This is a genomic window from Candidatus Leptofilum sp., assembly GCF_965223525.1.
GTDB lineage: Bacteria > Chloroflexota > Anaerolineae > Promineifilales > Promineifilaceae > Leptofilum.
Genome location: NZ_CBDCWX010000004.1, coordinates 575,459 through 633,129, shown reverse-complemented (window position 1 = coordinate 633,129; position 57,671 = coordinate 575,459). Strand labels below are relative to the sequence as shown.

Genomic DNA, 57,671 nt, shown 5'->3' with positions numbered 1-57,671 from the left:
GCAGCCGAAAGCTGTGACTACGGCGGCAAGATTAGCTCCATCGAAGCTGTGGATCAGTACACAGTTGTCTTCAATCTGTGTAAGCCAGACCCGGCTTTCCTGGCGAAAATTGCTTTTACCCCCTTTGGCATTCAGCCGGCTGAATGGATTGCTGAAACTGGTGGTACGGGCGCAATTTTGGAGCAACCCATTGGTACTGGCCCTTACATGGTAGATGAATGGGTTCGTGGCGATTCTGTCATTTATAGTCGCTTCGATGATTATTGGGGTGAGGCGGCACCCGCAGAAACGGCCGTTCTCCGTTGGAATCAAGAAGGCGCAGCACGGCTGGTAGAGTTGCAGGCAGGCACCGCTGATTACATCACCAACGTCAGCCCTGACGATTATGAAGCAGTAGAAAGTGATCCAAATCTGGTTCTGATACCAGACTTTAACCCGAACATCCTCTACTTGGCTATGACGAACACGTTTGAGCCATTCGACGATCCCCTGGTTCGGCAGGCTATTGCCCTGGGCATTGACCGCCAGCGCATTGTAGATAACTTCTTCCCGGCCGGTTCAGAGGTTGCTTCTCACTTTACACCTTGTTCCATTCCTGCTGGTTGTGAAGGCGAAGAATGGTACGATTTCGATCCCGAAGCAGCCCGCGATCTGCTAGCCCAGGCAGGCTACCCAGATGGGTTTGAAACCAGCATTTACTACCGGGATGTCTTCCGCGTTTACCTGCCGGAACCGGGCATTGTTGCCGTTGAATTCCAGACACAGTTGCGTGACAATCTAGGCATCGAAGCAGAAGTTGTTGTCATGGAATCTGGTGAGTTCATTGCTGAATCCACAGACGGCCGTCTCGATGGCTTCTATCTACTCGGCTGGGGTGCAGATTATCCGCACGTCACCAACTTCCTGGATTTCCACTTTGGCGAGCCAAATCCGCAGTTCGGTACACCGCATCCAGAAATCTATGAAGTGCTGGAAGAAGCATCCCAAATTGCCGACCCGGGTGAAGCAGCACCTCTTTACGAGCAAGCTAACAATGCTATCAAAGAGCTGGTACCGATGGTGCCAATCGCTCACGGTGCTTCTGCCAATGCTGCTTTAGCCAGCCTGGAAGGCGCCTACGTACCACCATTTGGTGCTGCCCAGTTCTACCGAATGGATCCGGGCAAGGACACGCTGGTATTCATGCAAAACAACGAGCCAATCAGCCTGTACTGTGCCGACGAAACAGATGGTGAATCATTACGGCCGTGTCAACAAGTTGTAGAAACCTTGCTTGAGTACGAAGATGATTCCGGCAACACCGTTCCTGAACTGGCAACCGAATGTACCGGCAATGCAGATGCCACCGTTTGGACATGTACCCTGCGCGAAGGCGTCTTGTTCCATGATGGTTCCCACCTCGATGCCAACGACGTTGTTGCCTCCTGGGCCGCAGGTATTGATGCCGCCAACCCCAACCATGTTGGTAACACAGGTGGCTTTGATTACTTCTCCTATCTGTGGGACGGTTTAATCAACGCACCGTCGGAGTAAAATAAATCGTTAAGCTTTAAGCTGAAAGCAACGTAGCTAAAAGCTAAAAATGCGGGGTGGCATTTAGATAGGTGTCTAAATGCCACCCCGTACACGCTAAATTCATCACATCCAAATTTCTTATGGTTCAATACACCGTTCGACGCATACTGCTTGCCATTCCAGTTCTTTTTGCAGTTTTACTGGTCACCTTTGTCCTGGCACGGTCAATTCCGGGTGATCCCTGCAAAGCAATCCTGGGTGAAAAAGCAACCCAAGAAACTTGTGAACTCTTTATACGCAATCATGGCTTAGATAAGCCAATCAGTACGCAGTTTTTCATTTTTTTGAGTGGCCTGGCTCGTGGTGATTTGGGTGAGTCCATTCGTTTTAGCCGCCCGGTTACGCTCATATTGGCAGAGCGTCTGCCAATGACAATTGAATTAGGCGTGTCGGCTATGTTCCTGGCGGTATTAATTGGTGTGCCAGTGGGCATTATTGCGGCCGTACGCCGTAACTCTTTTGCCGATGTCATCGTTATGATCGGCGCAAATATGGGCATCTCAATTCCTGTATTTTTTCTTGGGCTGCTACTTGTCTATTTGTTTGCAGTCATCCTCAAGGACACGCCTTTTGTTTTGCCCCCCTCTGGTCGCTTATCTGCTGGTGTTGTTCCCACACCTTTTTATGAATTATGGGAGTGGCAAGCTGAACCAGATTCTTTTAGATTTCTCTTATACGAATTTATTGCTAATCATTTCATTTTCAATGCGCTAATAACTGGTGATTGGGAAGTGTTCTGGAACGCTCTTAAGCACCTAACCTTACCTGCCATTGCCCTTAGCACAATCCCCACGGCCATTATCGCCCGCATGACCCGGTCTAGTATGTTAGAGGTCTTGGGGCTGGATTTTGTGCGGACAGCAAAAGCCAAAGGGATGCCACAACGTTTAGTCATTCTCAAGCACGCTTTTCGTAATGCGTTGCTCCCTGTTGTTACAATTGTGGGGTTGCAGTTAGGGAGCATTTTGGGCGGCGCTGTCTTAACAGAGACTATTTTTGGCTTGGCCGGTGTAGGCCGCAGCGTTGTTGAAGCCACCTTTGCCCGCGATTTCCCGGTTTTGCAGGGTTTCGTCATTGTTGTGGCCTTCATTTACGTTTTCTTTAACTTGGTAGTTGATTTATCGTATGCACTTTTAGACCCGCGGATTCGTCTGGAATAAAAAATCATTATGGCCTCAGTTGCACAAATCCCCGATGACAATATTGCTGATATTCAAGATTACAAAGCGAACAGTTTATGGCGTCTGACTTTGCGCCGGATTTTGCGCCAGCGTTCAGCAATTGTCGGGTTAAGTATCCTGGCTGTCATTACATTTCTTGCCATTTTTGCACCTGCCATTGCTCCGTTTGACCCCACAGATGTTTTAATTGGCAAAGAGGAAGGTATTAGAAAGCGTCAGCCTCCTTGTATTCATTTGTTGGGCTGCGATGAAAGTCAGCCGCAGCATTTGCTCGGTACCGATGGAAATGTGCGTGATGTCTTTTCGCGGATGCTATATGGGGCGCGCGTCTCTTTACAAATTGGGTTTATCGTTGTGACGATAGCGGCCGTTTCTGGCACACTTCTGGGGGCGCTTGCCGGTTACGCTGGTGGCGTCGTTGATAATCTCATTATGCGAATAATGGACATTTTTCTCGCCTTCCCGTTCTTGCTGCTGGCGATTTCGATTGTTTTTGTTTTGGGTCCGGGGTTGACTAATGCAATGTTGGCTATCTCCATTGTTAGTATGCCAGCTTATGCACGGGTTGTTCGCGCGGCCGTTTTATCGATCCGAGAAGCAGATTACGTGGAAGCGTCTCGCGCGATGGGTGCCAGTGACTTTGAAATATTGATCAAACGAATTTTGCCCAATGCAGTACCGCCGCTGATCGTTTTGGCAACGCTTGGTGTGGCCACGGCCATTCTGGATACGGCCGCTCTCTCATTCTTGGGTTTGGGGGCACAACCGCCCACGCCAGAATGGGGCACCATGCTTGGTAGCGAGCGGAATCAGCTTTTTAGCGCTCCCCATCTAGTATTCGTACCTGGAATTGCCATCTCCATCACAGTCTTGGCCTTTAATTTGCTGGGGGATGGCATTCGTGATGCCCTTGACCCCCGGTTGGTAAATGCAGGTGTCGATCAAAAGTAGTTGCGAAATTGATAGAAACGGCCGTTTCCCTTCCAACTCCATCCCCACCTCTAGTAGGACTATTTTCTCTTCCCCCTCTCTATAAACAAGATATTACGTGACATAAGTTTTGTTGACTTTACTTAATGTGAAGCTATAATGTGATTATTATGTCTCCTTATTACAGGATGGTGCAATGGCTGCCAGACTGGTTTCGCATCTGGATACAAAATCAGTTGCTGCCCAGCCTGGGGTTACAACCACAACTCATTGTCACCAGCCTGTTTCGGGGCATTTTGGATTCATTTCTTTTTGTGGCATTGGCAACGGGCCTTTTGACTGGTAGTCGCTACTATCTGGAAGGGCAATATGCCCTACCAAGCAATATTCAAGAAACAGTCATCAAGTGGGCGCCCATTGCCGACCATATTGCCCGTGAAGCAGATATTCCGCGAGAGGTTCCGCTTGTACTCTGGTTCAAAGAAAACAGTATGCGGGCAGAAAACCCAGAGAATTGTACAGGTATTATTGGCGCATATGATTTGGTTCGTTCTGGGGAACGGCCGTGTTTCACACCCGGCTCTATTTCAGACCTGGAAATCAGTGAACAGCTAGCTATTGCAGCGGTTGAATTCAAAATTCGCTGCCCAGACATTACATACCTGACGCACGATCCAGACACAATCAAACGGTGCTATTTTGCTTACAATGCAGGTTCAGGCGCAGCAGCACGGCTAGATGCGAATGAATCTGCCTATGTCATGAACAACTATGATGAAAATTACACCAACATGGTTTATTCAGATATAGAGCTAGGAACGGTAGCTGTGACTTCTTTAGGTGCTTGGCCAACTCATTTGGCATTTCAAAGTTTAATCGTTTCCCAAATGGATGCGGAAGAACGGCCGTTGTCCCTTTCCATCCTCAATATCAGCACCCAAATTTATGATCTGGGCACTCAGGCGTGGCATGAACTGGCAGGCACCGCCGTTCGCAATAGCGAACTGATGGCTTTACCGAGTGTGCGAGCAACAAACGACTCAACCTGCTTAGGAGAACCCCACAAACTGGGTCGCCTTCGCCTACAACCCCGTCTCAACCCCGTCTCTGAATCGCCAATTCTCACCCAGGATATTCATGGGTGTAGCTACAGCTTGCCTGGCTTGGATATTTCCAGCAACAACCGTTCGGCCATTTTAGTTGCTCCAATGCCAGGCGACGTCACAACCTATACCGACCAATGGTACAACAGCACAATTCGTATTGAGAATGATGAATGGATCGTTTGGCTACTGCATCCGCGTTCGTACTTTGTTGAAGCAGGTACTGTAACGCGCGGCCAAGCGGTTGGCGTAATGGGTGCCGTTGGCTACACCACAGGCCCGCATGTCCATTACACTATTTACGACAAAGTAAACGAAACCTTTGTCGATCCGGCCAAGTTTCTACCGTGAATTCACCATAGCACTCGCCGTGGCAGAGAGGGAACCTATAAACAAACAACCTCGCCATCAAAGCAAATAAGGAGTAGAAGATGGATTTTTTAGAACTATTAAAGTTTGCCCCACTGATATTAGGTTTTGCCTTTATTGGGTTTTTACTATTCCGTAAAGATATTAGCTCCTTCAATCTAGGTAAGTTAATCACCTATTTCATTGGTGTGTTAATTACCTTTTTTGTCGTTGGCTGGTTTGTGGACTCGTTCGTATTTTCCTGGGCTAATGATCGGTTAGAAAATGCAGATAATTCTGCCGAATTTCAGGAGTTTAAAGATCGTAGCGAACAAATCATTGACAATTCCTTCAACGATACAGACGGAGCTACCATCGTTCAGCCACAAACAACACCTGAGGTCGTTCGTGAAGTAGTTGTTACAGCAACACCCATGCCCGGAACCGATGATCCCACACTGCGGCCCGGAACCGGGCCAACCCAATACACTGTTATGGCTGGAGACACATTATTTGGCATTGCCCAGCGGTATAACACAACTGTTAACGACATTATGGTTGTGAATGGATTGACCTCCCACACCATCATTGTAGGACAGGTATTGAACATTCCGGCACCGTCACAATAATTCTGTAATCAGCAAGAAGTTTAATGAGCGACCGTAACCGCAGAGAAACTGGAACTGGTTTCACCGGGCTGCTTGGCAGCTACTGGCGCCGGCTGCCACGAAATTTCCGTTGGAATATTGAAGACACTTTCCAGCCAGAAGATTTAGAAGAGCGTTTGCTACCCAACGAGGAGCCACAGCTAGAAATTCGTTTGGCCTGGTACCGTGACCTTGTTGGCGGCATTGTTTTTCACTACTTTAACTATGTTTTAGGGATTACTTTGTTGCTAGTGGCAGGCATTATGCTGTATGCGCTGCTCACCGGCACTTTTTCGCTGTACTGGGCGTTTTTACCGTTTGTACTTCTGCTAGTTTTAATTGTTTATGCCATTATGGAGCGCATTGAATACCGTCAATGGCGGTTACTGAAAACCAATGCGCGTCTTATTATTTCCATCCCCCAGCCGGGATCGCTTTTTTTGGTAGACAATATTGAGTTAAAGGGGTTGCCACAGGTAGTAGACACTAACTGGTCGCGCAATCCCGTGTGGCGCATTTTTCAATTTTTTACTGGCGCACGCGATTTGTATTTAAGCTTGGCGGCGTATCGCTTTGTAGAGGGCACCGCTCGCGTGGGTGATGCGCTGATTATCCCCGATGTGATGCCTGACCAGGTGTTTGCTTTAAAGCGAATCATCTTCACAATCCCTGGTGGTGGGCCGCAAAAAGTGACTTTCGCTGGGCCGCAAGAGGTTAAGTTCCCAGAACCGCAAAAGGTCATTCCGGTTGATGAACCGGAAGAGCCTGATGAGGAAGCATAAACCTGTTGCTACGCACTTAGGCAACAGGGACTGTCAATGTAAAAGTCGTTGCTTGGTGGGGGATGCTACTCACTGAAATTTGCCCTTTATGCGCCACCACAATTTGCTTGGCAATGGCTAATCCCAAGCCGCCCCCAGCCCCGCCACTGTGCGTCCGGGCCCGGTCCCCCCGCCAAAATCGCTCAAACACAAAGGGTAAATCTTCTTCTGGGATGCCCTCGCCCGTGTCGGTGACTTGAATTTGTACTGCATTGTCTACCAGCTTGGCCGTGAGGATGATACGGCCGTCCCTCGGCGTGTGCCTCAGCGCATTGACCACCAGATTACTGAGCACTTGGTCTAGCCTGCCAGCGTCGCCCTGGATTTGTGTGTTTTGGGAGAGTACGGCCGTTTCCACCAAAAGTGCCACCCTCTGCGCCTCCGCCTGGCCAGAAAAACTCGTAGCTACATCTGCCAGCAAATCTGCCACGTTCACAGATTCCAGATTGAGGGGAAGCTGACCCGCGTCTGCCAGGGAAAGTGTATGCAGATCATCTACCAGTCGGGCTAGCAGGCGTGTTTCATCCAGCGTTGCTTCGATATGTTCCGATGTGGGGTCGTACACACCATCCAGCACGCCTTCTAGGTTTCCCTGAATAATGTGCAATGGCGTCCGCAGCTCATGAGCCACGTCGGCCGTAAGGTTGCGCCGCTGCTGGTCTGCCCGCTCTAGCTCTTCGGTCATGTTATTGAACGATTGGGCTAGCCGGGTAAAGTCGTTGGTGCCGCTAAACGTTGGCACACGCACGCTCAGATCACCATCAGCCACGGCATCAGCAGCGTCCATGACAGCCGCTAGCGGATTGGCCACGCGGCGAAAGGTGCGGAAAGCTAGCGTAACGGCCAGCAGCGGCAGCGCCAGTGCTAAACCACAACCGCTAATCCAAACGAGTACGGCCGTTTCTGGCGTGCCACCTGCCCGTCGCGTTAGCAGCATCGTAAAAATGGTCATCCCCCCAGCTACCAGCAGCACCATCAGGCCAAAAAAAGCCATAAAGCCAAAAAATCGGCCATGCCGTTTGCGCCATCGGCCTTGCCGAGAACCACGCCAGTGATGCGGCGGTCTCCCTGGGTAATGTCGCCAATCCTTGTTCGGCTTCACGCGAACACCTCATCATTAAATTTGTAGCCAATGCCGTACACCGTGAGAATGTAGATCGGTTCTGCTGGGTCTGGCTCCAGCTTGCGCCGCAAGTTTTTTATGTGGGCGTCAATGCTGCGCTCGTAGCTATCGTGGGAGAAGCCATGTAGTCGCTCCAAGAGTTGCTCTCGGCTGAGTGTTTGGCCGGGGTGCTGGGCCAGGATAGCCAGCAGATTGAACTCGATGCGGGTAAGCTGTACCGTCTCCCCGGCACGGCTAACGCGATGCCCATTCAAATCAATTTCGAGGTTGCCAATCTGGATAAATTCGGTGGGTACTAGGCCACCCCGCACGCGGCGCAGCACAGCACGCACGCGGGCCACCAGCTCGCGCGGCGAAAATGGCTTGGTGATGTAATCATCTGCGCCAAGTTCCAGACCAATGAGCCGATCGGTTTCGTCAATACGGGCGGTGAGCATGATGATGGGAACGTCAGATTCGCGGCGCAGGGTGCGGCAAACGTCCAGTCCGTCTAGCTCTGGTAAGTTCAGATCTAGCACCACCATGTCTGGTTTTTCGCTGCGGGCAATGTTTAGGGCGGTACGGCCGTCACCAGCCGTCAACACCGCATACCCACTGCGCTCCAGGTAATCCCGCGCCAGCTTCACAATTTTGGGTTCATCATCAACAACAAGAATACGTTCGTTCATAGCGTAAGTGTGTATTAAAAGTTTCAATCTGCCAAACAGAGCCTCTACTCAGCGGCTGCTCATTTTGCCTAACGGCCGTTTGCCAGTACGATCTAATCCATGCGATCACGATTTTTCTTTTTGCTTCTGTTGGTGCTGGGCTTAATAGCTTGCATCCCGGTCGTTCAACCAGCCTCGACTCCCACACCGACCATCACAACATTACCAACGCAGGCACGGGAAACAGCCGTGCCGCCTCCCGTCGTAGCTGTAGCAACAACCTACCCGACAACCAGTGCCACAAGCCTACCCACCAGTTCGCCAACAGCCACACAGTTGCCAACGCCCACGCCGCACCCAATCATGCCTTATACCATTGAGGGCATGCGCCAGCGTGATTTCCCCGGCGGCGTCATTCAGGTAGGGACACTGCTGGCCGAAGAAGCATCGTTTCGCCGTTATGCCATCACTTATCCGAGCGACGGGCTAACCATCAGCGGGATTCTACAAGTGCCGCCCGGCTCAGGACCATTTCCAGTCATCATCTTAAACCACGGCTATTATGATCGTTCGGCTTATTTCTCTGGTGCGGGAACCTGGCAGCAAGCAGGCTTCTTAAATCAGCGTGGCTATCTTACCATTGCCCCCGACTACCGCAGCTGGGGCAGTTCAGACAGCGGGCTGAGCCTATTCCATACAGGGCTGGTGAGCGACGTGCTAAACCTAATCGCCTCATTGCCCTCACTGCCCCAGGCAGACCCCAGCAAGGTCGGTTTGTGGGGGCACAGCATGGGTGGCGGCATTATCACAAAGGTGCTAACGATTGGTGATGGGGTAAAAGCGGCCGTTCTTCATGCCCCCAACTCAGCTAACGATGCCGACCTCATTGCCCGCTGGGGTGCTGGCTGCTTAAATAACCAAACCGAGCTGGCAAACCAATGCAATCCCGCTGAGGTCTTGCCAGCTAACACCCCCACAACATTGATAGACGCTTACTTTGAAGCCGCAGCCAATCCAGAGCTAATGCAACAAATAGCACCAATTCATCACCTGAATTACGTGACAGTACCCACACAAATTCATATTGGCACGGCCGATGGTGTCGGCCTTGCTGAAACTCCGCCAGACTGGGCACCCAGGCTACATGAAGCATTGCTGATGGCTGGTAAAGAGAGTACGCTGTTCAGCTATGAAGAACAGGGCCATTTTTTCATCGGCACGGCCTGGACGCAAATGATGACCCGCACGGCCGATTTTTTCGACAGTCATTTATTTGAGTAATGGGTAGGTGCAGGTTTAAGACCTGCACCCATCCACTATTTAAACTGTCATCACTGGTTCATCATCGTCGCTGTCGTCCATCCATTTGGGGCTTTTCTCGCGCCCAGGGCGGTGATGACTGTGCTTGTGCCAACCACCACGTCCCCAAGGGCCACCCTTGTGCCAACGACGACGGCCAAAAATCAGCCGCATGATGAGCATTGCCAGCAGAAAGAAGAAGCCGATCTTGAAGAAGATGGCAAAGATACCCAAAATGCCCCAGCCAATGAAACGGCCGTGTCCATAACCATCACGGTAAGCTGCTGCGGGTGGTGCCGCTTCTGCACCTTCTTCGGCCGATTCGCTGGTCTGCGCTTGCAAGCCGTCTGAATATCCTTCATAGTAGGCAGCCCGACTGCGACTGCCAAATCCACCAAAAAGACCCATCAATAAGAGGATGAGTAGACCAATGCCAAAAATTTTGCGAAACATGTTTATCTCCTTATGTTTTATCCGCAGATTTCGCAGATAATGCTTTTAGATTCTTGGCGTTTTGCTCAAAAGTCTCAATTTCTCTGTGAACTCTGTGGCTACCTAAATTTCAATGCTGGCAGTATGCAGCACAATCTTGAAGAAATTGTGAATGAGTTAGGGAAATGTGGTGAAGGCAATGGTAAAATGAATGTCAGCAAACAACCTCCTGCAGGTTTAAGAACCTGCGGGAGGTTCACTAATCCAGGAGGATTATCATGTCTAAAATTCGTTGGGGATTGCTTTCAACAGCCAACATCAACCGGCGGCTAATTCCGGCCATTCGGGAATCAGCCAAGGGGGAATTGGTGGCGGTGGCCAGCCGCAGCCAGGCATCTGCCCAAGCGTACGCCGACAAGTGGGACATCCCCCAAGCGTTTGGCAGCTACGAAGTGATGCTGGCCTCAGACGCAGTAGACGCGGTGTATATCGGGCTGCCCAATCATTTACATGCAGAATGGTCAATCAAGGCGATGCGGCACGGTAAGCATGTGCTGTGCGAGAAACCGTTTGCACTGACGCTGGCTGAAGTGGATGAGATGACGGCCGTTTCCCAACAAACTGGCTGCTATTTGGCCGAAGCCTTCATGTACCGGCACCATCCCCAGACCAAAATTGTGGGGGAACTGGTGCAGAACGGCCGTCTCGGCCGCGTCACGCTAGTGCGGGGGGTCTTCAACTTTGCCTTTAACACACGCGAAAATATCCGGCTGGTGCCAGAAATGGGTGGCGGCTGCTTGTGGGACGTGGGCGTGTACCCGCTGAGTTTGGCCCAATTCGTGATGGGTGGCCCACCAGAACAGGTAACAGGCTTTCAATGGATTGGCGAAAGTGACGTGGATGAGGTTTTTTCTGGGCAAATGCTGTATGCCAACGGAGGAATGGCCCAAATTAGTTCATCATTTTGCACGCCCTGGCTCACGCACGCCGAAATTTTGGGTACCGAAGGGCGGCTCATCCTGAATCGGCCGTTTGTGGCTCTAGACGACGGCCAGCGGAAGCTGATATTTTACCCCAAAGAAGGCGATCCGGAAGAGATAGTAGTGTCGGAAAAGGAGCTGTACCTGGGTGAAGTTGAAGATTTGCACGATGCGGTGTTGGACGGCCGTTCCCAATACCTCACCTTTGCCGAAACGCGCAACCACGTCAAAACCGTTCTGGCACTGTACGAATCGGCTAAAACGGGTCAGGTCATTACATTATAAAAGCCCGCGCCGCGGACTAAAGCTGATGACGTTGATTTTTTGATCCGCGTCCATCTGCGTTAATCCGCGTCCAATTTTTCAGTAACAGTCACGTCGTCATCCAAAATGGTGAGGCGGATGTGGTGGTGGATGGTACGGCCGTTCTCTTCAAAAATCCTCGGCACACGAGCGGCGTTGATGAAATGGATGCCATTTTGCACCACATGCCAGGTGCGATGTCCTCCCTGCTTAATGTGATGGTGCATATGCCCCGCCAACACCGCCAACACCGTTTTCCCCTGCTGCCAGGCAAAATCAATCGCTTCGCGTAAATCGGAATCGCCATAATCATCTGCCGGAGACTGAAAATCCTTGCCCCAGATGGAATCTTGGCTGCTGCCTAGCCCGGTTGGGCCATTGTGGGCTAAAAAGATGAGTCTTTGCTGCGGCGTTTGTTCAATAAGCTGGCACAATTTGGCTGCGGATTCAGCCATCGTGCTGATGCCAAACTGGCGCCTGAGCTGTGGTTGGCAATGCAGTACAGAACCGCCCATAGCAAACGGCCGTCCCACCACCACCGCCAAATCTTCTACTCTCGGCACTAGATGCACCGAGTAGCCACCCACCTGTACCTTGCCCAAGGCCCGCCGCCACTGCCACAGGCGGAATGGCTGCCCCCAAGCCAACCAACGGCGCACCCAAAGCGGCAATTGCTTACTTTCGGCTACAAGTTGCGGCAACGGGAGCGTATCGTGGTTGCCAGGGACAATGAGCGTGGGCTTTTGCAGCTTTGCCACTTGCCGAGCGGCAACCAACCCTTGCCAATGCCACAGGTTAGCCAAATCGCCCGTGCACAGCAGAAATTCATAGTCTGATTGGTTGAACCGGGTGATGTCGTGCTGATCAAACTGGCGATGCACGTCGCCGATAAGGGCAATTTGGATGGGTCTGTTCATGACTCGCAATTATGGCACAAACCATCATTTTCAACATTCGTAGCCGCGGATTCTTTCCGCGTTTTTATGCGCTAAGAAAGCGCGGCTACATAGAGTGCGTGATTTGCAAAAGCTGGTCAATGGACGGCCGATCCACCGGGTCGCGGCTGGGATGGGCAAGCAGAAGTCGGCCGTTTCCATTCACCATAAAGTCACCACCCAACTGATGGGTATCCCCCCGATTGCCCAGCGTTTTCCGCCCCTGCAGTTTTGCTCTGGCGTAATAAAGCAGATTGCGTGGACTCCAGGCTCGCAAGGCAGAACTTTCCAAACCAAAGGCTCGATATGCTTTCAATTCTTGATCAACCAAAAAGGGAAAGGGCGATTGGGTTTCTTGGAGCCAAACGTTGGACCAATAGCCTGTGCCAAATGAGACGGTCGCAATTTGCACATTGGCAGCTGCAAACTGTTCCTGGTGAGCCACAACCTGGGCTACATGATCACGGCAGGGCAGTCAGGCCAAATGGCGTAAGAAGATGAGCAGCGCGGTACGGCCGTTCCCCCACAAAGACGAGAGTTGGACGGCCGTTCCATCCAATGTTCTCAAGGTAACATTCGGGGCAGCTTGGCCGAGGCGTAATCTGTAGCTTTTATTCATTTTAAGTAGCGGTTTGCCCAAATGAGCCGCTGTACAATGGTGATAACTACCAGCAGCCCCATCAGGCAAAATAACCACACCAGCGCTTTGGGGAAAATAAGAAAAGCTGAGTAAAAAATGATCGTTTCTGTACCCCCCACCAATCCGGCCGGCATAACGACAGAGGTGAGTCGGTCGGCAGGTTGGTGGCTGCGCTTTTCTAAAATGGCAGCTAGATACATCCAGGATGCGCCATTGACGTAAAAAGTTGAAAGCAGAAATATGAGGGCATAGGTAACAGCCGTTTCCATCCGCCCAACCGCCAAGCCAATCGGAACGGCCGCATACACCACATAATCAATAATGATGTCCAAATAGCCACCAAAATCAGTCTGGCTATCCGAAATTCGCGCAACCGCTCCGTCTAAACCATCAAAAATACGGTTGAGAAACCAAAGCAGAAATGCCAACAGGTACGCCTGCTGCCAGGCCGCCAGGGCTCCCCCCACCCCAGCAACCAAACCCAGCACAGAAAACAGCCAAGGCGGTACCGCTTGCACCAGCACGGCCATTGGGTTGAAAACAGTATCCTTTACCAAACGCATTCTGTCGTCAAACATCATTCGTTCCCAGCTTGCTGTTATTGCTGCCTCTTAAACTTTTTCTTGTGCTGCCAGTTGAGAAACGGCCGTGCGAACATTGCCTTCTCCCTCGCCCCATACTTCAGCAAATCCCACATTGTCAGGTTGCCAAAAAAGTGGGCTTTGTATGCCCCGGAGCGCATAAAGCCTTCACCTGGCTTGAGCAAGCTGAAGCGCAGCTTGTTTTTGGGCAGGTACGTTTTACCGTCCAGCAAGGCCACAAACGGATCGGCAATCCAGGTTAGGGTGCGGAATATTTGGTTAATTTCGGCGACTGTGGCGGCAACGGCCGTTTCATCACGCGGATCCACGTTTTCGATGAGCGTATCCACCTTGTTAGCCACCTCGTCAAATTCCGGGTAGCCGCCACCGCACAGCTTCAGCGTCACCAACCGATCGTAATATCTCTGCCGATCCTGTCCGGTTTGCATCGTTTGCGCCCGCATCATGTTCAGTTTGACGAGTTCGGTATACGCGCCCAGCAGCCACATCACGCTGTACACCTGCCACAGCTTGTAATTGTCGAACGAACGGTAGCTGTTAGCAATCAGTCGGTCAGCGGAACAAATAAAGTTGTACGTCACGGTTTGCAAATCGGCAAAGGCGTTTGCGGAGTAATTGCCTGTTCTGTCCGCCTTCAATAATTGATGAGCCAGGATGAAAACGGCCGTTAACGTGCTGTACAGCCCCTTCGAGTAAAGTGGATCAATGAACCCCGCCGCGTGCCCCAGCAGCGCCCAGCGGTCACCCACCACCTGGCGCGTGTTGTATTGCAAGCGATCTGCCCGCACCCAGCCGCGCACCGCCTGGGCATTTTCAAACTGTTTGGCAATGTTGGGAAATTGTTGAATGAAGCCAAAAAACTCTTCCTCAGGCGACAGGTCAGGGCGTGGAGGATGTACGCGCGGGTCGAGCAGCAGCCCAACGCTGCACAGCGGATTGGTGGATTCAGCATGATTGTCGAAGGGAATCACCCACAGCCAGCCACCTTCAAACAGATGGTGCAGCGTGCCTTCGGCCATCGGGAAAGGTAAATCATACTTTGCCCGGCTGCCATTGGCGCGGGCATGGCCGGGCACGTTGATCATGTGGGTAAACATACCCCGCGAGTGCGTTTGCAAATTGAAATCCCGCTCACCATATTTTTGCGCCAAAATGGAACGATAGCCGCCCGCATCCACCACGTATTTGGCCGTCACGGGTTGGCCGTCGACGGGAAAAATGATTACACAGTCATCGTGGATGTGGACGTCTTGAACGGCCATATTTTGCCGAACCTGTGCGCCGTAGGAAACGGCCGTGCTCATCATGAAGTAATCCGTGTCCTGTCGGTACAGGTGCAGCTCATGGCCGTGTGGCTCTCTGGGAATAATGGCCTGGAGTGTGTGGGCTGGATTGTGCGGCTGCCCTTTTTGGTGGTGCAAAAAACCAAAATGCCGCTTGATGCCGTGCGTGGTGCCAGCGTACGCTAGAAAGTTCTCGGTGCTAAAGTAAGCCAGCTCTGGAACGTCGTAAAAATGAGCCAGCGCCCGCATCATCTCGGATGTTTCTAAAATGAGCGATTCGCCAATAGCAAAGCGCGGGTGCGACTTCGCTTCGAAGATCACCACCCGCTGCCCGTGCCGCGCCAAAATTGCCCCCAGCGCGCTGCCGCTCATGCCGGAGCCAATAATCGCAATGTCCAAATCAGTTTGGGTCATAATCGTTGATTATACCAATACCCCAGCAAGCGGGAGCCAAGCCAGCGAACGGCCGCTTTAGGCAGCAAATAGTGCAAGATAAACAAAATCACGGCCAAGAAATTGGACACAAACAGCCGCCCCAACGACAATGCGCCAATCTCTCCCTTACGTCCAGAGGTGATAACCGGATTTTTCCAAAGAACCGTGAACTTTTTTTGTTGGGAACGGCCGTATCGCTTCAACCGAATCACCAAATCCACTTCCTCATAAGCGAATAAATCGTGGCTAAACCCGCCAATCGCCTGGAAAGCGTCCCGCTGCACCAGCAAAAATGGGCCGCCGCTCCAGTTGAACAGTCGGAAGAAGGGATTCATTCTTTCCATGCGGAGCTTGTTGAACAGCGTGCCGCCCACGACCTCCACCGTCGTGCCGCAGCCAACGAACTGCCCTGCCTCAATTACGTCTAGCGCGTCGGCCATGAGCGCAGGTGTGGGGTAAGAGTCGGCATCAATGAAGAGGAGCCATTCGCCATTCGCAGCCGCCGCCCCGGCGTTACGCGCCCGTGAAATTTGATTGACGGGTTCAAAGACAACAGTTGCGCCTGAATCTTGGGCGATAACGGCCGTATCGTCCGTAGAATTATTGTCACAAACAATAATCTCCCACTGCATCCCCTCACGTTCATTGGCTTCGATGGCGTGGTGAATCTTCCCCAGCGTCTGCCGCAGGAATGCCCCCTCATTGTACGCCGGAACCACCACCGAAATCAGCATAATTCTTGTAGGGGCAGACCCCCGTGTCTGCCATTGTTTGGGCGCACACGGGGGTGCGCCCCTACCGACACCTACCCTACCGCCGCCAGGCAAACCACTTTTGGAACAAATTGGCGACAAATGGCGTCAGGCGAGTGCGGTTCCAGGCATCGGCCACTTTTTTGATAGTTTCCGCCTGCGTGGGATACGGATGAATCGTCTGTGACAACATGCCCAAGCCCTTGCCCACCACCATCACCGTGGTGATTTCACTAATCATTTCACCCGCGTGCCGCCCAACAATCGTCGCGCCCAAAATTTTGTCCGTGCCTTTGCGAACGTAAATCTTCACAAAGCCATCGTCCCCATCTGCCCGACCTCGATCCGTATCTTCGATTTTGTGGCTGAACGTGTCTACGGCAATGCCCTGCGCCTCAGCTTCATAATCAAACAGGCCTACGTGAGCAATTTCCGGATCGGTGTACACTGTCCAGGGAATAATCAGATCGCTGTACCTCTTGCGGCCAAAGAAGAAGGCATTTTGGATCACCATGCGGGCGGTGGCATCGGCGGTGTGGGTAAACATGGCGGGAATAGCTACGTCGCCCGCGCCAAACACGTCTGGATTGGTTGTTTGCAGCCGCTCATTTACCTCCAGACCTTTACGGCCGTATTCAATCCCAGCCGCTTCTAAACCCAACCTTTCCACATTGGGTTGGCGGCCCGCCGCTAGCAAAATTTCATCCACCACCAATGTATGGGCGTCACCATCGTATTCAAAATGGATGATTTTCTCGTCCCTTACCTTTTCAATTTTGCCCGCTTTGCTTTCCAAATAAAATTGCACGCCGTCGGCTTCTAACGCGCGGCGCACCAGGGCGATGCCTTCGGGGTCACGCAAACCGCCGACGGTGGTGAGCAAATCGAACACGCTCACCTGGCTGCCAAAGCGGGCAAACGCTTGCGCCATCTCCGCCCCAATTGGCCCCGCCCCAATAATCGCCAGACGACGAGGCAGCTCAGTTAGCTCAAAGACGCCTTCGTTGGTGATGTAGCCCGCCTCGGCCAAACCGGGGATAGGAACGGCCGCAGCACGAGAGCCCGTGGCAATGACCGCTTTGCTAAATTCGATGGTACGGCCGTCTACTTCAAAGCTATTCTTGCCTGTAAACTGCCCATCCCCCAGGTACAAATCAATGCCCAGGTCACGGAACCGAGTGGCGGCATCGTGGTAGCTTATATCGGAGCGAATTTTCCGCATCCGCTGCATGACGGCGGCAAAATCCACCGTTACCTCGCCGCCCACATGCACGCCCAGCTCGGCCGCCCGGCGAATGTCACCTACCGCTTTGGCAGAACGCAGCACCGTTTTAGAAGGTACGCAGCCCGCATTCAGGCAGTCGCCGCCCAGCAGGTGCTTCTCCACCAAAGCTACCTTTGCGCCCAGCCCATTGGCACCCACGGCCGCCACCAGCCCAGCCGATCCCCCGCCAATGACAAGCAAATTGTAACGGCCGTCTGGCGTTGGGTTTTGCCAATCAGATGGATGGGCATTCTGAACCAAAATATCATTGTATTCATCAAACGGGGAAACTTTAATTTCAGCAGCCATGTGTCGAACTCCTGCAGAGAGGTAGGAATTAAAAAATCAGCTAATTTTCGCTTGCCTCGCGGCGTTTAATAAGGCGGGAGAGGCCGATGCTGACTAAAATAAGCCCAATGGAAACGATGAGCGTCAGTGGCGATATCTGGAAATCACCAGACATTAGCTCGTCCAGCGTGCCAAACGAGCTTGCGAACAGTACCACGGAAACGGTACCAGGAATGGACCCAATAACTGTTGCCAAAATAAATGGTTGCCAGCGAATCTTTAAAAAGCCAGCAGCATAGTTCACTAGATCGTAGGGTAAGAAAAGCAGACGCATGATGAGTACCGTCTCGAAGCTATTTTGGCGCATTCGTTGTGTATATTTTTGGATCAGGTTCGTCTCTTCTTCACTGTCCAAAATGCCCTGGCCAAAGTAGCGGCCAACGGTGTAAGCGATCAGTGCCGAGGCATTGCTACCAATGATCGTCCACAAAATGCCAATCGGCCCAAAGAGAAAGCCACCCAGCAAAGTGAGAATGGTAGCGGGGAAAAATAGTAACGGCCGTAACGCATAAATCACTATATAAAAAAGCGGCCCCAACAAACTCGCTGTCAGAAAATTTACAACCAGGTGAAGGCTGTCTAGCAAAGTTAGCTCGTTAGCATTTGCGTAAAGATAATATCCCCCTACCAAGATGCCCCAGAAAAGCAATGCCAACAATTTTGTTCCATGTTGACGTAAAAACGAATTTTGTTTTGCTAACATTGCAGCTTGCTCACCAATAGCAGTCTCACTCATAAATTCCCTCTTCCTTTTTTTCGGCTCGTATTGTAACTTTCCATGACAGAGAGTGGTTCACCCTATAAAATCTTACCCAGAAAAGATTAAGAAAAGATAACATTGTGGAGAAAATTGAATGACACCGAACAATAACAACGGCCGTTCCCGCACCTACACCTGGCAAGACCCCTCTCCTGCCGCCCAAGCAGCTCGCAAACAAACAGGCCTCGATTTTTTCAACAACATGATACAAGGCCAGCTCCCCCAACCGCCTATTGCCAAAACGCTAGATTTTGCCTTAACAGAAGCGGATGAGGGTACGGCCGTCTTCGAGATTGATTGCTCAGAGTTTCATTACAACCCACTTGGCACGGTTCACGGCGGCGTTATTGCCACCCTGCTAGACTCAGCCATGAGTTGTGCCGTACACACCCTGCTGCCCGCTGGCAGTGGCTACACCACCGTCGAGATGAAAGTCAACTTTGTACGCCCCATTTTGGCCGACACCGGGCCACTACGCTGCATTGGCACCATTGTTCACGGCGGGAGGCGCATTGCCACTGCCGAAGGCAAGCTAGTAGATGCCAACGGCAAGCTGTACGCTCACGGCACCACTACCTGCTTCATTTTTTCTGTTTAGGCCGCGGAGAGCTAAGTCAAACCAGGACTTTTCAGTTTTCGAAATTTTAGGACGCGGACAAGCGCAAATGACGCGGAAAGCTGCTTCTAATCTGTGCTCGTCCGCGTTCATCCGCGTCCTATTAGCTACAAATGGGGGCTTTTGAAAAACTCTATAAGTCAAACAATGCAACTTGCAAATTTAGAACATCAGAGCTAAAATCTGGCCAGCTAATTGATGATTTGCGCTCACTGTAAAAAAGGTGGATTTTATGACCAATTGGCAACCAGAAATTGCCCTCATCAAAATTCCGGTCTCAAACATTAAACAATCAGTGGCTTACTACCGTGACGTCATCGGTTTGCCAGAATCGTTCAGCGTGCCAGAGTACGGCTGGGCGCAGCTACAACTTGGGAACTTGCCTTTTTGCCTGTACGACCCGGCAAAAGGTGGTGGTGGCGGCACACCCGGCACTTGCGATGCGCTCCATTTTGCCGTCCCCGATGCCGCTGCCAGCCACGCCGAACTCGCGGAACGCGGCGCAATTATTCCCGGTGGCCTGGAAACCAGCGCTGACGGCATGACCTTCTTTGACTTGCACGATCCCGATGGCAACATAATTAAAGTTGTGCAACGCAAAGCATAGCCAGAGGCAATTCACCCACTGCGCTGACCACAGTAAATGAACACGGATGATATGGACGGGTCAAGATTTTCATCATTCATCCTTCTTTATTCATAATTTTCAAAGGACACCCCCATGAGCGAACCCCGTGTAGGCATTTATTTAATTGTCGAGTTTGAATGGCCACGGCCGTTTACCCAGGAACAGGGCCAAAACGCCCGTAAACTGCACGATGTGCTGCAGGGCAAAGATTGGATTAAAGAAGTGGTAGCTGCCAGCGGGGGCATTGGGGAAGGGCCACCCTCGATCTGGGTAATGTGGTTACGCAACTATGCTGCGCTAGATCGCCTTCTCCACGCTCAGGATGACCCAGTAAGCCAGGCTTACAATGCTTTCTTTAGCCAGATGCCCATCGTCAAAGACAAAATCCGCGAACAGGTGGATTTTGGATAAGAAGAGGCACCGGCCGTTCTCAAAGCATAAAAAAAGGCCTGGCTAAATTGCCAGACCTCTACCTTGCTTTTGTTAAACAATTATTATGTGATATTGCGAACGGCCGTTAACGCCGCCTCGTAATCTGGATGTTGAGCAATTTCTGGCACATACTCTACATACCGAATAACGTCCTCATTGTCCACCACAAAAATCGCTCGCTGCTCCCAACGCCTCTCTAAAACGTGCGTACCATACGCATCGCCAAAATTCATGTCCATGTGATCAGATAATGTTTGCACCTTATCTACGCCAGCTGCGCCACACCATTGCGCCTGAGCAGTGGGAAAATCGGCGCTTACGGTCAAAATGACCACATTTTCGCCTAAACTAGCCGCTTCCTCATTAAACCGACGCGTTTGAGCATCACAAATCCCTGTAAACAGTGAGGGTACTACCGAAATCAAACGTACTTTGCCCTTGCTATCATCCAGGGTCACGCTGCTAAAGTTATTTGCCGTCAGCTTAAAGTTAGGGGCTTTGTCACCGACCTTTAGCTGCTCTCCTCTCACAGTTTGTGGCGTTCCTTTTAAGGTAACGCCACCAAATCGCTCTGTTGTCATTCGAACTCCTTGTTGTTGTTTAACTTAGTAAGTAGACTTCAAAAGTCTTACCCAGAAATCAATTTTTATTGGGAAAATCGCCTTAAGCCAATAAAGAAGTGTCCCCTTCATAGGGTTCTATGTCAGTTGCTTCTGGCCCTTTGCGCGTCTCCTCTACGTCATACAAAATCCACTGACCTTCTTGCAAATTTCCGGGGTCTTCTGTGGTATTCGATTTGTGGAAGAAGATCTCTTCGCCACCGCCGCGCATAATGAAACCGTACCCTTTTTGGTTGTTGTACCATTTCATACGGCCGATATATTTGCCAGTCTGTGGGTCAATCTGAATCGTGTCTGGCATGGGATACTCTTCTCCATTACCCGACGAAGCGGCGGCCGCATACGTGTTATCGTTTTGGCTCGGCTGACGTGCGGAGGGTACAGCCGGCACTAAATCTAGCTCTGTCAATGATGTAGGCTCGATAGGCAATCCAGCCTGCTCCAATTTTCGCTGCATCTCCACAGTAAAGACAAATTGGTTACCATCTTCGTCTGTCGCCCATTGATCTTTGTAATTCATTGTGAAAATCTCCGTTGGCCAACTGCTGCAATTTTGCAAATCTAGCTAAAATGATCCTCGTCATTATAGTCTATATTTTATTTTTTTCTCTTTTTTCCACCATTAGGGGAATCTATGAGGGAAAGCTGTTGGGGAACGGCCGTATCTACCTCATCTTCCACCTCTGGACGGCCAATCGTCCGCAACGCGCCCATAATGCGGTTTCGCTGCCCAATCGTCATTACAGAGCGTGGCTTCACCGCACGGCTACCGATGTAGGTGTCCTTCAATTTCAACTTCTTGGTAGAGCCAATGCCAGTTGTGATCAAAATTTGGGTCTTCTCTTCACAAATGAGCGCAGCAACCACTTCGGCCGCATCTTTAGGTAAATTCAAATTGCGTACTCCCTGACCATGCCGCCCCTGTGTGGGATAGTCGCTCATGGCCGTGGCTTTGGCCATCCCATTATCAGTAATGCTCCACAAATAACCATCCGGGTCCACAACGGACATCGCAACCACGCCATCGGCTTCATTGGCCAGCTTGATGCCATAAACGCCACCCGCAGGCAAGCCAGACGGCCGTACATCCTCCTCCTTAAACCGTATTGCCTGTCCAGCAGCCGTCGCCAGCAACACCTCCTGTTCGCCGTTGGTCAACTCCGCCCAGCCCAGGGCATCGTCGTCCGGCACGTTCATCACCACAAATGGTGAGGAAGTGATACCTGGTAAATCATCTACGCGAACGCGCTTCACGACGCCCGCCAGCGTTGTCAGGAAGACGTACCCAGTTGCAGTCGCTGGTAGCACCTGTGCCGCCGCCAAATGGTCTCGCCGCGTAAAGCCTGTCAGGTCTGCCCAATGGGTTCCTTTGCCCAACTCCACAGCTTGCGGCAATTGGTAAACGGGGAGGCTTACGGAACGGCCGTCTGCGGCAAACAAATATAAAATATCCTGCGTGTTGGCTTCTAGCAAAGCAAACGGCTGCTCCGCGGGCTTTAGCGGAATCCGCACCATCTCCGGCGAAGTCGTCCGTGCTAGCGTTCCCTTCTCGCCAAGCATCACCCACACCTGCTCATCCGGCAGCAAATCAGACGCCGATAGCACCGCTTTTGCGTTTCCGCTCTCAATAATTTGCGTGCGGCGCACATCCTGGTACTTCTCCTTCACAGCTAATAACTCATCCTTAATAAGCTCACGCATCAATGCCGGTTTCGAGAGCAGCTTTTCCAGATATTTAATCTGGACCAACATCTCTTTATGCTCTTCCTGAATCTTCCGCCGCTCCAACGCCGCCAGCCGCCGTAGCTGCATATCTAAAATCGCCTGCGCCTGAATTTCCGTCAGCTTAAACTGCTTAATCAGGTTCTTTTTGGCTGTATCCACCGTCCGCGAACGCCGAATCAAATCAATAACGGCATCTAAATTGTCCAACGCAATCAGCAGTCCTTCCAAAATGTGGGCTCGATTACGAGCCTTCTCTAAATCATACTCAGAGCGTCGCCGCACAATCTCTTGCCGGTGCTCCAAATAAACGCGCAACGCTTGTTTCAGCGTTAGCACACGCGGTTCCCCATTTACCAAGGCCAACAGCGAAATGCTAAATGTGCTCTGCATCGGCGTCAGCCGGAACAAATCAGCTAATACATCCTCTGGCTCCACATTGCGCGTCGTCTCCAAAATAATCCGCATTCCGTTGCGGTCAGATTCATCACGCAGGTCGGTTAGCCCTTCAATCTTGCCGTCCCGGTGCAAATCTGCAATGCGCCCTAGCAAATTTGTTTTGTTCGCCTGGTAGGGCAACTCGGTAATGACAATGCGCGACTTGTTGCGCCCCATCTGTTCCACATGGGCCTTTGCACGCACCGTAATCCGTCCTCGCCCAGTAGCATACGCATTAGCAATCGCGTCACTCTCTACACCTTTCTTCTCGCGGTAGCGGAACACCAGCCCGCCCGTAGGAAAATCTGGCCCTTTTATAAAGCGCATGAGATCAGGCAATGCCACATCATCCAGCCGATTCCACTGATCGAGCATATAAGTAAGCGCGTCAATCACTTCACCCAGGTTATGTGGCGGAATGCTGGTGGCCATGCCAACCGCAATGCCCACTGAACCATTCACCAACAAATTGGGAACAGTGGCTGGCAATACAGTTGGCTCGGTTAGTGAATCATCGAAGTTGGTGGTGAAATCAATCGTGTTTTTGCCAATATCCTCCAGCATGTCGTAACCCATGCTAGAGAGGCGAGCTTCAGTGTAGCGCATGGCTGCGGCTGCGTCCCCATCAATCGAGCCAAAGTTACCCTGCCCATCAACCAATGTGTAGCGCATGGAGAATTCCTGCGCCAAACGCACCATGGCGTCGTAAACAGCCTGGTCGCTGTGCGGATGATATTTACCTAGCACTTCACCTACCACGCGTGCCGACTTTTTGAATGAGCTATTCGGCCGTAGCCCCATATCATACATTGCGTACAAAATGCGCCGCTGCACCGGTTTCAAGCCATCCCGTGCATCTGGCAGCGCCCGCGACACAATGACGCTCATCGCGTACATCAGGTACGATTCGCGTACCTCTGAATCAATATTTACTTGTTTTACCAGACCAATTTCCATGCTGTTTCCGCTTTGTCCCAAAAGACCTGTCAGGTTTCCGAGCTGACTTGTTTTGAGCAATTCGTTCTCAAACCTGACAGGTCTGAGAGAATCGTTTTTGAAAAATTTGTTCTAATTTTTGGAGGCTAAATATAGGCAATTTGCTCCAGCCTGTCAAACAAAAAGGGCGCTACCATTAGCGCCCCTATCACAAACCTTATTTTCCTGCGTTCGTATTATTCGTCAAGATTTTCGATGAATACAAATCCATCTTCCACTTTGACGTCGTAGGTGGGAATTGCGGCCGTAGCGGGCAAGGCCAATACAGCCCCAGTGCGTACATCAAAACATGCACCATGCCTGGGACATTCAATAGCATGTCCCGTCAACGCACCATCTTCCAACGGCCCATCATCGTGTGAACAAAGATCGGCAATGCAATAAAACTCGCCATCCACGTTCAGAATAATGACGGTTTCATAATCAAATTCGTAGAAAATTCTTTTACCTGGCGGAATTTCTCCAACTCGCGCCGCTTTTACAAACTCAGACACTTTCGATTCCTCTCACTTTTCACCGCGAAGCTCTTTTGGGTCGGGCATGCCGTAGGCACCGGCCTTGAGCACCTTGAGGGAGAGTAGAGCACACTTAACTCGCGCCATGCTGAGTTTGACGCCAACTAGCTCTAGCAGTTCGTCTTTGTCGAAGTTACGTACTTCTTCCAGGGTTTTGCCTTTGATTTCATCGGTGAGCAGGGAGGCGGCGGCCTGGCTGATGGCGCAGCCATCGCCGCTCCAGGCAACATCGGCAACGCGCTGGTTCTCGTCCAGCTTCACGTCTATGCGGATGACATCGCCGCAGAGGGGGTTATCTTCTTCGTATGACCAATCGGCCGTTTCTAACTGACCGTGATTCAGCGGATGTTCGTACAGGTCTATGATTTGTTCGCGGTAAATGCTTTCGTCCATAATTTTTTTGAGATTAGTTCCAGAGGCGCAGAAAAATCCGCGGCTACTTAGATTATAACCGGAAAACCTTTTTAGCCCGGTTCAGGCTTTCAACCAACTCATCTACCTCTTCGGTGGTGGTGTGAATGTAAAAGCTGGCGCGGGCGGATGAATTGATGCCGCATTGATGGTGTAGCGGCATGGCGCAATGGTGTCCGGCGCGAATGGCAATGCCATCTTTATCCAGCAATTCGGCAATGTCGTGGGGATGCAGTCCTTTGATGGTGAAGGCTGCTACGCCACCCCGTTGAGCAGCCGATGGCCCCAGGATTTGCAGTTTGTCTACTTCGCTGAGTGCTTCCAGGGCGTAATTGGTAATGTGCTGCTCATAAGCGTGAACGTTTTCCATGCCCAGGTCAGTGAGGTAATCTACGGCCGTTCCCAAACCAATTCCTTCTGCAATGCTGGGCGTACCTGCCTCAAACTTGTGGGGCAAATCTGCCCAGGTAGAGCCTTCTAACGTTACCCGACGAATCATGTCGCCCCCGCCCATGAAGGGGGGCATTGCTTCCAAGAGATGCCGCTTGCCATATAGGATGCCAATGCCAGTAGGCCCACACATTTTGTGACCAGAGAAGGCGAGAAAGTCACAATCCCACGCCTGCACATCAACCGGCATGTGGGGTACGGCCTGGGCAGCATCTATCATCGTCAATGCGCCAACTTTGTGGGCGGCGTCTACCAGTTGCTTGACTGGATTGACCGTGCCGAAGACGTTGGAAACGGCCGTAAAGCTAAACAGTTTCGTCTTCTCCGTGAGTAGGTGCGGCAGTTGATCCAAATCCAAGGTGCCATCGGGTAGAAAGGGCAGGTGACGTACCACCACGCCGCGCTCTTCTGCCAAAATTTGCCAGGGCACAATGTTAGCGTGGTGTTCCATAGCCGTGATGAGAATCTCATCCCCGGCTTGCAAATTGGCACGCCCCCAGCTGTAGGCCACTAGGTTAAACCCCTCTGTGGCGTTACGGACATAGATCACTTCTGCCAAATCGGCTGCGTTGATGAAATGGGCAATCCGCTCCCGTGCCCCTTCGTAAGCGTTGGTTGCCTCTTCGCTTAAGCGGTGAATGCCGCGATGGACGTTGGCATTGGTTTGCCGATAGTAGCGATTCATCGCTTCAATGACGGCCAGCGGTTTTTGCGATGAAGCCGCGCTATCCAAATAGATCAGCGGCACACCAGGATATGCTTCTTCCTGCAATATTGGGAAATCTTCTCGGATTTTATTGACGTCTAACATTATTTCAGTAATCGGTAATCGGTGACCAGCTAACTGATTACCGTCTTTTAGATGGATTTTCAATGGGTACGCCCACTAGATTACCCCATTCGGTCCAGGAGCCATCATAGTTGCGGACGTTTGGGTAGCCGAGTAGATATGTTAAAACAAACCAGGTGTGCGAGCTGCGTTCGCCGATGCGGCAGTAGGCAACCACGCTATTATCTGGCGAGAGTCCTTGCTCATTTTCGTAGATATCGCGGAGTTGAACGGCCGTTTTAAACGTCCCATCCTCAGCCACAGCCCGGCTCCACGGTACGTTTTTGGCACCCTTGATGTGACCACCACGCAGCGCCCCTTCTTGTGGCGAACCTGGCATGTGTAGCAACTCACCGCTAAACTCTTGCGGGCTGCGTACATCTACCAGCGGCTGATTGGCCTGCACGTGCGCCAAAACCTGGTCACGGAAGGCGCGAATCTTATAGTCCGTGCGGGCAGCGGGCTTGTAATCAGTTTGGGAGAAGGTAGGTTTCTCTTTGGTCAACTCTCGCCCTTCATCAATCCACTTCTTGCGCCCGCCGTCCATAACGCGGCAGTCGGCGTGACCAAACAGCTTGAACACCCAAAATGCGTAGGTTGCCCACCAGTTATTCTTGTCGCCGTAAAATACAATCGTTGTGTCGTTGCTGATTCCATTGCGAGAGAGCAAGGCTGCAAATGCTTCTTCATCCAGGTAGTCGCGGCGGATAGCATCATTCAAATCCGCCACCCAATCAATGTGAACCGCATTTTGAATGTGTCCTGTGCTGTAAAGTAGCACATCCTCGTTTGATTCCACTAGCCTAATTTTGCCGGTGTTATTCAGATTATCGGCAACCCACTGAGTCGTCACCAGCACGTCGCCGTGTACGTATCCTTTATCGCTCATTATCAATTTCGCTCCTGCATTTTATTCATTTAACAATTCGAGGAATAGAAAATAAAAACGATGGCTTTGCCATCCGTCCTAAGTGTAGGCGAGAGGCAAGGCCACCGTTTGCCATGATCAACTCATCGGGTAATCAGTTGAGTCATCCCTCTCGCCCAGTACACAAGCACCGGTACCCATCGAAGCGATCATCTGTTTGATTCATTTAAATTAGCCAATCTTTTCGACGATGCGGTCAAAGATGCGGTTGCGGATGCCCTCGAACGGAATGCGGCGCATGAGCGGATCGAAAAAGCCCTGAACAGACATTTCTACGGCCGTTTTCCGGGGAATCCCACGACTCATTAAGTAGAAAATCTCGTCTGGGTCTAGCTGTCCAATGGCCGAAGCATGGGTGCAGGCCACGTCGTCTGCTTCAATTTCCAAACCGGGAATTGAATCAGCACGAGCCGTCTTGTCCAGCATCAGGTTGCGATTAGCCTGGAAGCCATCAATTCTTTGCGAGCCGGGCAATGCCTTGATCATCCCCTGCCAAACGGTACGGGATTTTTCGCGCAAGGCCCCTTTGTACAGCAAGTCGCTGACGGTGTCGCCCGCGTTGTGATTTTGTTGCGTATCTAGGTCTAAATGCTGACGGCCGTTCGTAAAGAAAATCCCTGACATGCGCCCCCAGCTACCGGGCTGATCCAACTCCAGCGTTTGGAACGCTTTGGTCAGGCGAGTGCCCATCATGCTCGTCACCCAGTCTAGCCTGCCGTCGCGCCCCACGCGGCCCCGTTCATGGTTGAACTGCCACATATTTTGGCCAAAATCCTGCAAGCCAGCGTAGATCAGGTTGGCATTGTCGCCCACCAGCAGCTCAATCACGCCGTTGTGCAACCCAGCCGCTTCCTCGGCAGAAGCATACTCGTCCATGAAAATGGCTTCTGCGCTTTCTTCCAGAACCACCAGGGTGTGGGTAAAGGTTTTGCCGTTTACAGACCAGAGGACGCTGTGCAGCGGTGCGGCCGCCCGCACGTTTCTGGGCACGTACAAGAAGGTGCCACCACGCCAAAACGCGCCGTGCATGGCGGCAAACTTACCTTCACTCACCTGCACACAGTCGGTCATGAAATATTTCTTGATGAGGTCGGGATGTTCGGAAACGGCCGTGTGCATATCGCAAAAAATCACGCCCTGTTCCTTCAGAGCCTCGCTCAGCTCGTACTGGCGCGTCACGCCGTCAATCTGTAGCAGACTGCCGCCCACCTCTTCACCAGTCAGCTCTTTACCCAAAAAGTCCGGGATGTCCCAACTGGTAGCGGCATCACCGTTAACGGATGGCCCAATCTCATCTGGCTTAAAGCGGCGGATATTGGTGCGACGCCATGCCTCATCGCTAGTGGCAGGCATCGGCGTGTTTTCGTAAATCTCAAACGCTTTCAGGCGGAACTCTAACATCCATTCCGGCTCATTCAGCATTGCGGATAATTTTTTAACTGCGTCTCGTGTAAAAGTAGTCATTGTTCAAAATTATGAATTGAGAATTATGAATTATGAGAATATTCCTCATAATTTTTAATTCATCCCTATCCAATCGATCCTTCCATTTGCAACTGAATCAAGCGATTCATCTCAATGGCGTACTCCATTGGCAGCTCGCGTACCAGCGGCTCGATGAACCCATTCACAATCATGGAAGTTGCGGTTTCTTCGTCAATACCTCGGCTCATCAGGTAAAAGAGCTGCTCTTCACCCACCTTACTCACCGACGCTTCGTGGCCGATGTTCACATCTTCCTCTTCAATTTCGATGTAGGGGTAGGTGTCCGACCGGCTGGCTTCGTCCAGAAGTAGTGCATCGCACACTACATTGGACTTGCAATGATTGGCACCCTTGTTTACCTTGAGCAACCCACGATACGAGGAACGGCCTCCATCTTTGCTAATGGATTTGGAAATGATGCGGCTGGTGGTATTCGGTGCGGCATGTACCACTTTACCCCCAGCATCCTGGTGCTGTCCGTTGCCTGCAAAGGCGATGGACAAAATCTCGCCGTGTGCGCCTTCACCCGTCATGTAAACGGCCGGATATTTCATCGTCACTTTGGATCCGAGATTGCCGTCTACCCACTCCATCGTGGCGTTTTCTTCAGCGACGGCGCGTTTGGTGACCAAATTGTAAACATTATTTGACCAGTTTTGGATGGTCGTGTAGCGGCAGCGGCCACCTTTCTTTACGATGATTTCAACCACAGCGGAGTGCAGCGAATCTTCGGAGTAGATGGGGGCGGTGCAGCCTTCGACGTAATGTACATAGGCACCTTCATCCACAATGATGAGCGTACGCTCAAACTGGCCCACGTTCTTGGCGTTGATGCGGAAGTATGCCTGAAGCGGCATCTCTACCTGGACCCCTGGGGGTACGTAAATGAAGCTGCCGCCGGACCATACGGCCGTATTCAAAGCCGCAAATTTATTATCATTATGAGGAATAATCGTGGCAAAATACTCTTTTACCAGCTCAGGATATTGGGCTAGCCCGTCATCCATCCCCAAAAAGATAACGCCCTTCTCTTCCAAATCCTTCTTAATGTTGTGGTACACCACCTCAGATTCATACTGTGCAGCTACGCCAGAGAGAAACTTTTGCTCTGCTTCGGGAATACCCAACTTGTTAAAGGTATCTTTAATGTAGCTAGGCACGTCTTCCCAGGTGTCACCCTGACGATCGGCTGGTTTGATGTAGTAATAAATATCCTCAAAATTAATGCCGCTGAGATCAGACCCCCAATCGGGCATGGGACGATCCAAAAAATGCTGGTACGCTTTTAGGCGAATATCCAGCATCCATTCTGGCTCATTTTTACGGGCAGACATGGCGCGGATCACATTTTCATCCAGCCCTTTTTCTGCCTTGAACACATAATCTTCTTCATCGGCAAAACCATACTTGGACGCATAATCCTGATTTACCAGACCAACAACTTCTTCTTCGGTCAGTTCAGTTTCTGGAATATTTGCTAGATTTTCTGCCATCTTATGCCTCCTCTAAAGCACCATGCTTTTGGCGCAGCCAGTCGTACCCTTTTTCTTCCAGCTTAATTGCCAGCTCTGGGCCACCACTTTCCACGATACGGCCGTCCATCATAATGTGAACATAGTCTGGCTTAATGTAGTTCAGAATACGCTGGTAATGGGTAATTACCAAAGCACCCATGTTGAACTCTTCACGCAGCCGGTTGGCTCCTTCAGACACAATTCGCAGCGCGTCAATGTCTAAACCAGAATCCGTTTCGTCCATGATGGCGATTTTTGGCTCTACAGTAGCCATCTGCAAAATCTCTACGCGCTTCTTCTCACCGCCAGAGAAACCTTCATTTAGGTAACGCCCGGCAAACTTGTGGTCAATGCCCAGCATATCCATCTTTTCCTTTAGAAAGCGGCGGAATTGCGGAATTGAGATGCCCTTGTCATCAGGATTTTCTGCCTGGCGGCGGGAGTTGATGGTTTGGCGCAGAAATTTGGCCAGCGTAACCCCAGGCACAGAAGCCGGATATTGGAAAGCCAGAAAGAGTCCGGCGCGGGAGCGTTCATCTGCTTCCATTTCAAACAAATCTTCACCACCAAACACAACTTGCCCTGCGGTGGCTTCATAAGCGGGATGGCCAGCCAAGGTGTAGGCAAGCGTGCTTTTACCGGAGCCATTTGGCCCCATCAAGGCATGAACTTCACCTGGCTTTACCAGCAGGTTGATTCCTTTCAAAATAGGCTGATCGCCTATGCTCACATGTAAATTTTTAACTTCTAAGGCGGTTGTCATTGTGGTCTATCGTCTCCTGATCAAAGGTATTTTTGCACTTCATTTCTGGGATGGTTCACATTGTTTCAGCAACAGGTTTACAATTGTCATGTCTGCGTAAGCAGGCATCCATTCTTTTGCCAAAGTGGATTCCCGCCTTCGCGGAAATGACAGTTTCAAGAGTGAAAATTGATTATTGAAACGTCCCTTAATTCATGTCCAAATTTCGCGGGCGATTATAGCATAGCCAATCAGCATGGTCAATATTTATGATAAATATGATAGAAATATCACAAATTGACAACTCAGTCTGGTGTTGCTATACTTCGTCATCAAATTTTTAGAGAAATCTGGCTAAAAGCAAGCATAGGATTCTATCGTGAAATCGGTAACAAGCAAGGGCAAACAGAGTACGCGAGACCTCATTCTCCACGCACTTAAATCGTCTGCTCAAAGCAAAATTGAGTCATTGGCAGAAGCAGCAGGTATCTCGCCCGTCACGGTGCGTCATCACCTTAATGCGTTGCAGGCAGAAGGGCTTATTGTGGTTGAAAGCGTGCGGCGGAAGGTGGGACGGCCGTATTACGTCTACAGCTTAAGCGAGAAGGGGCATGAGCTGTTCCCACAAAAATATTTCAGCCTCACCAATCGCCTGCTGGAAGAGCTAAAAGACCGCCTGCCACCTGACACAGTAAATGAAATTTTTGTCAGTTTGGTCGAGCGTATCATGGAAGAACGGGCTGGCGAATTTGAAGGACTCCCCTTTGAAGAGCGGCTGAATTATGTGGTTAATTTGCTGGCAACCGAAGGCTTTTTGGCTCGATGGGAAAAAATGGAAGACGGCCGTTACCAAATTATCGAATACAGCTGCCCGTACATCTCGATGGGGCAGCAGCACGCCGAAGTCTGTACCCTGGATAAGCAGTTGATGGTGACGGTGTTGGGAACGGCCGTAGAGCAACATAGCTGCATGTTAAACGGCGACGATTGCTGCCAATTTACATTGCCATTGCAACCAGCAGACATCGCTGTTATTTCGTAAATAATCATCTCTAACAGAGGAACTTATGATCGCTAAAAAAGAAGAAGAACTGACTGAATCACTGCGTAGCGTTATTGACCCCGAAATTGGGCTAAATGTCGTTGAACTGGGTCTCGTTCGGAATTTAGACATTAACGAAGAGACCGATGCTGCCAACATCACCATGATTCTCACTACCCCATTCTGCCCGTATGGGCCGCAAATCATCGAGCAGGTACGCATGGTTGGCAGCCAAGTGATGGAAGGCGGCGTTACCGTTGAAATCGGCACCGAATTGTGGGATCCATCCATGATGGAAGAAGGCGCAGGCGGAGATTGGGGGTTGTTCTAATCCTTTTCATTTGTCATTCTCGCGCAGGCGGGAATCCACACCTCAAACTGGAGATGGATGCCTGCCTTCGCAGGCATGACAATCATGTGTAGTTGTTAAATAAAATTGGAACAACCTACTGATTACTGCTTACTACCCATCAAATACTGACTTACTGAACAGGCTCCCGAACCGGGAGCTTTTTCTTTGAGGAGCGGCGGGAAAACTGCTGGAACAAAAATCCTGTGGCATTTGCGGTTTGTGTAAACAAAAGCATTGCAGTTAACAAGAAAGCACGAATATCTTGCGCCATTGTCAAAGGATAGCTAATGAGCTTGAAATAAAACGTGGGCGACTCCAGGTGCATTACCCCATCCTTACGCTGGCTGCGTAACCAACGGTACAGCCAAGCCCCCCGTCCATAATTAAAGTGCTGCCGCCAAAACGAAAAAAGCTGCAAATGGTGCGCGTGGTAAATCACCGCGCCGCGCACAAAAACCATGCCCAGGCCATGCTCTAACCAGCGGTCACACAACTCCCGATCTTCCCCGGCCGCCAAAGACATCAACTCTTCAAAACCGCCGACTTCCCAAAATAAATCTGCAGCCACGGCAAAGTTATTAGAGGTAAAAAAGCGGGCGCGTGATTCAGTCTGATTGTAGTAGTGGTATAAAAAGTCAACGAGAAGCTGGCTGGTGATGGAAAATGGGTTGCGATGCAGGGCGTTCCTGGTATAGCCACCCGCCATTTTTCGTGGTTCGGCCATGAGTTGGACGGCCAACTTTTGCAACCAGGATGAGGCTGGCGCACAATCATCGTCGGTAAAGGCTAGGAAACGGCCGTTTGCCAACCGCGCCCCATGATTCCGAGCCACCGCAGGCCCCAGGTTTTGCTGCACCACGTAGCGTAAAAAGAGGCGTGGCTCAAACTCCGCCACAATCTCCGCCAACGATTGATCGCCGCCGTCGTTTACCACAATGACCTCAAACAGGTCGCGTGGATAGTTCAGCGCCTCTATTGCCTGCAAACAGCGCTTGAGGCCACGCGGCCGATTGTACGTGGGCACAATAATTGAAAAGGTGGGCAATAAATCGCTCATGATGTGAATGCCGCCAGCCGGCTTGCCTGGCGCTGATAAAATTGACCCAGTCGGTATGCCGCTTGCGCTACCGCAACCAAAGCGGCAAATGACCACGGCTCTCCTCGCTGCTGCACGGATTCAGCCAGGGCTATATAAAAGTTGCGGGCAGTGCTGGGTTGAACAACACGGCCGTTTCGTGCCTGCTCTGCAATCGCCTGCAAAAAAAAATGACCGCCCCGGCCGTACCGAAACTGCTGCCGCACATGCCCCCAACTGCTCAAATTGTGATCGTGCCACACTTGCGCCGCCGACCAGTGACTTTGGCTATAGCCCTGTGCTGACAATCGAAATCCCAATTCCATATCCTCACCTGCCGCCAGCGGGAATGTTTCATTGAAGCCGCCAACGGCCGTAAACACCGCCTGCCGATACGCCACATTGTTCGAGACGAGCATTAAGTTGTTGGCAGCAGCATCTTGCATGTAAGCATACATAAATTCCACCAAAAATTGGGCAGCACGCATAGCCAATTGGTCTGGTTGGGGGTTGCGCCAACTGCCACCCAGTGCATCGCAGCCGGTCTGGGCAAAGCCAGCGGAAAACTGGTGCAACCAGTCGGGCGTCACCCGGCAATCGTCATCGGTGAAGGCCAGATAGTCGAACCGAGCGGCTGCCGCGCCCCGATTGCGAGCGGCAGCCGGGCCAGCCGGCGGCGCGTTGATGAGTTTGAGCGGTAATGATTGTTGCAGGTGCGGGGATACGGCCGTTACTAAATCGCCCCCCCCATCATTCACCACAATCAACTCCCATGCCCCAGCCGGATATTCCAGTTGGCAAAAACTTTCCAAACAAGCTGCCAACGCCTCTGGCCGGTTCCGCGTGGGGATGATGACGCTAAATTCCATCTTTACAAATACCCCAATCGCTCCATCGTTGGGCCAGCAATCTCCATTACCGTCTCTAGCTCTGATGGCGTTAATCCCTTTTGGTATTTGCCAATGCTGCTGGGATTGATCATGTCCGTTGGAAAGCCCGCTGGATCGACGCCAATGGCTTCGCTGACGCGCTTTAACTCGCGTTCTGGTTCGTGCATCAATGCTTCATATTGCAAAATAATCAGCTTATCAGCATGTTTTTCCATGATCTCAATGCCGCGCACCCAACGAGCCGCGATTTTTTCGGCATTATTGACTTTGTGAACCCAGTCAGCATCTTTCCAGTTACTGCGAGCCTGCACCAAAAAGGAGCTGGTTACGTCCCGGCAGTCCCGGTAAATCACTAATCGGTTTAAGTCCTCATTTTGCACGTACTCGTTCATACGGAAGAGGTAGTGGGGCCATTTATCCCCTACCACGCGCGCACCGGGAAACATGGCGCGATAGGCTGCTTCCAGAGAAACGGCCGTAACCTCCCCCCTGTACTGTTGACGAAACCGCCACAAATGGCGCAGTGCAAACCGCAAATTGTTAAATTTCAATTTCTCGTCCTGGTCAGCATAAGAAATATCAAAGGCCCACTTGCCCTGAACCCGCTGCCAGCGGTCATAAATACTCCGGGCATACACTCCGTAGGATTGCCCCAAAAAGCTGAAGCAGCCAAACTCATTGGTCATCGCCATCTCTGGATGCAAATCGCACAACGTTTGCAACAACGTCGTGCCAGAACGGGGGTGCCCGCCAATCATCAAAATCATAAACGTCTCATGCCTCTCATATGTACCCTAAGTGGCGCATAGTGGGGCCAGCAACGGCCGTTACCTCCGCCAATTCTGCTTGAGTGAGCCCCTTTTTATACTTACCCAAGCTGTTTATTTTAATAGTTTGCGGCTTAAAGCCAGCCTGATCAATTTCCAACCAATCGGCCAACTCGTTTAGCACCCGCTTTGGCTCCTGGACAAGTTGCTCGTACTGAATGATGTGAATTTCATCAGCTAACTTCTCCATCAAGGCGATGTGATTCACCCAATTCGTGGCGATCTTCTCGGCGGTATTTACCTCCGTGGCCCATTCTCTGGTACGCCAAACGGTACGAACCTTTTCTAAAAAGGAACTAGTGACATCTCGGCAATCCCGGTAAATAATGGCCACACGACACGCTTCATTTTGTACCAATTGGGGAAGCAGAGGCATGTATTGAGGTAACTTATCACCGATAACGGCCGTTTCTGGCCAAATGGCTCTCAACGCACCCGCTACAGCCTGCGCCGTCACCGAGCCATCAGTCATTCGCGCCAGCTGCCAACAGTAGCGCAGCATGAACCCAAGATTGTGCCAATGGCGGCGTGGGTGGGTAGCAAATTTAGAGTCGAACGCCCAACGGCCGTTTACCAACCGCCACTGTGCCCACCGTGCTGCCCACGCCTGCTGCACCGTCAGCCCCACATCGGCAAAGCAGCCAAACTCGTTGGCAACCTTCATTTGTGGATGCCCATCGCACAAGCGGCGCAGCAGCGTGGTACCAGACCGTTGATGGCCCGAAATGATCAGCGTCATGCCTGCCGCTCCAGTCGCCGCTGATGCAGGGCATACAGCGTAGCGTACTCCCCATCCAGCGCCATCAGCTCCTCATGGGAGCCAGATTCCACAATGCGCCCCTTTTCCATGACCAAAATGCGGTCAGCAATGCTTACTGTAGAAAAGCGATGCGAGATTAAGATGGTGGTGCGCCCCTGCGCCAGCTCCCGAAAGTTGGAAAAGATGCGGAACTCCGTGCGTGGATCCAAATTGGACGTTGGCTCATCCAAAATGAGCAGAGCCGCATCACGGGCAAAGGCGCGGGCGATGGCAATTTTTTGCCACTGCCCACCAGAGAGGGTGTGTGTGCCAAACATGCGCCCAAGCCGTGTCTCGTACCCCTCCGGCATCTTTTCGATCATGCGGTGTGCGTCTGCAAGACGTGCAATTTCTTCAATTTTCGACTGATCGTTGAGCAAATTCTCCCAATCACCATAGGCAATATTGTGGGCAACGGTGGCTTCGTAACGGCCGTACTGCTGAAACACAAATGAAAGCTGCCGATGCAAACTATCCAACGACACCGCCCGCACATCCACGCCATCCAGCCGCACCGTGCCGCAGATTGGGTCATAAAGTCGGGCAATCAGCTTCACCAATGTCGTTTTGCCTGCACCATTGCGCCCTACAATCGCCACCGTTTCCCCAGGCTGAATGTGCAGCGAAATATTCTCAAGTACGGGGGTTGTGGTACCGGGATACGTAAACGAGACATCCTGGAACACCACTTCACCCTGGCAATCAGGCAGCTCAATGCCGTCGCTTGATGAGCGACTCAGCGTAGGATCGAGCGCAAAAAATTCCTGCAAATTGGCAATGTACAGCGTATGCTCCAGGGCATCGGTGGTGCTTAAAATGGCCTGCTCCAGCGATTGCCGCAGCCGCGCCATCGCCCCGCCAAAGATGGCCACATCCCCAATTGTTAAATCGCTGGCGACAACCCGCAGCACCACGCGGGCAAAAGTAAGATAAAAGCCAACGGCCGCAATCGTTGCGTACAGCGAGCTTCCCCAAAAAACGCGCCGGTTCACCTGCTGATTGTGATCCCGAAATTCAGTCATCAACGCCTTGAATTTGTTGATGAGCAGTGGCGCAAGACGCAGCAGCTTCACTTCTGGCACAAAATCCTGCCCCGTCAGGCGCATCACAAAATAGCGCGTCCAGCGCTGCTTGGTAATGCGGTTAAACTCCATCTGGTACCGCTCTTTGGCCAGCCGCCACTGAAAATAAAGGTACGGGAAGGCAATGGCTACCAAAACCAGCATGATCAGCGGCTCAATGGTGGCCAGGATGATAACGAGCGAAATCATCTGCACCACGTTGGCAAAAACAGCCAACACTTTGCTGATAAATTGCGAAAAGCGACCTGCTACATTTTGCTGGGTACGTTCCAGCATGTCCTGAAAGCGCACATCTTCAAAGTGAGCCATGTCTAGCTTGGTGGCGTGGGTTAGCACATCGCTGGTGATGTGCAGGTTTAGCTCGTCGTGCAAGCGACGATTGAAATATTTGGTGGCAAAATCGCCAATTGTTTCTAGCAGGGTGATGCCAAAACTAATTGAAAGCCAATACAGCAGCGGGCCGCTGTCTCCACCCCCTGCTAGCACTAAATCAGAGGCGGCATTCACCAGGCCGCGCACGGCAAAGGCCAAACCTGCTGGTGCCAGGCTGTGCAGCACGGTGATAGTGGTCAGCGCCAGCAGCAGCCCTTTGTGAATGCCCCAGGTTACGCCCAGCGCCCAGCGAGCCGATTGGAGCAGCAGGGTCACTTTGGTGCGCGTGAAGGTTTCTTCTTGCGGTTTTGTCAACTGGTGCTCCCTACACGGCCGTTTCGCCAATATACAATCCCTGACAAAATAAAATCACTCCAGGCCACCTTTGCTTTGGGCGTACTAAACCGAATGGCTTTCCACAGCCCTTGCCAGGCACGGTGCCACTGCCGCCCCAGCAGCGATTGGCCAAAGTAGGTGAGGTACAGGCTGACAACGAGATGTTTGTCGGACGGCCGTATCAACCCACACTCCTGCGCCCGATACCAAAAGACCATAATTTGCCACGCCTCTACCCGGTCTGGCGCGTACACAATTGAGCCTTTGGCCAGATGCGCCACTTCTGCGGCGGTTTTGTCTAAAAAGGAACTCATCTGGTGGCCGTCGCCGCACGTTTCGTGGGGCAAAAAAGTGTGCCACACCTTCAGCCACCACTCCACCCACTCAATGGCTGAGCGCACGTGGCCCGCTTCTTCCAGATGCAGGCCGCCATGTACCACTTGCTGCACTTGCCCCAGGTCACCCAGGCCACCGCTGTGCAGCAATGGCCATTGGTTCAACCACCAATCCAGCATTCTCTCGACGGCGGGCCAGCGCTCGTCCTCTAGCTGCAGGGCAGTGCGAATGTGAGGGTAAAAGGTGCGTAGCTCAGTTAAAGGTAATCCTTCGGAACGGCCGTAGCTGGCCAACTGCACCAGCCAGGTTTGTGCCAAAATAGTGGGGGGATGCTCGCCGTTGGCGGTGGTGGCGCGGCGCAGATAGGGCACAATCTCATCCGGGTAGCCGGTGCGCTGCAGCTGCCACACCAGCCAGATGAGTGTGTACTGCTGCACGGCTGGTTCCATCGCCTGAATGTGCAGCGGTAATTCCTGGCGGCTGAAAAAGTCAGCCAGTACAGTGAGCATATCTTTGGCTTGGCGACGGCCGTTTTGTGTCACGCCCGCCCCGTGCTGCCGATAATCAATCGTCATCACTTCTAGCCAGCGCATGCGGCAACCTGCCAAACTGAGCCGCAGCAAAAAGTCCGTGTCCTCCGCCTGGCGCAAGTCGGAGCGAAAACCGTCAATGCGCTGCAGCCAACTGCGCCGGAACAGCATGGCTCCCAGAAAGACGGGCTTCCATTGCAGCCACGCTTTCAAATCCAGCGTTGCTGTCTGCGCCCAGGGCTGCACGTTCCGAAGGGGACGGCCGTATTCATCCACCAGCCGCCAGCCAGAATGCACCGCCCCCAGCAAATGATCTTCTTCCAGCGTCGCCACCTGCTGCGCTAGCTTATCTGGGTACAGTACGTCGTCCCCGTCTAGAAAAAGCACAAAGTCGCCCAATGCCAGCCGCAGCCCATAATTACGCGCCGCCGACACGCCCTGGTTTTCTTGTTGAATGAGCCGAATTTGGCCGCGATACGGCCGTAGCAAATCGGCCGTACCATCAGTAGAGCCATCATCTACCACAATCAGCTCCAAATCAGTGTAAGTTTGCGCCAACACTGATTCCACCGTCTCTACAATGTGCGCCGCGCCGTTGTAAACCGGCACAATGACGCTCACGCGCGGTGGGCGCACGCCAGACAACGCGGCAAAGAAAGCAGGCTCATCAAATCCATCTTCCAGCCGCAAACCGTGGGTGCAGGCATCTTGCCAAAGCTGGCTCAGGGCATTGCTGTCCACCGCGTCTGGCTCGGCAGCCAGCCCCACCCGCACCAACTGCACCAGCCGCAGCTGATCCAAGTGCGAAAAATGAGCCCAGCCTGCAAACGCCAAATCAAATTGCTTGTGGGCATATGGCTGCCAGACCAACGCCCACCATTCTAGAATCAGTTCGGCCGTTAGCTCCGTGTTGCCCTGCTCCCAATCCAGCCCGGACTGAAAAATGCGCCACAAATCGAACGGCGTGTATGCTTGGCGCACGGTGGCTGGCTGTTCGGCTTGCCACCATGTCGCCAGCCGCTTCAGCTCTGGCCAGACGGTAATTTTTGGCGCAGCTTGCTCAAAAATGGGCCAGATGGTGTCTGGCAGCGGCGCGGTACGGCCGTTTTCCCATTCCCACTGCACAAAATGAAACAGCCACTCGACCACCGTGTGTACGATGGCGAGGTTGGCTCGTTTTTGGGCAAATGTATGGCTTTGTTGCAGGGTGGAAACGGCCGTTGCCACATCCCCATGCACTGCCGCGTGCCAGCCCAGCCAGAGCAGCGTGTAAAAATAGGTATTGCTCTTCTGCTGGCGCAAATGGTTGGGAAGGTTGGGCGTGGCAAAGAAGTTCTGTAGCACCTGTAAAACCGATTGGGTTTGAACGGCCGTTTTCCGCATGGTGCTGGCCTGGTGCTGCCGGTATTGCAGGGTGGGCTGGTACAGCCACGCGCCCTGGCAGCCTGCCAAACTCAGACGCAGCATCAAATCCACGTCGTGGGCCTGCCGCAGCGAGGGATTTAGCCCCCCCACCCGGTTTAGCCAGATGCGGCGGAACAAAATCGCGCCCAATTGCACAGGCTTGTACTGCAACCAATCTTCTAATGCCAAATTAGGCGCGTGCTGCCACGGTTCCACCGTGAGTAGAACCTGACCCGCTTCATCAATTTGCTGCCAGCCGCTGGAAACGTACCCAATCTCTGGCTGAAGCTGCAAAAAAGCAGCCTGCTGCTGCAGCTTGTCGGGCAGCAGCAAATCATCGGCATCCAAAAACAACACCAACTCATGCGTTGCCAGCCGCAATCCCCGGTTGCGCGCCGCCGCCGAGCCACTATTTTCTTGCCGGACGTATTTAACTTTGTCTACATATGGTTTGAGGGCAACGGTCGTCTCGTCGATTGAACCATCATCCACCACAATGATCTCAAACGGCGCATACCCCTGTGCCAGAACAGATTTAATGGCCTGTGGCAGGTAAGCTGCGCTGTTATAAGTTGGAATGATGATGCTTATACCCGGATTCATTTTGCCCTAAGAAAATTATGAATTATGAAGGATGAATTATGAAGGATGAATTATGAATGATGAACCTATGCTCATGTCGTTTCCCTGCTGATACATAACAATGAATTTTGGCTAGATTGTGAAGACTGTGTTGTCGTGATGCACCCCACAAAAAAATACCTTACTGCACTTACATCAAGGCTTACCACCTGGCATGCCGTGAACACAATATGACCATGGTACCGGTCAACTGAATTGCTAGATTTGCGGTTATAATGGCTACCATGCAGCGACGTATCAGCATTCTCTTTTTCAGCGTCTCGATAGCGTTAGGCCTCATCGCCACCCTCTTTTTAGCTGCCGCTCGCTTTGATGTAGCGGAAGCGGCGCAAAATAGTGACAAAATTGACCCGGCTCTGTTTGAAGCGCTGGCCGATGGCACGGCCGTTCGCTTCATTGCTGATTTGGCGGAGACGGCCGTTCTGCCCACCAATCCCGCCGCCAAAATGGAACTGGTAGACAGCCTGCAGCAAACCGCTGCCAGCAGCCAGGCCAGGGCACTCTCGCTTTTGGATGAACTGGCAGCCACCAATGATGCAACGGCGGTGCGTTCCCTCTGGCTGGTGAACAGCATCGCCGCCACGGGCAATTTAACGGCAGTCCAGGCCATCGCCAATTTGCCAGAGGTTGTGCAGGTACGACCCGATGTCATCGTGCAGAAAATTGGTGCTACCGACACTCCCACCGCAACGCTGCTGGCGGCCAATGCGGCCGTCGTAACCGGCCCGGTTGCTAGTTGGGGTATCCAGAAAATCAACGCGCCGCACGTTTGGCACGGCCTGGGCATAGACGGTGGGGGCGTCACCGTTGCCATCATGGACACAGGCGTGGATTGGGAACATCCTGACCTGATGGAAAATTATCGGGGCAACCAGGGCGGCACCGTTGACCACGCCGGAAACTGGTTCAACGCCGTCTTCCCCACAGACACCATCCCGGTAGATAGCGTGGGGCATGGCACACATGTGGCGGGAACGGCCGTTGGGCACAATGGCATCGGTGTCGCTCCGGGTGCCAACTGGATTGCCGTCAACGTGGCCGATCCGCTGGGCTTCATTTGGGAAAGCGACGTGCATCGTGGTTTTGAATGGCTGCTGGCCCCCAATGGCGATGTTGCCCTTGCCCCAGACGTGGTGAACAACTCCTGGGGCAGCCCCTTCTCCAGCGAGCTATTTGTAGAAGATGTAGCCGCCCTGCACGCTGCTGGCATCCAGGTCGTCTTTTCATCGGGCAACAGCGGCCCATTTGAAGGCACTGTTGGCTACCCGGCGGGTTATCCAGACGTACTTTCCGTCGGTGCCAGCGACGAGATTGACGACGTGGCCTGGTTTTCTTCGCGGGGCCCCTCGCTGCAAACGGATGAGCCAAAGCCCTGGCTGGTGGCACCGGGCACGCAAATTTGGTCGGCACGGCCCGATGGGGCGTATGGACTAGAAAACGGCACCTCGATGGCCGCGCCGCATGTGGCAGGCACCATTGCCCTGCTGCTGAGTGTCAACCCTAGCTTAACCCGCGCCCAGGTGAACCAGATTTTGGCAGAAACGGCCGTTCCCTTCACCACCACCCATCCCAACAACGACAGCGGCTGGGGGCGGCTGGATGCGTATGCGGCCGTTGCCCCCCAAGTGACTACCGGCGTGCTAACCGGGCAACTGCTGGGGGCTGACCTGCCGCTCCCCAACAGCATTATCACCATTACCACTCCGTCTGGTGCCATGCTGCCATTTGTTACAGATAGCAACGGCCGTTACCAAGCCATTTTGCAAAGCGGCAGTTACACGCTCACTGCCGCTCCCTTTGGCTACACGCAAATTACCGTCAGCAACGTCGTGGTCAGCGATGGCCAAACAACAACCCGCGATCTGGCTGTGAATTTATTGCCAAACGGCCGTGTGCTGGGAACTGTCCGCAGTGTGAGTGGCTACACGCTGCTGCCCAATGCCCAAATTGAGATCGTCGGCACGCCCTTTACCCTGCTCACCGATGGCAACGGCGCGTTCGATGCAGCCCTGCCCGTCGGTAATTACGAACTCATTGTGACCAAAACCGGCTACCAGCAGCAGCGGGCAGAGGTGTGGATTGGTGAGGGTACGGCCGTTGTGCAGCCATTCTTTTTGGCAGATGCCCCCACCATTTTGCTGGTAGACAGCGGCCAATGGTACTTTAGCAGCCAGGCAGCCCCGTATCGCGAAGCCCTCACCGCCATCAACTACAGCTTCGACACCTGGACCGTGCGTAGCCCCATCCAGGTGCCAAAACTAGACACTTTGAGCCAGTACGAGGCGGTCATTTGGTCCAGCCCGCTTGATTCCCCTGGCTATTTGGGCCTCAATGATGTCATCACCGACTATCTTGGTTTGGGCGGCAATCTGTTCATCAGCGGACAAAATCTGGGATATTTCGATGGCCTGGGCTTGAGCACCCAAGTATGGTGGTATCGGGATTTGAATGCGCGCTATTTGGGCAAAACGGCCGTTACGCAAACCATCTCCGGCAGCGATGACTCCCTGTTCAACGGCCTCAACTTTACGCTCAACGGCGGCAGCAGCAGCAACAACCAAACCGCCCCCGACATTTCTGATCCGCGCCTGAAACTGCTATCTGACCCCGCTTTTCTGTTTGAAGATGGCCAGGCTGCTGGGCTCACGGCTGGGTATTGCGCCCCGTTCCAGCTGGTTTACCTGGGTTTTGGGCTAGAAGGCGTGCCGGAGGCGGCTGATCGCGCCGACATTTTGGCCCGCAGCTTCGACCATTTTAACCAGCCGCGTGAGCAGTTTGGCGTTCAATTTTTCCCTGACACTATTGACGAACTCGCCATCCCCGGTACGCAAATGGCGTACACGGTTGACATCTTCAACCGTAGCGAAACGCTCACCGACACCTTCACGCTCACCATTTCTGGCGCGGCGTGGGAAGCCGATTTGGTCACCAAAACGGTGACGCTGGGGCCGTGCCAGGGGGGGCAAACCATCCTCACCATCGAGGTGCCGCCTGAGCTGGATTCTGGTGAGGTGGAGAGTTTAAGGGTAACGGCCGTTTCCCAAAACAACCCAGCCTACGAAACCAATCTCACCGTGCAGCTCGCCGCCCCCGGCAACATCCTCTTCGTGGACGACGACCGCTGGTACGACCAATCGGCTGAACTAACCGCGGCGATGGACAGCATGGGGCTAACTTACGACGTGTGGGACACTGAACATGCCACCGTGTCGCGCAACGGCCCGCCGCTTGCTTTGCTCAACCAGTACGACTTTGTCATCTGGTACACCGGCTACGACTGGTTCCAACCCCTCACCTACGACGAAAATTTGGCACTGGAAGCCTATTTGGCTCAAGGCGGTCGGCTTTTCCTCACTAGCCAGGATTTTCTGTACTACCACCGCCACACGCCGCTGGCGCAGCACTATTTTGGCGTAGAAAGCTACCTGGAATCCATTGATCCCACGCGGCTCATTGGCTACGGTAACGCTGCAGATATTTTGCCCTTGCCGCTCACGTTTGACCCCTACCAAAATCACGGCGATGGCATCTTACCCGCAGACCACAGCCAGCCGTTTTTGTGGAGCGACAGGGCGCTCCCAGCCGGTACGGCCACCGCTGGCGACGATTGGCGCGCCGTCTTTTGGGCAGTGCCTTTTGAAACCATCACCCCCACCCGCCAGGCTGAAGCGATGAACCAGGTGATCGGCTGGCTAAGCGACTTGGGCGACTCGACCTTCACAGTAGACCAGCGGGTGGGCAATGTAGGCGAGCCGCGCACCTACGCCATTACCATCCGCCAAAGCGATGGTGGCCTTAGCAACACCGTCTGGATGACCAATACACTTTCTCCCTGGCTGCAAATTGACCTGAATTCTGTGACGGGCGAGGCAAGTTATAATGCTGCCACGCGGCAGCTTACCTGGAGCGGAGCTTTGCCCAGCGGCGGTAGCCACGTCATCACTTACCAAGCCACGCCCGGCGGCTTGCTGCCATCAGGCGAATTGATTGAAAATGAGCTACTGCTGCACGATGGGCGGCACGATCTTACATTTACCCGCCATGCCCAAAGCTGGGTGCAGGCATCAGACATTTTGGTTGCAATGACGGCCGTTCCCAACCAACCCCTCGCCGCCACCGTTTTTACCACCACCGTGATGCTGCAAAATGTGGGTCTGGCGGCTTCTGGCCAAATCTCCACCGTCGTCAGCTTGCCCAACAGCTTCTACATCGTCACCGATACGCTGGGCAGCAGTGCAGGTAGCGCCACCGTGGGCGACAGGCGGCTCTATTGGGAAGGCACGTTAGACGTAGCCGCGCAGGTAACGGTGACATTGGTGCTAACGCGGGCGGGAACGGCCGTTCCCCAACGCATTGCCATCACCACCCTGGTAAACGACGGCGTGACGGCTCCCACCTTCTTTGCCCAATGGGCAGATCTGCCCGTGTTCACCCAATACCTGCCCATTTTGCGGCACAATCCAGAGCCATAGGGTTTGACCGTTTTTAACTTTTGAGTTTCGGTAAACGGTCAAACCCTGGGGTTCGTTTCCTGAACAAAAGTAATTCGTGAACGAACCTATAGCCTTTTTCTCCTAACAGAAAATGAATTTGCGATTCATTCACTCGTCAAAATCGGTGAATCAGTTATGATGGGTGGCACATTTTTTGTAACTATACAGGTGACAGTCACTTTCTTCAGAGGCTTTACCAAATTGAAGACCTTAACAAAGTGACTGTCACCTCAGGGACGTGAATAGTTATCATTTTTTAAATGTTAAATTGAGGTCTAGATGTTGAACAATACATTGCAAGAAACCGTAAAAATTGCTTATGTGGAAGATGAGCCAAGCATTGCCCAGCTATTGGTAAGCGGCCTGGGGCTGTTTGGCATTGAGGTTCAGCCTGTCTTCATGAGTGCTGAAGCTTTGCTAAAGCAGGTAGATGATGCGGAACTGGCAGAAGTAGATTTGTTCTTTTTTGACATTCGCCTCCCCAAAATGACCGGTCTGGAGCTGGCGGGGAAATTGCGGGAACTGGGGGAAGAACGGCCGTTTGTTCTCGTGAGCGCCTGGCCGGCGCCCAGTCAGGAAAGCCTGCAAAAAATCGGAGCCGAATTCCTGCCCAAACCATTTGATTTTCCAGACGTCGTACAAACCATTCAAAAACTTGCCAGCCAAAACAAAAGCGAATAACTTCACCTGAATGTAAGGTCGTTTGATACTTTCGTCCTGTATCTTTTTCGTAGTCGCATCTTTATACTTTTTTTATAAAGACGTGCTATCAAAAAGGACAACATGAGCGACGACATTCTGGTTCAACTGGCTTGCCCCAGCTGCACACATCCCATCAATCTAAAAGAACAAGGACAGCAAATTTCTTGCCCTGCTTGTAGCAGTCACCTTTTGCTAGATGGCCACGTTTGCCCCAATTGTGGCGAATACCACAAAGTGGACAGCGGCTTTTGCCACACTTGTGGCACGGCCCTCACCCGAACCTGCGAACGATGCCATACCAGAAATTGGGCTGGGGCAGAATATTGTCAGGATTGTGGCGCGGCACTCGACATTTTCCAGCTACTTAGTTTACATAACAAGCACAGCACCATGAGCCGCCTGGATGAACAGATGCGCGAAGCTCAATTTTTCAAGGAAAAAGAAAAGGCAGATTCTGAGCGACGCATGACGGGGCTAATAGAAAAAGAACAGGCGCGTTTACAGGACATTCGGGAACGCCAAGCTGCCCAGAAAAAGCAAGATCAGCAGCTTATTTTTACGGCCGTTCTCGTCCTCTCCCTCTTTATTTTAATCGTCACCGCTTTCGCCGTTTTGTAGACGCCGAGCTACAATAGGGCGCATGTCTCGCCCATACACCATTGATCTCCCCAGCTTTGCTGGCCCCCTGGATTTACTGCTCCACCTCATCGAGCGACAAGAGTTTGATATTACCGCCATCTCCCTGGTTAAAGTTACCGATCAATATCTAGAACAAATCGAACAGCTCAAGCAAAACCGGATCGAGCAGCTAATTGATTTTCTGGTGGTGGCGGCGCGGCTGGTGCAAATTAAAAGTCGGGCTCTGCTGCCCCAAACGCCCGTCATCATCGAAGGTGAGGAGGAAGAAGACCCGGCTGAGACGCTGTTGCGTCAACTGCGGGAATACAAGCGGTTTAAGCAGGCGGCTCAATGGCTACAGGCGCGGGAAGAACAGGGCTTACGCACCTACCTGCGGGTTGCGCCGCCGCCCAAGCTGGAAGGGCGACTGGATATGAGCGGGGTGACGGTGGATTCGTTGTTAACGGCCGTTCGCAATGCCCTGGCGCGAGTAGAGGATTTGGAAGAAAGCGTGGCCATCGTGCAGCCGCGCCGCATAACCATCGAGGGGCAACTTGGCCGTCTGCGTCAGCGCGCTAAGCAACACAGTGCCTTTGGCTTCACCGATTTGCTCTCTGCCACCACAAGCCGCCTGGAGATTTCGGTGACGCTGCTGGCCGTGCTGGAGCTGATCAAGCGGCAAGAAATTTTAGCCAGCCAACCCGCGCTTTTTGGCCCCATTGAGTTACGCGCCAATCCAGAGTATAGGGAACCGGTGGAAACGGCCGTGCCGTGACAGGGTAAAACTCACGCTTCCACTCCCCGTTGCGGAGCGGTCTTCGGCAAGCACAAAACCTCACCCGGCTGCGGCACGGCCTCTGGCCGCGCCGCCTACTTTGCTAACGCGAATCCTCCAAATTTTTTGCACAAGTTAGGTGGATAAAGCCGTTTCCCATCCAAACTATTCCCGCTCCATTACATTCCATGCAGGCAAAAAAAGTGGCGCGGCGAGACGCCGTGCCACAGCCTACCGTGAAGACCCGTCCCCAGCAAGGGGAAACTGTAGCGTGAATGGCTCAGTCAGTTGAGTATCGAAATTGCAATTGCAAAAATAATAATCAGCATTCCCGTTGTTAAAGGAACGATTATTCCATATCTTAATAGACGATGCTGTTTTCTAAATTTTCCAACAAATGTAATTATCACCCCTAAAATTATAAATAGGGGATATACAGCAACAGATTGCCATAATAACCATTTGAGCGGATATCTTATCCGGAACCCAGGATCTTCCCATATGAGAAAACTAAAAAAGTAAAAAACAACAAACCAAAATCCTAACAATAGAAGGTTCAGAAAAACGATCCTGTTCCGCGTCAAGTGAAGATTATTGAAGGGATTGCTAGTTTTGAGCCAGACAGCAATAGTCTTTAACATAATTTACCACTCTCCGGAAAAGGATAGGAAGTCGAGCCATGTTTTCACATAACTTAGAGTCGTTTGGTTAATAGGGGAGTCACTGCTTTCTTGTTGAGGGACAATACCTCCACAAGATTCATAGGCAATTGTGCAATGGTTTGTATCTGCCATTGCAACGTTTAATGCCCCTTCAATATTCTGTTCACCTTGATCAAAAGGACGGAGTATCCCAAATGCATCCTCCGTTGCATAAATATTGTACGCCGAGTCTACATTTTCAGGGATTGTTACGTTTTGAATATCAACAAATTCTCGACCAAACTCTTCTCTCCCTGACAATACAGGGTCTATTGTCACTAATGCATCAATGGTAATGTTGATTCTTCCGTCGAGTAATTTGGCGAATTCAAGTGCTGCTCCCCCTCCCCAACTGAACCCAACTAGGACGAAAGGCTCATCAACACCATAGAGCTCGCCTCCTTCACCTAGCATCATTGCAAGCCATTCTAGAGCTTCTATGGCACCGTCTTCTGTATTCTCAAAGACTTCATAAACGCCACTTGCACCAAAAGCACCTGAGTCTGCAAGCTCTTGACAAATCTGGCTTAAAGCTGTCACTTCATCATCTGTTGCTCGGCCTTGTTGGAAACATACTGCATAATGCCCAGATGGATCGGAATAATTTATGGGGTTGTTGTAGGCGTAAGAGAATCTGTTGTAACTTTGCGGATTTGCAGGATTGGGTACAATGGAATCCGGTGTGAGCATGCGGTATATATAAGACCCTGTACTCTTAACCACCCGTTGACCCTAGCAGGCCATAAACTGTGGCCTCCTACAGGTAGAATGGTTTTTGTCAGAAAACTATCCCTACCCCATAGGAGGCACCAAAATGGTCAACGAAATCCATTCATTTGTCAACTGGGTGCGACGGCGCAACACACAAGCCCGCACCTGGCGAGATTACCGCCACGTCCTCAATCGGCTGCTCACCGTCACGGGTGACAAGCCCCCCGGCGACGTCACCATTCACGACATTGACAACTTTCTGGTGATGCTCGTCGAGCGAGGCCTTCAAGCTTCCACCATCAACCGCCACCTGGCTACCGTCATTGCCTTCTACACCTACCTGGCTGACGACAATCCCAAAATTGCTTGCCCGGTGCTAGACCATCGGCACTTTCTACGGAAGCCAGAAAAGCTGCCCCGGTCGGTGCCCATGGACGTGCAGCAGCAGTTTTTTGCGGTCATCGAGGACGTGCGGGACAGAGCCATCTTTCTCCTCATGCTGCGCTGCGGTCTCAGGATTGCAGAAGTAGCCAACTTACAACTGCATGACCTGTTCTTGGAAGATGCACCGCCAAGAGTGCATGTTTTTGGCAAGAACAGCAAGGAGCGCACCGTTTACCTGTCGCCGCAGGTATTTTCGGCCGTTGCCACCTACCTCCTAAAACGCCCCTCTGTCCCCAGTACGTTTCTTTTCCTCAGCTACCAACAAGACGGCCTCAGCACAACCGCCATCCACAAACGACTCATGCGCTACCGCCAAGCCGCCGGGGTACAGCTCACCGCCCACCAGCTGCGCCACAGCTTTGCCAACGACTTGGTTGGCGCAGGCGTGCCCGTCACCACTGTCCAGAAACTAATGGGACACGCCTGGATCGCCACCACCCAGCGGTATCTGGACGCCAACGACCAGAAAGTACAGGCCGAGTTCTACGCCGCCGCCGAGCAGCTAGACCAGTGGCAAATGGATGTGGACTTGCGTGACAACGAGCCAGAAACAGAGGATGAAAAACAGGCTGCGAAACTAGCCAAGGCGGTGGCCGCATGAGCTTTACGCCAAAATACGACTCCGCCGCCGACTGGTACAGTGCCATCCTGAAAAACAGCCGTAAGTCCAAACTGCCGCCCAACTACCCCCAACCCCAACCACCAGACGCCTGGCCTGCCGAAAACGTCGCTCTGCTAGAGCGGTATCTGCTCTGGCTCTACGCCGACAACGCCTCACTGGTCAGCATCCAGAGCTTTTACCTGCCCATTGCCGGGCATATTCTAGGCTACCATTTACAGCCCCACGCAAAGTTAGACTTGGAAGCAGGTTTCCAGCCAGTCCTCGACTATCTTCAGGCCAAGCAGGTGAGCCAACGCTGGTTGGAGATGGCCCATCGCGCTCATCATCGCTTTCGCCGCTTTATGCACCAGGAACGGGGCGTTGCTCAACTGCCAGACACGCTTCACGACCTGGCTCCTCGCCTCAAGCGGTACCAAGCAGGGCTGCCAGACTGGTTAACCTACCAGCTATGCCAATACCAGCAGATACGGCAGGCCAACTGGCGGCCGTCCCGGATGAAGGGTGCCATCATCAACTTTTGGCGCAGCCACACCCAGCTGTGGCGTTGGTTGTTTGCCAACTACCCAGATGAGATTGACAGCGTGACCGACATCCAGCGTCGCCACCTCCATGCCTTCATAGACGACGAGCTGGAAGCGGGCTACAGCGTGAAAACCATCAATCTGGACATTCGTGCCTTTCAAGCCACGTTGCGTTTTCTCCAGGAGCGGGAGTATGAGATACCCCAAGCCCTGCTGCGGCAAGCGGGTTTACGCGAGCCCGCCGACCTGCCCCGCTTTCTCACCGACGAGCAGATGGCTCGGCTGCAAGCGGTGGTTGAGCGGCGGGTCACCACTGCCAACACCCCGGCCAGACAGCGGAATGCGCTTTTGGACAGAGCCATCTTTTACCTGCTGTGGCAGGCGGGTCTCCGAGGCGCGGAACTGATGGACTTAGAAATGAAAGACCTCTCGCTGACCAACCAGCAAATCGTCATTCGAGGCGGCAAGGGGCTCAAAGACCGCACCCTTTACCTGACAGAGCGCATCTGCGCCACGCTCAAAGCGTACCTGGCCAAGCGCGGCACGGGCACCACCGACCATCTTTTCCTCTACCGGCATGCACCGCTAGGAGATGAGCTAGTTCGCAACCGGATGAAGGCGGCGGGGAAGCGAGCCAACGTCAAGGTGACGCCCCACATGCTCAGGCACACCTTTGCCACCCAGCTCGTCAATGCAGGTTGCCCCATCACCACCATCCAGGCACTCATGGGGCACAAGCGGCTGAGTACGACGCTCATCTACACTCAGATTCACAACGAAACGGTAGCGGAGGACTATTTCACGGCGATGGAAATGGTGGAGCTGCGGTTGGTGAACCAGTTGCCGCGAGAGGAAGGTATGGGAGATTCACCCTCGAATGGCACAACAAGCCACTTGCTGACGCTGGTAGATGGCCTGCAAAAAGAGCCTTTAACCGACAAACAACAGGTGTTGCTCACAGAGTTGCAACAGCGGCTAGCGGCTTTAGCAAATGGAAAAAACGAAACTGCCACTCCTTTGGTTGTTAACGAGCCGTGGATGTTGGCATTGCCGTTGGTGGCACAACCGTCGCCGTAGGGGCTGTGGAATTGTGGGTAACTCGGAGCGCAGCGTAGAGTTATCCACATTTCCACCAGCCCGGTTGCATGACTTGAGTGCCGCTGACCTACTGACCCCAAAACGGGCGGGGTAAGTGGCTCGGCCAGAGGCCGGCCACAGCTCCCAAAATTATGAAGACCTGCTCCGAGCAAGGTGGTCGTGCACACTTAAGATGTAAACTCTTTACTAATGTGTTCAATTGTCAAAGAATCACATTCGACACAACGGTAAGCTTTGCGAAGAGTCTTTGGGAAAAGACGGACATTTGATTTTAATAGTTTTTTTCCTTTTGACATACTCCAAAATCGCCAAGCTGAAAGATCTGGTTTATCTATTTGCCATCTAAGCTCTGCATTTTGGGCAGAAAGCCAGATATATCCTGCTTCCAATGGTTTTTTGCAAGAAGCACAAGCTAGGGAATTGACTGTATTACTCTTCATTTATTGTACCTTATCGCAATTAGCAGATTTTTATGTTCAAAAATTAACATTTGAACTTACTCGTACACTCCATTTGGAGCAGTCAAATGACTATGTCTTATATTTTCATATTCGAGTTGTCCAAGGATGTTTACTTGAGGTTGCATTATAACCGGGTAATTAGTACTCCAAGGTTCATCCTCAATAAATAAGTCTACCGCAAGAGCACCAACACCAACAATGGTAAGAGCTCCACCCACGACAGCTCCACACGGTTCTGCAATAAGACAAGCAGCTCCACCAATAGTAGCACCTGCTCCTACACTATCAAAAGTTATATCAAAACCATTAAGATCGAGATATGTTGTAGGCCTATAGTATGGTGTGCCATTGGATCCAAATGCTTGAGGTAAAGTTTCCCAATTGTTGTTATATAGGGATTCTTGTTGAATCACCAAAGGATGATCATCATTAACCAAGCTGATGTTACTTTTTGAAACCTGTTTTCCAAGTCTTTCTCCGGTTAAACCATAAAAACCGCCTTCGTAAATGCCAGAATCCGCTGAGTGGGCTTCAAACAAAACCAGCATCGCTGTATTTTCTGCCCCATCATAGACGAATACATCACCGAAATGTGTATCTGGATTAAGCAACCAATCTACAAGAAAGTCCTGCCATCCGGCTCCTATCATTTTATCTCTCAATGTTATGTTTTCATCTGCTTCGTATCCAAAATAATCTCTAATCTCATCTTCTGAAAGATGTCCAGTCGGATCCGTGTATCGTAAAGTGTTATTGAGTACGTAACTGTAGCGATTGAAGCTTTGTGGGTTGGCGGGGTCTGGTACAATGGTATCTGCACTGGCAAAGCGGTTAAGAGTTGACCACTTATATATACCCAGATTCATGAAACCATAGCGGCACAGAGCTAGGTGCCTCCTATGCGTAGAATTGTTGTTCACACCAAACAACTACATTCACGCCATAGGAGGCACAATATGTTGGACGAAATCACCCGCTTTGTCAACTGGGTTCGCCGCCGCAACCCCCAGGCACACACCTGGCAAGATTACCGCTGTGACCTACAGCAGTTTGTCACCGTCGTCGGCGACAAACCCCCAGCCGAAATTCAAATCACCGACATTGACGACTTCATCAACGAACAAAACAAGCGTGGCCTGCACCCGGCCACCATCAACCGCCGTCTGGCGGCTGTTACATCGCTCTACACCTTCCTGCAAGCTGAAGAGCCTGAGCTACTTTGCCCGGTGCTGCCGCAACGTCACAGCCTGCGGACACCCCGTCGCCTGCCTCGTGCAGTGCCAGAGACAGATTTACACGCCTTTTTTGAGGTCATCGAAGCTGTGCGCGACCAAGCCATCTTTCTGCTCATGTTAAGGTGCGGTCTCCGCATCTCCGAGGTAGCAGGTTTGCAGCTGCAAGATTTGTACCTGAACGAAGCCCAGCCCCGGCTACAAATCATGGGCAAGAACAGCAAAGAGCGGTCGGTTTACCTCTCCAATCAAGCTGAGACTGCCCTGCGACGGTATTTGGACGAACGGGCTGAAGTTGCCTGCGGAGCCGTTTTCCTCAACTACCGCCACCAGCCCCTGGCTCCCATCGGCATCCAAAAGCGGCTAGAGCGGTACCGTCAACTGGCTGGAATTCACATCACAGCCCACCAGCTACGTCACAACTTCGCCAACGACCTTGTTTGTGCCGACGTCCCCGTTACCAGCATTCAGCAGCTCATGGGTCATGCCTGGATTGCCACCACCGAAACCTACCTGGCAGCTAACAACCCCAAGGTGAAGGCAGATTTCTACGCCGCTGTCGAGCAACTGGTGGGGTGGCAGCATGGCTAAGAAGCAGAAACAAGCCCAAACTGCTGCCGAGCGGTACGACCGAGCCCTGCACAAGGGCAACAAGATTTCACCTGTACCAGATGGTTGTCCTGTGCCGCAACCAACGGCCGTTTGGCCAGCAGAAAACGTCACGCTGCTAGAAAAATACCGCACCTGGCTAGCGGCTGGCGGTGTGGCTCAATCCGTCATTGAGCAGCACCGCATCCCCATGGCCGTGCCGTGACAGGGTAAAACTCACGCTTCCACTCCCCGTTGCGGAGCGGTCTTCGGCAAGCACAAAACCTCACCCGGCTGCGGCTTGGCCTCTGGCCGCGTCGCCTTTCCTCAATTACCCACTACCACGCCACGCCCGTCAACTTCACATCACAATCTGTCACCTGCTCGCGCAACCAATACGCTGCAGAAGAAAATCGCCAATCGGCCGCCTCATGCACCAGCCCTTTGCGGCGCGGATTGTCGTGCAAGTAATCAAACTTCGTCCGCCAAAACGCCTCCGACCAAATAGCCACCGGATGTTTGCTCTGCTGCCAGAACTGGTTGGCACGATCCTTACGGCGTGGTGAACCAATCACCTGCCCGAAAACAGCAGGCATTTTCTCATGACAATAGTTGGCCAACTGCCGCCCAGTGTACTGCCGCATCGCCGTCACTGTTTTATTCAGACGCGCATTATCAAAATCGGCGTCAAAGACAATTAAGTGAACATGGGTGGGTATGATAACAAAGGCATTGATACGTAAACTTTTGTGCTGGTGGCAGTAGTTGAGGCTTTCGGTGAAAATGAAGCACGGCTCGGCGGCTACGAATACAGGTAGCCAATAGACCACCGTAAAGGTGAGATAGTAAACACCTGCCCCCTCCTGGATTCTGGCCGTTTCCATGTAACCGATTTTAGTGGGGGTCAGGAAAAAAGGCCAAGCTTCTTAGTTTTGCCACCCTCAAACAGACCAGAAAAGTGGCACGGCGAAGACGCCCGGCCACAGCCCGCGATTTAGAAGACCTGCCCGCAGCAGGGGCAGGGGCGCGAGTGTGAAGACCTGTCCAGAGCAGGGAGATCATAACTGGCAAGACCTGGCAGTCAACCAATCTTGAATTAAATCACTATTCGTATTTAGCAGAAATATGCCAGTTACCTCATCATTAGTAGATGCCGCAATTACCTCCCCATCTGGCGACCAAGTGACATCTTCAAATTCGTATCCAAACACAAAAGGCTTTGTTATACATTGACCGTCAACTGAAATTGCCCATAGTTCATTAAAGGTTCCACTTGTGAGAAATAGCAACTCATTTCCGCTGCCCCCCCAACTAATTTGGCTTATATTCATTTGACTTTCATATATCTTTTGTGCTTCACCTTGGCTTAAATTCATTACGAGAACGTGTGTAACAGGTGAACCATCTGATATCAAAATGGCTACTTCTTGGCCGCTAGGGGACACTGCAACCTCGGATATTCCCCATCCTTTCTCTGTGCGCCACACGGTCTGATATGTTTGGGTTTCAGTGTCAAACAAGGATAAATGGCTTATTCTATTGACAAGTATTTCATTCTTGTTTGGAATCCAATCGGCATTTTTACCATCCAACTTGATAATGATATTTCCGCTTGAATCGATAGCACCTAATTTATAATCTTCCCCGAACTCATCAATCGAAAAATACATAACTAAATCTAAATTAGGATGCCATACAGGATGCCCGCTCCAATATGAAAAAGCTTCATCACTAATTTGGTTTAGATTATTTGATGTTGAATCCCAAACATAGACTTCGCTGGGGCTTCGTCCAACATTTATCCCACTTAGTGGTAAAGCTGGAGATGTCCCAACTATTTGTAAATTATTTGGTAACCACTCCAGTTCGGCAAGAGCAATCTCAGTCCTAAAAAAACTTACACCTTCCGGCAAGTTCCTGATGCTACCCTGACAGCCTGCAACAACCAAAAGGGAAAAAATAAACCAAGTCAAAAAATATTTTCTGTTGTTCATAATTTTTTAGGGAAATGCCCCCCCAGTATAGGGAGCCCAGGGTAAGGCTCCTACAACTGGATGGTATGGATAATTTTTTCGAAATTTTCTTACATTTTGAGGGGTATTCCATGGAGAATCCAATTCACCCGCTCTTTGTGTTAATGGATGTTGATATAGCATCCGCATATATCCTTCATCTCCTTCTGTTAAACCACTATTATAGTCCGAAATAAGGGCATTGAATTCTTCTACAAGCTGATACTCATAGTAATATGCTTCCACTTCTCCATACAAAGAGAAGGCATTCCAAAAACCCTGAACTGCATGTATAGCTTCATGGGCAAACGTAGCTAGACCATCAAGCTCCCAGTTTGATGGATCAAATGGATCACTCAAAATCATTTCAGGCCTAAGATACATAGTTTCACCTATAAAATTGGCTTCACTATTGAGGGCGTCATTTATATTTATCTCGGCTCCAACAACCATATCCGCTGAGATCGCACCCGGCACAAAAATAGTGCCGCCGACCACAATTCTTAGACCCCCTTCGCCAGCAGCAGCATCAGCTGCCCAAAAAGCATCAACAATTTGAGCCCCAGTTTCTGTAAGCTCTAAAATTGATAAAGCATCATTTACCCATGTTTCGCAATCGGCTGTTGTGATTCCAGCCGCCTCTCCAGCACTGCCAATTTGACAAGTAAAGTGTCCTGTGGGGTCAATGCTATTAATAGGGCGATTTTCCACATAACTGTATCTATTATAGCTTTGCGGGTTGGCCGGATCGGGTACAATCGTATCCGGTGTGAGCATGCGGTATATATAAGGCACGTAAAACCGCGCATTCATGTATATCAGCCCAATGTCGTTGCCTCCACTGTTGTTACCCAGATGCCCCGTGTACCCTCGGTCTGTATAATCACCCGTCGGCGCATATCTATACCCCCCAAAGGGATAGTAAAACGCCCGAGAATCCAACACCCGGTTCGCCGTGCCGTCATCCTTCAAATGGCTCAACGTACTCGTGCTGCCCAAATGGTCAGAGTGTATCGCATACATCTCGCTACTCACTTCCAGACCATCCTCCAATGTCCGAACCCGCAAAAAGACCGCATGTCCAACGATGGAATAGGTTGTCCGCTGCACAATCACCTCAGGTTGGCTAGTCGGTGGTGGGCTGGTTGGCGTCGGCGTTGGCGACCCGGTGCTGGTTGGTGTCGGCGTAGGTCCCACACTCGTCGCTGTTGGCGTTGGCGTGGGCGACTGTGTCGCTGTCGCTGTTGGCGTATTCGTGGGCGTTGCCGTTGGCCCACCACTGCCAGAGACCGAGACATTGTCAAACGTTCCTGTTGCTAGCGTCGTGGTGCTGTTGCCCGTCACCGCCATGCCAATGTAAATCGTCGTCCCCATTGTAATCGTCCGCGTCTGCATCACCGTCCAGCTACTGCCATCATTCGACCGTGACAGGGTAAAGGTGTTGCCACTCCGCTCAATCCGCAGCCATTCAGGCGCACCCTGAGAATGTCCCTGCACATCGGTGGTGCTGCCACCCGTCGTGGCTCTGTCCAGCACCCGGATGCGGGTACCCTGCACCACGGCTGAGACATGGGCTGAATTATCAGCCAGGCTCTCCCGCATCATCAGGCCCGCTCTGGGGGCGCTGCCGCCACCGGTTAGGGAAGCCACATTGGCCGTAATCGTGCCGTCGCCAGATAAACTCTGGTAAACATAGTGGAAAGCATCCACCGTACCGGCAATGTTAGCTCCCGCCCCATCTAATGTAAAGGTCCCACTCGTTTCATCGGCCGAGCCAGTCACCCCCACAGTGCCAATGTCGGCACTCACCCACGGGGATTGCACCGGACCAACCATAGGTGCGGCTACGGGCGCAGCTTGTACCCCCGGCACCAGGAAGACGCTGTTGGCCAACAAGCCCACCAAACTCACCAGAGAGATGACCTTGCCTACCAGCAAGCGGTGTCGCCGCCAGCGCAGCTGTAGCCACACCCGGTTCTGGGGAATGCTGGCTAGATGAACCGCCCCCACGGGCAGGAGCAGGCCAAAGAGACCCACCAGGGTCATCGTCAACAGGTCGCTGTCAGCTTGGCGACTGAGACCCCCAACCGCTACAGAGCTGCTGGCGACCCCACTGCCACCCTCGGCTAACAGGATGCTGCCTGTGGTGCCGGGCAGGCTAGCGGACATCAGGCCGGAGATTTCCGATGAATCCAACGCACGAGGGATAATTCGCACTTCGTCAATCTGCCCATCCCAAAATCCCTGAGTTGTGTTGTCAGCACGGGCCCCA

General features: G+C 52.1%; 54 protein-coding genes (2 of these 54 running past the window's edge). 21 read left to right on the top strand and 33 right to left on the bottom strand.

Annotation, left to right across the window (positions count from 1 at the left end):
- The 6 genes from ACOQPM_RS02940 to ACOQPM_RS02915 all read left to right on the top strand — a co-directional run.
- A protein-coding gene (locus tag ACOQPM_RS02940) for an ABC transporter substrate-binding protein (RefSeq protein WP_420627733.1) crosses the window boundary here: on the top strand, positions 1–1,533 show its 3' portion. The gene continues 246 nt to the left of window position 1, outside the view; the window shows 1,533 of its 1,779 coding nt (coding positions 247–1,779); its start codon lies beyond the left edge, outside the window; its stop codon occupies positions 1,531–1,533.
- 122 nt (positions 1,534–1,655) lie between these two features.
- On the top strand, positions 1,656–2,735 hold the full coding sequence (locus ACOQPM_RS02935) for an ABC transporter permease (protein WP_420627732.1): 1,080 nt from the start codon (positions 1,656–1,658) through the stop codon (positions 2,733–2,735).
- 9 nt (positions 2,736–2,744) lie between these two features.
- Positions 2,745–3,707: an ABC transporter permease gene (locus tag ACOQPM_RS02930; RefSeq protein WP_420627731.1), complete on the top strand. Its 963-nt coding sequence runs from the start codon at positions 2,745–2,747 to the stop codon at positions 3,705–3,707.
- Between the two features lie 149 nt (positions 3,708–3,856).
- Entirely contained in the window at positions 3,857–5,140 is a 1,284-nt protein-coding gene (locus ACOQPM_RS02925; protein ID WP_420627730.1) for a M23 family metallopeptidase, read from the top strand.
- A gap of 80 nt (positions 5,141–5,220) precedes the next feature.
- Complete coding sequence (locus tag ACOQPM_RS02920) at positions 5,221–5,766, top strand: LysM peptidoglycan-binding domain-containing protein (RefSeq protein WP_420627729.1); 546 nt, start codon at positions 5,221–5,223, stop codon at positions 5,764–5,766.
- Between the two features lie 23 nt (positions 5,767–5,789).
- Positions 5,790–6,566 carry a hypothetical protein gene (locus tag ACOQPM_RS02915; protein WP_420627728.1) on the top strand — a complete coding sequence of 259 codons (777 nt, stop codon included), beginning with the start codon at positions 5,790–5,792 and terminating at the stop codon, positions 6,564–6,566.
- A 16-nt stretch (positions 6,567–6,582) separates the two neighbouring features.
- Here ACOQPM_RS02915 and ACOQPM_RS02910 read toward each other — a convergent pair whose 3' ends face one another.
- Positions 6,583–7,707 carry a sensor histidine kinase gene (locus ACOQPM_RS02910; RefSeq protein WP_420627727.1) on the bottom strand — a complete coding sequence of 375 codons (1,125 nt, stop codon included), beginning with the start codon at positions 7,705–7,707 and terminating at the stop codon, positions 6,583–6,585.
- Positions 7,704–8,396 carry a response regulator gene (locus ACOQPM_RS02905; RefSeq protein ID WP_420627726.1) on the bottom strand — a complete coding sequence of 231 codons (693 nt, stop codon included), beginning with the start codon at positions 8,394–8,396 and terminating at the stop codon, positions 7,704–7,706. Before ACOQPM_RS02905 ends, ACOQPM_RS02910 begins: the two co-directional genes overlap by 4 nt.
- 99 nt (positions 8,397–8,495) lie before the next feature.
- Here ACOQPM_RS02905 and ACOQPM_RS02900 point away from each other — a divergent pair, with 99 nt between their 5' ends.
- Positions 8,496–9,656, top strand: a complete 1,161-nt coding sequence (locus ACOQPM_RS02900) for an alpha/beta hydrolase family protein (RefSeq protein WP_420627725.1) — start codon at positions 8,496–8,498, stop codon at positions 9,654–9,656.
- 39 nt (positions 9,657–9,695) lie between these two features.
- Here ACOQPM_RS02900 and ACOQPM_RS02895 read toward each other — a convergent pair whose 3' ends face one another.
- Positions 9,696–10,127, bottom strand: coding sequence for a hypothetical protein (locus tag ACOQPM_RS02895; protein WP_420627724.1), 432 nt, complete (start codon positions 10,125–10,127; stop codon positions 9,696–9,698).
- A 257-nt stretch (positions 10,128–10,384) separates the two neighbouring features.
- On the opposite strand from ACOQPM_RS02895, the gene ACOQPM_RS02890 reads away from it, so the two are divergent.
- The gene (locus ACOQPM_RS02890; protein WP_420627723.1) at positions 10,385–11,371 is read left to right on the top strand and encodes a Gfo/Idh/MocA family protein; all 987 of its coding nucleotides are present in this window, start codon (positions 10,385–10,387) and stop codon (positions 11,369–11,371) included.
- A gap of 59 nt (positions 11,372–11,430) precedes the next feature.
- On the opposite strand, the gene ACOQPM_RS02885 is transcribed toward ACOQPM_RS02890, so the two are convergent.
- The 8 genes from ACOQPM_RS02885 to ACOQPM_RS02850 all read right to left on the bottom strand — a co-directional run bounded on the left by ACOQPM_RS02885 (position 11,431) and on the right by ACOQPM_RS02850 (position 18,384).
- On the bottom strand, positions 11,431–12,306 hold the full coding sequence (locus tag ACOQPM_RS02885) for a metallophosphoesterase (RefSeq protein WP_420627722.1): 876 nt from the start codon (positions 12,304–12,306) through the stop codon (positions 11,431–11,433).
- A gap of 85 nt (positions 12,307–12,391) precedes the next feature.
- Complete coding sequence (locus ACOQPM_RS02880) at positions 12,392–12,799, bottom strand: AhpC/TSA family protein (RefSeq protein ID WP_420628247.1); 408 nt, start codon at positions 12,797–12,799, stop codon at positions 12,392–12,394.
- Entirely contained in the window at positions 12,800–12,943 is a 144-nt protein-coding gene (locus ACOQPM_RS02875; protein ID WP_420627721.1) for a hypothetical protein, read from the bottom strand. It abuts the gene before it with no gap.
- On the bottom strand, positions 12,940–13,545 hold the full coding sequence (locus tag ACOQPM_RS02870) for a CDP-alcohol phosphatidyltransferase family protein (RefSeq protein ID WP_420627720.1): 606 nt from the start codon (positions 13,543–13,545) through the stop codon (positions 12,940–12,942). The genes ACOQPM_RS02875 and ACOQPM_RS02870 overlap by 4 nt, the downstream gene beginning before the upstream one ends.
- A gap of 17 nt (positions 13,546–13,562) precedes the next feature.
- Positions 13,563–15,263, bottom strand: a complete 1,701-nt coding sequence (locus ACOQPM_RS02865) for an NAD(P)/FAD-dependent oxidoreductase (protein WP_420627719.1) — start codon at positions 15,261–15,263, stop codon at positions 13,563–13,565.
- On the bottom strand, positions 15,260–16,018 hold the full coding sequence (locus ACOQPM_RS02860) for a glycosyltransferase (protein WP_420627718.1): 759 nt from the start codon (positions 16,016–16,018) through the stop codon (positions 15,260–15,262). The genes ACOQPM_RS02865 and ACOQPM_RS02860 overlap by 4 nt, the downstream gene beginning before the upstream one ends.
- A 76-nt stretch (positions 16,019–16,094) precedes the next feature.
- A complete protein-coding gene (locus ACOQPM_RS02855; RefSeq protein ID WP_420627717.1) occupies positions 16,095–17,609 on the bottom strand; it encodes a mercuric reductase in 1,515 nt (504 codons plus the stop codon).
- Between the two features lie 40 nt (positions 17,610–17,649).
- Positions 17,650–18,384, bottom strand: coding sequence for a TVP38/TMEM64 family protein (locus ACOQPM_RS02850; protein ID WP_420627716.1), 735 nt, complete (start codon positions 18,382–18,384; stop codon positions 17,650–17,652).
- 118 nt (positions 18,385–18,502) lie between these two features.
- On the opposite strand from ACOQPM_RS02850, the gene ACOQPM_RS02845 reads away from it, so the two are divergent.
- From ACOQPM_RS02845 to ACOQPM_RS02835, 3 genes are all read left to right on the top strand, one after another.
- Positions 18,503–19,006, top strand: a complete 504-nt coding sequence (locus ACOQPM_RS02845; RefSeq protein ID WP_420627715.1) for a PaaI family thioesterase — start codon at positions 18,503–18,505, stop codon at positions 19,004–19,006.
- A gap of 250 nt (positions 19,007–19,256) precedes the next feature.
- Complete coding sequence (locus ACOQPM_RS02840) at positions 19,257–19,631, top strand: VOC family protein (RefSeq protein ID WP_420627714.1); 375 nt, start codon at positions 19,257–19,259, stop codon at positions 19,629–19,631.
- Positions 19,632–19,745: 114 nt separating this feature from the next.
- Positions 19,746–20,063, top strand: coding sequence for a hypothetical protein (locus ACOQPM_RS02835; protein ID WP_420627713.1), 318 nt, complete (start codon positions 19,746–19,748; stop codon positions 20,061–20,063).
- Positions 20,064–20,146: 83 nt separating this feature from the next.
- On the opposite strand, the gene tpx is transcribed toward ACOQPM_RS02835, so the two are convergent.
- The 10 genes from tpx to sufC form a co-directional block, all read right to left on the bottom strand.
- On the bottom strand, positions 20,147–20,665 hold the full coding sequence (tpx, locus tag ACOQPM_RS02830) for a thiol peroxidase (protein WP_420627712.1): 519 nt from the start codon (positions 20,663–20,665) through the stop codon (positions 20,147–20,149).
- A gap of 82 nt (positions 20,666–20,747) precedes the next feature.
- Positions 20,748–21,224 carry a cold-shock protein gene (locus ACOQPM_RS02825; RefSeq protein ID WP_420627711.1) on the bottom strand — a complete coding sequence of 159 codons (477 nt, stop codon included), beginning with the start codon at positions 21,222–21,224 and terminating at the stop codon, positions 20,748–20,750.
- 77 nt (positions 21,225–21,301) lie between these two features.
- Positions 21,302–23,821, bottom strand: coding sequence for a DNA gyrase subunit A (gyrA, locus tag ACOQPM_RS02820; protein ID WP_420627710.1), 2,520 nt, complete (start codon positions 23,819–23,821; stop codon positions 21,302–21,304).
- Between the two features lie 215 nt (positions 23,822–24,036).
- The gene (locus tag ACOQPM_RS02815) at positions 24,037–24,354 is read right to left on the bottom strand and encodes a non-heme iron oxygenase ferredoxin subunit (protein WP_420627709.1); all 318 of its coding nucleotides are present in this window, start codon (positions 24,352–24,354) and stop codon (positions 24,037–24,039) included.
- A 12-nt stretch (positions 24,355–24,366) separates the two neighbouring features.
- A complete protein-coding gene (sufU, locus tag ACOQPM_RS02810) occupies positions 24,367–24,768 on the bottom strand; it encodes a Fe-S cluster assembly sulfur transfer protein SufU (RefSeq protein ID WP_420627708.1) in 402 nt (133 codons plus the stop codon).
- A gap of 52 nt (positions 24,769–24,820) precedes the next feature.
- Positions 24,821–26,047, bottom strand: a complete 1,227-nt coding sequence (locus tag ACOQPM_RS02805; protein ID WP_420627707.1) for an aminotransferase class V-fold PLP-dependent enzyme — start codon at positions 26,045–26,047, stop codon at positions 24,821–24,823.
- Positions 26,048–26,084: 37 nt separating this feature from the next.
- Positions 26,085–26,954, bottom strand: a complete 870-nt coding sequence (locus ACOQPM_RS02800) for a sulfurtransferase (protein ID WP_420627706.1) — start codon at positions 26,952–26,954, stop codon at positions 26,085–26,087.
- A 210-nt stretch (positions 26,955–27,164) separates the two neighbouring features.
- Positions 27,165–28,457, bottom strand: coding sequence for a Fe-S cluster assembly protein SufD (gene sufD, locus ACOQPM_RS02795; RefSeq protein WP_420627705.1), 1,293 nt, complete (start codon positions 28,455–28,457; stop codon positions 27,165–27,167).
- A 65-nt stretch (positions 28,458–28,522) separates the two neighbouring features.
- Positions 28,523–29,971: a Fe-S cluster assembly protein SufB gene (gene sufB, locus ACOQPM_RS02790; RefSeq protein WP_420627704.1), complete on the bottom strand. Its 1,449-nt coding sequence runs from the start codon at positions 29,969–29,971 to the stop codon at positions 28,523–28,525.
- A gap of 1 nt (position 29,972) precedes the next feature.
- Positions 29,973–30,755, bottom strand: coding sequence for a Fe-S cluster assembly ATPase SufC (gene sufC / locus ACOQPM_RS02785; RefSeq protein ID WP_420627703.1), 783 nt, complete (start codon positions 30,753–30,755; stop codon positions 29,973–29,975).
- A gap of 358 nt (positions 30,756–31,113) precedes the next feature.
- On the opposite strand from sufC, the gene ACOQPM_RS02780 reads away from it, so the two are divergent.
- Together ACOQPM_RS02780 and ACOQPM_RS02775 are read left to right on the top strand one after the other, a co-directional pair.
- A complete protein-coding gene (locus ACOQPM_RS02780; protein ID WP_420627702.1) occupies positions 31,114–31,776 on the top strand; it encodes a helix-turn-helix transcriptional regulator in 663 nt (220 codons plus the stop codon).
- A 25-nt stretch (positions 31,777–31,801) separates the two neighbouring features.
- On the top strand, positions 31,802–32,107 hold the full coding sequence (locus ACOQPM_RS02775; RefSeq protein ID WP_420627701.1) for a metal-sulfur cluster assembly factor: 306 nt from the start codon (positions 31,802–31,804) through the stop codon (positions 32,105–32,107).
- 151 nt (positions 32,108–32,258) lie between these two features.
- On the opposite strand, the gene ACOQPM_RS02770 is transcribed toward ACOQPM_RS02775, so the two are convergent.
- From ACOQPM_RS02770 to ACOQPM_RS02745, 6 genes are read right to left on the bottom strand one after another with little or no spacing between them, the layout of a single operon-like run.
- Complete coding sequence (locus ACOQPM_RS02770; RefSeq protein WP_420627700.1) at positions 32,259–33,185, bottom strand: glycosyltransferase; 927 nt, start codon at positions 33,183–33,185, stop codon at positions 32,259–32,261.
- Positions 33,182–34,072: a glycosyltransferase gene (locus ACOQPM_RS02765; protein ID WP_420627699.1), complete on the bottom strand. Its 891-nt coding sequence runs from the start codon at positions 34,070–34,072 to the stop codon at positions 33,182–33,184. The genes ACOQPM_RS02770 and ACOQPM_RS02765 overlap by 4 nt, the downstream gene beginning before the upstream one ends.
- Positions 34,073–34,074: 2 nt before the next feature.
- Positions 34,075–34,860 carry a sulfotransferase family protein gene (locus tag ACOQPM_RS02760; RefSeq protein ID WP_420627698.1) on the bottom strand — a complete coding sequence of 262 codons (786 nt, stop codon included), beginning with the start codon at positions 34,858–34,860 and terminating at the stop codon, positions 34,075–34,077.
- Between the two features lie 16 nt (positions 34,861–34,876).
- Positions 34,877–35,659: a sulfotransferase family protein gene (locus ACOQPM_RS02755; RefSeq protein WP_420627697.1), complete on the bottom strand. Its 783-nt coding sequence runs from the start codon at positions 35,657–35,659 to the stop codon at positions 34,877–34,879.
- On the bottom strand, positions 35,656–37,488 hold the full coding sequence (locus ACOQPM_RS02750; protein WP_420627696.1) for an ABC transporter ATP-binding protein: 1,833 nt from the start codon (positions 37,486–37,488) through the stop codon (positions 35,656–35,658). The genes ACOQPM_RS02755 and ACOQPM_RS02750 overlap by 4 nt, the downstream gene beginning before the upstream one ends.
- Entirely contained in the window at positions 37,485–40,382 is a 2,898-nt protein-coding gene (locus tag ACOQPM_RS02745) for a glycosyltransferase family 2 protein (RefSeq protein WP_420627695.1), read from the bottom strand. Before ACOQPM_RS02745 ends, ACOQPM_RS02750 begins: the two co-directional genes overlap by 4 nt.
- A gap of 254 nt (positions 40,383–40,636) precedes the next feature.
- Between ACOQPM_RS02745 and ACOQPM_RS02740 the strand changes: the two genes are divergently transcribed.
- The 4 genes from ACOQPM_RS02740 (at position 40,637) to ACOQPM_RS02725 (ending at position 47,009) form a co-directional block, all read left to right on the top strand.
- A complete protein-coding gene (locus ACOQPM_RS02740) occupies positions 40,637–44,893 on the top strand; it encodes a S8 family serine peptidase (RefSeq protein WP_420627694.1) in 4,257 nt (1,418 codons plus the stop codon).
- A 300-nt stretch (positions 44,894–45,193) separates the two neighbouring features.
- Entirely contained in the window at positions 45,194–45,595 is a 402-nt protein-coding gene (locus tag ACOQPM_RS02735) for a response regulator (RefSeq protein ID WP_420627693.1), read from the top strand.
- A 102-nt stretch (positions 45,596–45,697) separates the two neighbouring features.
- The gene (locus ACOQPM_RS02730) at positions 45,698–46,234 is read left to right on the top strand and encodes a double zinc ribbon domain-containing protein (RefSeq protein WP_420627692.1); all 537 of its coding nucleotides are present in this window, start codon (positions 45,698–45,700) and stop codon (positions 46,232–46,234) included.
- Positions 46,235–46,256: 22 nt separating this feature from the next.
- Complete coding sequence (locus ACOQPM_RS02725) at positions 46,257–47,009, top strand: segregation and condensation protein A (RefSeq protein ID WP_420627691.1); 753 nt, start codon at positions 46,257–46,259, stop codon at positions 47,007–47,009.
- 644 nt (positions 47,010–47,653) lie between these two features.
- On the opposite strand, the gene ACOQPM_RS02720 is transcribed toward ACOQPM_RS02725, so the two are convergent.
- A complete protein-coding gene (locus tag ACOQPM_RS02720; protein ID WP_420627690.1) occupies positions 47,654–48,400 on the bottom strand; it encodes a hypothetical protein in 747 nt (248 codons plus the stop codon).
- Between the two features lie 124 nt (positions 48,401–48,524).
- Between ACOQPM_RS02720 and ACOQPM_RS02715 the strand changes: the two genes are divergently transcribed.
- A complete protein-coding gene (locus ACOQPM_RS02715; RefSeq protein WP_420627689.1) occupies positions 48,525–49,466 on the top strand; it encodes a tyrosine-type recombinase/integrase in 942 nt (313 codons plus the stop codon).
- On the top strand, positions 49,463–51,085 hold the full coding sequence (locus ACOQPM_RS02710; protein ID WP_420627688.1) for a tyrosine-type recombinase/integrase: 1,623 nt from the start codon (positions 49,463–49,465) through the stop codon (positions 51,083–51,085). Before ACOQPM_RS02715 ends, ACOQPM_RS02710 begins: the two co-directional genes overlap by 4 nt.
- A 188-nt stretch (positions 51,086–51,273) precedes the next feature.
- On the opposite strand, the gene ACOQPM_RS02705 is transcribed toward ACOQPM_RS02710, so the two are convergent.
- Both ACOQPM_RS02705 and ACOQPM_RS02700 read right to left on the bottom strand, forming a co-directional pair.
- Positions 51,274–51,546 carry a PF20097 family protein gene (locus ACOQPM_RS02705; protein ID WP_420627687.1) on the bottom strand — a complete coding sequence of 91 codons (273 nt, stop codon included), beginning with the start codon at positions 51,544–51,546 and terminating at the stop codon, positions 51,274–51,276.
- A gap of 56 nt (positions 51,547–51,602) precedes the next feature.
- Positions 51,603–52,433 carry a hypothetical protein gene (locus ACOQPM_RS02700; protein ID WP_420627686.1) on the bottom strand — a complete coding sequence of 277 codons (831 nt, stop codon included), beginning with the start codon at positions 52,431–52,433 and terminating at the stop codon, positions 51,603–51,605.
- 90 nt (positions 52,434–52,523) lie between these two features.
- On the opposite strand from ACOQPM_RS02700, the gene ACOQPM_RS02695 reads away from it, so the two are divergent.
- Together ACOQPM_RS02695 and ACOQPM_RS02690 are read left to right on the top strand one after the other, a co-directional pair.
- Positions 52,524–53,390, top strand: a complete 867-nt coding sequence (locus ACOQPM_RS02695) for a tyrosine-type recombinase/integrase (RefSeq protein ID WP_420627685.1) — start codon at positions 52,524–52,526, stop codon at positions 53,388–53,390.
- Positions 53,383–53,613 carry a hypothetical protein gene (locus ACOQPM_RS02690; protein ID WP_420627684.1) on the top strand — a complete coding sequence of 77 codons (231 nt, stop codon included), beginning with the start codon at positions 53,383–53,385 and terminating at the stop codon, positions 53,611–53,613. The genes ACOQPM_RS02695 and ACOQPM_RS02690 overlap by 8 nt, the downstream gene beginning before the upstream one ends.
- A 112-nt stretch (positions 53,614–53,725) precedes the next feature.
- On the opposite strand, the gene ACOQPM_RS02685 is transcribed toward ACOQPM_RS02690, so the two are convergent.
- From ACOQPM_RS02685 to ACOQPM_RS02675, 3 genes are all read right to left on the bottom strand, one after another.
- Positions 53,726–54,271 (bottom strand): REP-associated tyrosine transposase, encoded by a 546-nt coding sequence (locus tag ACOQPM_RS02685; protein ID WP_420627683.1) that lies wholly within the window; start codon positions 54,269–54,271, stop codon positions 53,726–53,728.
- A gap of 174 nt (positions 54,272–54,445) precedes the next feature.
- Positions 54,446–55,381: a TolB family protein gene (locus ACOQPM_RS02680; RefSeq protein ID WP_420627682.1), complete on the bottom strand. Its 936-nt coding sequence runs from the start codon at positions 55,379–55,381 to the stop codon at positions 54,446–54,448.
- 6 nt (positions 55,382–55,387) lie between these two features.
- A protein-coding gene (locus ACOQPM_RS02675; RefSeq protein WP_420627681.1) for a LamG-like jellyroll fold domain-containing protein crosses the window boundary here: on the bottom strand, positions 55,388–57,671 show its final stretch. 5,675 nt of this gene lie beyond the right edge of the window; only the last 2,284 of its 7,959 coding nucleotides appear in the window; its start codon lies beyond the right edge, outside the window — the gene reads right to left on this strand; it ends in the stop codon at positions 55,388–55,390.

Excerpts from the sequence above, each read along its gene's own strand:
- ACOQPM_RS02935 (WP_420627732.1), top strand. The coding sequence starts at position 1,656 with ATGGTTCAATACACCGTTCGACGCATACTGCTTGCCATTCCAGTTCTT.
- ACOQPM_RS02930 (WP_420627731.1), top strand. The coding sequence starts at position 2,745 with ATGGCCTCAGTTGCACAAATCCCCGATGACAATATTGCTGATATTCAA.
- ACOQPM_RS02925 (WP_420627730.1), top strand. The coding sequence starts at position 3,857 with ATGTCTCCTTATTACAGGATGGTGCAATGGCTGCCAGACTGGTTTCGC.
- ACOQPM_RS02920 (WP_420627729.1), top strand. The coding sequence starts at position 5,221 with ATGGATTTTTTAGAACTATTAAAGTTTGCCCCACTGATATTAGGTTTT.
- ACOQPM_RS02915 (WP_420627728.1), top strand. The coding sequence starts at position 5,790 with ATGAGCGACCGTAACCGCAGAGAAACTGGAACTGGTTTCACCGGGCTG.
- ACOQPM_RS02905 (WP_420627726.1), bottom strand. The coding sequence starts at position 8,396 with ATGAACGAACGTATTCTTGTTGTTGATGATGAACCCAAAATTGTGAAG.
- ACOQPM_RS02900 (WP_420627725.1), top strand. The coding sequence starts at position 8,496 with ATGCGATCACGATTTTTCTTTTTGCTTCTGTTGGTGCTGGGCTTAATA.
- ACOQPM_RS02895 (WP_420627724.1), bottom strand. The coding sequence starts at position 10,127 with ATGTTTCGCAAAATTTTTGGCATTGGTCTACTCATCCTCTTATTGATG.
- ACOQPM_RS02890 (WP_420627723.1), top strand. The coding sequence starts at position 10,385 with ATGTCTAAAATTCGTTGGGGATTGCTTTCAACAGCCAACATCAACCGG.
- ACOQPM_RS02885 (WP_420627722.1), bottom strand. The coding sequence starts at position 12,306 with ATGAACAGACCCATCCAAATTGCCCTTATCGGCGACGTGCATCGCCAG.
- ACOQPM_RS02875 (WP_420627721.1), bottom strand. The coding sequence starts at position 12,943 with ATGAATAAAAGCTACAGATTACGCCTCGGCCAAGCTGCCCCGAATGTT.
- ACOQPM_RS02870 (WP_420627720.1), bottom strand. The coding sequence starts at position 13,545 with ATGATGTTTGACGACAGAATGCGTTTGGTAAAGGATACTGTTTTCAAC.
- ACOQPM_RS02865 (WP_420627719.1), bottom strand. The coding sequence starts at position 15,263 with ATGACCCAAACTGATTTGGACATTGCGATTATTGGCTCCGGCATGAGC.
- ACOQPM_RS02860 (WP_420627718.1), bottom strand. The coding sequence starts at position 16,018 with ATGCTGATTTCGGTGGTGGTTCCGGCGTACAATGAGGGGGCATTCCTG.
- ACOQPM_RS02855 (WP_420627717.1), bottom strand. The coding sequence starts at position 17,609 with ATGGCTGCTGAAATTAAAGTTTCCCCGTTTGATGAATACAATGATATT.
- ACOQPM_RS02850 (WP_420627716.1), bottom strand. The coding sequence starts at position 18,384 with ATGAGTGAGACTGCTATTGGTGAGCAAGCTGCAATGTTAGCAAAACAA.
- ACOQPM_RS02845 (WP_420627715.1), top strand. The coding sequence starts at position 18,503 with ATGACACCGAACAATAACAACGGCCGTTCCCGCACCTACACCTGGCAA.
- ACOQPM_RS02840 (WP_420627714.1), top strand. The coding sequence starts at position 19,257 with ATGACCAATTGGCAACCAGAAATTGCCCTCATCAAAATTCCGGTCTCA.
- ACOQPM_RS02835 (WP_420627713.1), top strand. The coding sequence starts at position 19,746 with ATGAGCGAACCCCGTGTAGGCATTTATTTAATTGTCGAGTTTGAATGG.
- tpx (WP_420627712.1), bottom strand. The coding sequence starts at position 20,665 with ATGACAACAGAGCGATTTGGTGGCGTTACCTTAAAAGGAACGCCACAA.
- ACOQPM_RS02825 (WP_420627711.1), bottom strand. The coding sequence starts at position 21,224 with ATGAATTACAAAGATCAATGGGCGACAGACGAAGATGGTAACCAATTT.
- gyrA (WP_420627710.1), bottom strand. The coding sequence starts at position 23,821 with ATGGAAATTGGTCTGGTAAAACAAGTAAATATTGATTCAGAGGTACGC.
- sufU (WP_420627708.1), bottom strand. The coding sequence starts at position 24,768 with ATGGACGAAAGCATTTACCGCGAACAAATCATAGACCTGTACGAACAT.
- ACOQPM_RS02805 (WP_420627707.1), bottom strand. The coding sequence starts at position 26,047 with ATGTTAGACGTCAATAAAATCCGAGAAGATTTCCCAATATTGCAGGAA.
- ACOQPM_RS02800 (WP_420627706.1), bottom strand. The coding sequence starts at position 26,954 with ATGAGCGATAAAGGATACGTACACGGCGACGTGCTGGTGACGACTCAG.
- sufD (WP_420627705.1), bottom strand. The coding sequence starts at position 28,457 with ATGACTACTTTTACACGAGACGCAGTTAAAAAATTATCCGCAATGCTG.
- sufB (WP_420627704.1), bottom strand. The coding sequence starts at position 29,971 with ATGGCAGAAAATCTAGCAAATATTCCAGAAACTGAACTGACCGAAGAA.
- sufC (WP_420627703.1), bottom strand. The coding sequence starts at position 30,755 with ATGACAACCGCCTTAGAAGTTAAAAATTTACATGTGAGCATAGGCGAT.
- ACOQPM_RS02775 (WP_420627701.1), top strand. The coding sequence starts at position 31,802 with ATGATCGCTAAAAAAGAAGAAGAACTGACTGAATCACTGCGTAGCGTT.
- ACOQPM_RS02770 (WP_420627700.1), bottom strand. The coding sequence starts at position 33,185 with ATGAGCGATTTATTGCCCACCTTTTCAATTATTGTGCCCACGTACAAT.
- ACOQPM_RS02765 (WP_420627699.1), bottom strand. The coding sequence starts at position 34,072 with ATGGAATTTAGCGTCATCATCCCCACGCGGAACCGGCCAGAGGCGTTG.
- ACOQPM_RS02760 (WP_420627698.1), bottom strand. The coding sequence starts at position 34,860 with ATGATTTTGATGATTGGCGGGCACCCCCGTTCTGGCACGACGTTGTTG.
- ACOQPM_RS02755 (WP_420627697.1), bottom strand. The coding sequence starts at position 35,659 with ATGACGCTGATCATTTCGGGCCATCAACGGTCTGGTACCACGCTGCTG.
- ACOQPM_RS02745 (WP_420627695.1), bottom strand. The coding sequence starts at position 40,382 with ATGAATCCGGGTATAAGCATCATCATTCCAACTTATAACAGCGCAGCT.
- ACOQPM_RS02740 (WP_420627694.1), top strand. The coding sequence starts at position 40,637 with ATGGCTACCATGCAGCGACGTATCAGCATTCTCTTTTTCAGCGTCTCG.
- ACOQPM_RS02735 (WP_420627693.1), top strand. The coding sequence starts at position 45,194 with ATGTTGAACAATACATTGCAAGAAACCGTAAAAATTGCTTATGTGGAA.
- ACOQPM_RS02730 (WP_420627692.1), top strand. The coding sequence starts at position 45,698 with ATGAGCGACGACATTCTGGTTCAACTGGCTTGCCCCAGCTGCACACAT.
- ACOQPM_RS02725 (WP_420627691.1), top strand. The coding sequence starts at position 46,257 with ATGTCTCGCCCATACACCATTGATCTCCCCAGCTTTGCTGGCCCCCTG.
- ACOQPM_RS02720 (WP_420627690.1), bottom strand. The coding sequence starts at position 48,400 with ATGCTCACACCGGATTCCATTGTACCCAATCCTGCAAATCCGCAAAGT.
- ACOQPM_RS02715 (WP_420627689.1), top strand. The coding sequence starts at position 48,525 with ATGGTCAACGAAATCCATTCATTTGTCAACTGGGTGCGACGGCGCAAC.
- ACOQPM_RS02710 (WP_420627688.1), top strand. The coding sequence starts at position 49,463 with ATGAGCTTTACGCCAAAATACGACTCCGCCGCCGACTGGTACAGTGCC.
- ACOQPM_RS02705 (WP_420627687.1), bottom strand. The coding sequence starts at position 51,546 with ATGAAGAGTAATACAGTCAATTCCCTAGCTTGTGCTTCTTGCAAAAAA.
- ACOQPM_RS02700 (WP_420627686.1), bottom strand. The coding sequence starts at position 52,433 with ATGAATCTGGGTATATATAAGTGGTCAACTCTTAACCGCTTTGCCAGT.
- ACOQPM_RS02695 (WP_420627685.1), top strand. The coding sequence starts at position 52,524 with ATGTTGGACGAAATCACCCGCTTTGTCAACTGGGTTCGCCGCCGCAAC.
- ACOQPM_RS02690 (WP_420627684.1), top strand. The coding sequence starts at position 53,383 with ATGGCTAAGAAGCAGAAACAAGCCCAAACTGCTGCCGAGCGGTACGAC.
- ACOQPM_RS02685 (WP_420627683.1), bottom strand. The coding sequence starts at position 54,271 with ATGGAAACGGCCAGAATCCAGGAGGGGGCAGGTGTTTACTATCTCACC.
- ACOQPM_RS02680 (WP_420627682.1), bottom strand. The coding sequence starts at position 55,381 with ATGAACAACAGAAAATATTTTTTGACTTGGTTTATTTTTTCCCTTTTG.